This window comes from Streptomyces sp. NPDC001270, from assembly GCF_042896695.1.
In the GTDB taxonomy this organism is placed as follows: Bacteria; Actinomycetota; Actinomycetes; order Streptomycetales; family Streptomycetaceae; genus Streptomyces.
The window spans coordinates 1-49,714 of the sequence record NZ_JBIAXM010000050.1; the positions used below are offsets into that span (position 1 = coordinate 1).

Consider the following 49,714-nt stretch of genomic DNA (forward strand, 5'->3'; position numbering starts at 1 on the left):
GATCGTCAACTCCGCCGTGCCCCGCTGGGCCGCGATGAACCTGCTGGCACCCACCTACGAGATGTCCGCGCGGATCGCGGCCAAGCTGGACCAGGGCATCGCCGTGATGGTCGGCGGTCACCACGCCAAGGCCATGCCCGACCGCGTACTGGCCGACCCGCGCATGGCCAACCTGCGGGCTCTCGTCCTCGGCGAAGGCGAACTACGCGTCGCCGCACTCCTGGAGGACGAGCGGCGCCGCCGGGAACTGCCCGGCGTGCTGTGGCGTGACCCGCTGCTCGGCACCCGCGCGGCCGGCATCGCGAACCCCAGGACCGGTGCGGCGATGCTCGGCCCCGACATCAACGCACTGCCCTACGTCAACCGCGCCTTCCTGCCACAAGACCCCTACCAGGCGACACCCACGGCGGCCGACCGGCGCCTCGCCGCGAGCCGCGAAACCGAACAGCTCACCACAGCCGCCCATCACGGCCACATGGAAGCCAACATCGTCGGCAGCCGCGGATGCCCCTACAACTGCACCTACTGCGGCGCCGCTGTGAGCGCCAACCCCGACGTCACCATCCGGGTCCGCACTCCGGAAGACATCATCGGCGAACTCGACCAACTCCACGACGAATACGGCGTAACCGCATTCCGGTTCGTCGACGACCTGTTCCTCGGCTACGGCCGCGTCATCACCGAACAGATGGAAGCCTTCACCCGGCACCGCATCGGCGACCGGTACGTGTGGGACGCCACCGGCCGCATCAACGTCCTGGACCGGCTCCCTGACCAGGACCTCGACCGCCTCGTCGCCAACGGCCTGCGGGAAGTCGCCCTCGGGATCGAGTCCGGCAGCGACCGCATCCTGACCGCGATGGACAAACGGATCAACGTCGCGATGACCGAGCGCGTCACCCGCCGCCTCGTCGCCCACGGCATCAGCGTCAAGGGCTACTTCATCCTCGGCTACCCGGGAGAAGACCAAAACGACCTCGACGCGACGGTGCGCCACATCCGCACCCTGTGGGACATCGCCGACCACCACCCCGGGGACGTGCGCGCCAGCGTGTTCGAGTTCCGCCCCTACCCCGGCACACCGGTATGGAAGACCCTCACAGACGCCGGATACAACCCTGCCGAACTTCTGGCCTACGGCGACGTGGACCTCACCGGCGACGGCGCCGACGAGTCGATGCGCCAGCGCGACGAATTCAACTTCTCCGTCGGTATCCAGTTCGGTGACGTGCCCCTCCAGCAGATCCGGTCGACACTGGCGATGCTCACCCGCGAGCAGCACGACCGGAACCAGAGCGCCCGGAAGGCCACGGCGTGACCGGCGAGCGCACCGGCTGGTTCGTGACCATCGACGGCCCCAGCGGCGTCGGCAAGTCCACGACCGTGCAGGCCCTCCACGACCACCTCACCGCCCAGGGCCGTCCCGCCCGGCGGACCGTCGAGCCCACCACCAGCGACCTGGGCCAGTTCACACGCAATCACGCCAACCGGATACACGGCCTGGCCCTGGCCTGCCTCGTGGCCGCCAACCGCTACGAGCACATCGACGCCGTGATCGACCCAGCACTTCACGCCGGCGAGCTGATCATCAGCGACCGCTACCTGCCCTCCACGCTCGTCCTGCAACAGCTCGACGGCGTCCCGCTGGACTTCCTCCTCGCCCTCAACGACCGAGTTGTCCTTCCGGACCTGGCAGTGATCCTCACCGCAGACCCCGGACTGATCGCTGAGCGCATAGCCACCCGCGGCGCCACGCACCGCTTCCACCTCGACCCCACAGCTCCCAGCCGCGAAGTCGACCTCTACGGCGACGCCGCGGCCCACCTGATGAGCAGAGGAGTCGAGGTGCTGCTCCTTGAGACGGGCCACGCCACCCCATCGGACGTAGCACGCAGAATCGCCGATGCCATTCCGGCTCTGCCGATAGCGTCGATCACCTCACCCACCCACCCGACCCCCCAGGAACCATGAGCGGACAACCGGCACAGCCCGTCATCGACACCCACGTCATCCTCCGCGACGGCGACAAGATTCTCTTCTCACAGCGTGGCGGACCCTACGGTCACGGCCGGTGGCACATGCCGTCCGGCAAGCTCGACCGGGGCGAGCCCCTGACCGATGGCGCCGCCCGCGAGTTGTACGAGGAGACCGGCATCACCGTCGACCCGACCCACCTCCGCCTGGTCCACACCGTGCACCACCGGCAAGACCCCCAGACAGAACGCATCGGCTTCTTCTTCGAGGCCACCGAATGGGAAGGGCAGCCCGTCAATAAAGAGCCGGAGAAATGCCTCAGACTGGCGTGGTTCACGGTGCATGACCTACCCGAGGACATCATCGAATACCCGCAGGCCGGCTTGCGTGGCTACCTGTACGAGCAGGGACCTCTCACAGAACACGGCTGGTATTAGAGCCACCCCCGCGACCGGCGACAGCAAAATTGCGAACGCCACAAGCCCCAACTACCGCCCAGTGACCACGGCCACCTGGTCTTAGGGAGGAGACGCCGTGCAGCACCCTGACGAACCCATCACGGTGGCGCTGCGCGCCCAGGACCCCGTCACGCAGGCTGGAATTTCCAGCCAGCTGCGCCCCAGACCCGAGATCACATTCGTCGAATGGAACGAGGCCGCGGACGACGCGCCGCAGGTGGTGGTCGTCGTCCGTGACCGAGTCGACGACGATGCACTGCGTCTGCTGCGGCGGATCCACCGCACCAGTACAGCGCGGGGCGTACTGGTCACCACACATATCGACGAACAGCAGTTGGTGAACGCCGCCGAATGCGGCTTCATCGGCGTCGTACGACGCTCCGAGGCCACTCCGGAACGCCTGGTACAGGTGATCCGATCAGTGACGAGAGGAGAGGGCCAGGTCCCGTCCGACCTGCTCGGGAGCCTTCTCGAACAGGTCGGACGGGTCCAAGGGGAATTGATCGCACAGCACCAGCTCTTCACCAGACTTTCGGCACGCGAGATTGAGGTCTTGAGGCTGGTGGCCGAGGGGTACGACACCTTCTACATCGCCCAAAAACTCTCGTATTCCGAACGCACCATCAAAAACATCATTCACCGCTTGTTGACCCGTTTGAATCTACGCAATCGCACGCACGCCGTGGCGTATGCGCTGCGGCAGGGACTGATCTGAGCCAAACAGGGCTCTATGCGGGTAGTCGACCCTCCCGACGTGATTGCGGTACTACCGGTCGTTGAGGTTTTCACCGAAGGTGACGTCCAGCTTCGCAGTGAGGGCCACCGTCTGGGTCTGGTTGATGGCCTTGAGCCAGCGCACGCCAAGTCGGGGTGTCGCAGGGAGAGCGCGGTGCGGCCCGACTCGGTCCAGCGCCTTCTCAACCACTCCGGGTGGGACGAGGACGCGGTCCGCGACGACGTATGCGCCTACGTGGTGGAGACCATAGGCACCAAGGACGGGATCCTGATCGGGGATGACACCGGGTTCTTGAAGAAGGGCACCCGCTCAGCCGGTGTCCAGCGCCAGTACACCGGCACCGCGGGCAGGACGGAGAACTCCCAGATCGGGACTTTCCTGGCCTACGCCTCCTCAAAGGGTCGCGCGCTGATCGACCGCGAGCTGTATATCCCGAAGTCCTGGACCGACGACCGCGAGCGCTGCCGCGCGGCCGGCATCCCGGACGAGGTGCCGTTCGCAACGAAGAACGAGCACTTCAGGTGGATGCGGGACCACGGTCGTGAGGATCGAACTGTTCGACCACCACGGCGTGCTGCTCGATGAAACCAACGGCTTGGCGGAGATCCGCCGGCTGATTGCTGAGGACCGTATCCCCATCCCGGTCAACGACCGGTCCAAGGGCCGGATCGTGCCCTGGCATGACGCCCTTGCCGACGGAGGCCGCCCGTGATCGACGCACCCGCGATCATCCGGTCCGGTACGAACATCCTGTTCGTGACCCTGGACTCCCTGCGCTACGACGTTGCCGCCACCGCTCTGGACCAGGGTATGACCCCGCGCCTGGGGAAGGTGTTGCCCCGCCGTGCCTGGGAACGACGACAGACGCCCGGAACCTTCACCCTGCCTGCCCCCATGGCGTTCTTCTCCGGGTTCCTGCCGAAACTGCCCCGGCCTGTCCAGCCGCCACGGCTGTGGGAATGCCGACCGCCGGCCTTCAAGAAAGTGCCGCCCGAGACCTTCCAGTTCGACGCCGGCAACATCCTCGACGGCCTGGCCTACGAGGGATACCGGACCGTCTGCATCGGAGGGGTCACCTACTTCTCCCGGGAAACCCCGCTCGGCACGGTACTGCCCGACCTCTTCGACGAGGACTACTGGCGGCCAGAATTCTGCTCGCCCGAAGCCGACTCCATCCGCCACCAGGTCGACGAGGCCCTTGCCGTGGCCGACAACTACGCCGGCCGACGACCGCTGTTCCTGTTCGTCAACGTCAGCGCAACCCACGTTCCACACGGGCACTACCTGGGGTCGAGCGAAGACACGGCTGCCTCACAAGCAGCGGCCCTCTCCTACGCCGACGCCCATCTGGGACGGCTGCTGGACGGACTCGCGCAGCACGGCCACTGGCTGGTCATCATGTGCGCCGACCACGGTGACGCCTACGGCGACGACGGCTACCACGGCCGCGGCATTGCCCACCCTGCCGTGTTCAACGTGCCTTTCGCCGCCTGGGTACACGCCTGACCGTTACGCTCACCCGGCATGAGCACTGAAGCGATGCGTGACGCCTCCGTGGTTGTGGCCCGCGACGCGCAGGGCCTGGTGTCCCTGCTCAGCGCCGACTTCCCCGACCACGGGGGCGAATTCCTGTTCCTCCCCGGAGGCCGCTTCGAACCCGGCGAGTCCCCACTCGACTGCGCACGCCGCGAACTTCGCGAGGAAGCAGGAGTCACCGCCGAGCGATGGCGCGCACTCGGCTCGTACGCGATCACTCTCAGTTCGACGGCGCGAGTCCATCTCTTCGAGGCACGCGAACTCACCCTCGGCGCCCAAGACCTCACCGAGACGGAACAGGACTTCAAGCTCATGTGGTGGCCGATGACAGACGCCCTACAGGCTGCACACGAAGGGCGATTCCTCCTGCCCGCCGGACCACTGGCCCTTCTCCTGGCCGGCGATCACCCAGTGACCGGCGAGACGCCCGATGAGAACTCCGGTCGGACACCTTGACCGGCCGCAGAAGCTGCCCCGTCCTCCGGGCCCCTGCGGAAGGGTGGTGCTTCCTGCTGTGGGCAGGGCGGCCGTGCGGGCGCCCCTTTTCTACTGCTACTAAGCGGCCGCCGCCGAGTTGAGGAGGGCCCGCACCTCGTCGGCCTCCGGCGCCGCGTTCTGTTCGTAGAGGTTGAGGGCCTCGCGCCAGCACGCCTGCGCCCGGTCCACCTGTCCCAGCGCGGTCAGCGCATGCCCGAGGAGGGCCAGGACATTGCCCCGCATCCGGTCGCCGCCGATGCAGCCCAGGGCGAGGGCCTGTTCGGCATGCGAGGCCGCCTGGGCCGGATGGCGGGCGGCCATGTGCACCTCGGCGATCCGGAAGTTGGTCGCCCCCTGCCAGAGCCGCTGGCGGTGGTCACCGAAGATGTCCAGGGCCTCGGAGAACTGCCCGAGCGCCTCCCTGTACCTGCCGGCGCTCGTCAGAGCGACGCCCACGGCGAAATGTCCGTTGGCCAGACGCATGGTCCGGCCCAGCTCGACGTAGACCGCGAGTCCGCGCTGGGCGATCTCCACGGCGTCCGCGACACGGCCCAGGCCCAGTTGCGCACGGGAGAGGTTGGACAGGGCGGATGCTTCACCCGGCCTGTTGCGGTTCGCGCGGAAACCCGCGATGGCCCGGTCGAAGAACACCTTGCCGTCCGCGAAGCGGCCCTGGTGCAGACAGATCAGGCCCCGGTTGTTCGCCACCCAGCTCACCGCCGTGGAGTCCTGTTCGGCCTCCGCGAGTTCCATCGCGACCCGGGCCTCCTCCTCGGCCTGCTGGATACGGCCCGAGACCAGCAGGACGTCCGTGAGGACGGTGCGTGCCCGCCCCTCCGCCCGCGCGTCCCCGGCCGCCGCCGTCGCCTCGCACATCGCCCGCGCGGTCGTCTCGTACTGGTGCGAGTTGGCGCCCGACTCGGTCAGGTCCTTGGCCGCCCACAGCAGGTCCACCCCGCGCCGCAGCCGCTCGGTGCCGGCGGACTGGCGTACGCAGGCCAGCAGCGGCGCCGCCTCCGTGTACAGCCAGTCCAGGGCCGCCGTGCCCTCGGTGAAGCGCAGGCCCGGGTACTCGGTGGGGGCGAGGTCGTCGACCAGGCGGTCGCCGGGCCGTTCGATCGCGTAGACGCCTGCGGTGGTGGCCAGGTAGAAGTCCAGCAGCCGCGACATCGCCGCCGCCCGCTCGCCCGGCGGCTGCTCGTCGCGTTCCGCGCAGGCGCGGGCGTAGAGCCGGACCAGGTCGTGCAGCCGGTAGCGGCCGGGGGCCGCGGACTCCAGCAGGGATGTGTCCACCAGGGATTCCAGCAGGTCCTCGGTGGCGTCCGGCGGCAGGTCCAGCACGGCCGCCGCCGCGGCCAGCGAGACGTCAGGACCGTCGGCCAGGCCCAGCAGCCGGAACGCGCGGGCCTGGGCCGGCTCCAACTGGCCGTAGCCCAGCTCGAACGTCGCCTTGACCGCGAGGTCACCGGCCTGCAACTCGTCCAGCCTGCGCCGCTCGTCCGCCAGCTTGGCCGCGAGGACGGACACCGTCCAGGTGCGCCGGGCGGCCAGCCGGGACGCGGCGATCCGGATCGCCAGCGGCAGGAAGCCGCAGGCCGCCACGACGTCCAGCGCGGCCTCGCGTTCCGCCGCCACCCGCTCCGCGCCGACGATCTTCGTGAACAGCGACAGCGCCTCGTCGGGGGACATCACGTCCAGGTCGACCAGGTGGGCGCCGGCCAGGTCGACCATCCGCACCCGGGCGGTGACCAGCGCGGCGCAGCCCTCCGTGCCGGGCAGCAACGGGCGTACCTGGGCCGCGTCGCGGGCGTTGTCGAGGAGGACCAGGACCCGCCGGCCGTCCAGCACCGACCGGTACAGCGCGGCCCGTTCCTCCAGCGAGTCGGGGATGGCCGTGTCCGGCGTGCCGAGCGCCCGCAGGAACGAGCCGAGGACCGTCTCCGGTTCCGCGGCCCGCGGTCCGGCGCCCTGGAGGTCGACGTACAACTGCCCGTCCGGGAAGGCGGCTCGGGCGCGGTGCGCCACGTGCACGGCGAGGGTGGTCTTTCCGACGCCGCCGATCCCGGCGAGCGCCGAGACGGCCATCACCCGGCCCTCGGCCTCCGAGGCGGAGGCGAGGATCTGGCTCAGCTCGGTGACGAAGGAGGCGCGGCCGGTGAAGTCGGGGACGGTCGCCGGGAGCTGGGCCGGGCGGACCGGTACGGGCGCGGGTTCGGCGAGGGGCGCGGAGGGCTCCGCGAGGGCCGGGTCCGCCTGGAGGATGCGCTGCTGGAGGTCGCGCAGACCGGGGCGCGGGTCGACGCCGAGTTCCTCCGCGAGCAGGCGCCGGGTGTCGGCGTACACGGCGAGCGCCTCCGCCTGCCGGCCGCTGCGGTAGAGCGCCAGCATCAGCAGCTCGCGCAGGCGTTCGCGCAGCGGCTGCGCCGCCGTGAGCGCCGTCAGCTCCGACACCGCCTCCGCGTGGCCGCCCTGTTCCAGGTCCAGGTCGAGGCGGGTTTCGAGGAGTTGCAGCCGCCACTCGTCGAGCCGTACCCGCTGCGCGTCGGCGTACGGTCCTGGCACGCCCGCCAGCGGCTCGCCGTCCCACAGCGCGAGGGCCTGCTTGAGCAGGTCCCGCGCGGGGCCGAGGTCACCGGCGTTGCGCGCCTTCTCCGCCTGAGCCACCAGGTCCTGGGCGACCGCCAGGTCCAGCGCGCCCGCGCGCAGGCCGCGCACCGCGTAGCCGCCGGACTCGCTGATCAGGACACCGGGGTCCAGCACCTTGCGCAGCCGCGAGGCGTACGTCCGCACCGCGGCGAGCGCCTGGAGCGGCGGCTCGGTGCCCCAGAGCGCGTCGATCAGCTCCGGCGCGGTCGCCGTCCTGCCCTCGCGCAGCAGCAGGGCGGCGAGCAGGGCGCGCTGCTGCGGGGAGCCGGTGTTGACCGGCTCGCCCTCGCGCCAGGCGCGCACCGGACCGAGCACGCTGAAGCGCAGCACCGCCGGCTCCTGACCCAAGGAGCCGGGACGCCGCTGCTCCGGTACTCGCGGTCCACCGTCCATCCGTTCGTCCCCCTAGGCATCCCGAACAACTACGTCAGTCTGCCTTGTACAGGGCGGATGCGTCAGCCGTGCGAGACGGCGATCACAGCGGGCGCGCGGGAGTCCACCATCTCTTCACGTTCTGTTTGCGCGGTCTCGCAGGGTGAGCGGGGCGGCTGCTCTCATGAAGCGGCCGGCTGTCTCCAGGTATCGACCGCCACCGAAACCCGCGACCAAGCCCTTTGCCGAGTTCGGCGACGGCGGGAACGGCGAACCCCGCTGCTCACCTCGTCGGAGCGGCTACCTGCCGGTGCGCCTACGTTGGGCCGGGCGTTCCCCCGATGGACTTGCGGGGCGGGAAGCGGACGGTGACGAGTCCGCGGACCGAGGGCGCCGCTGGCCTGCAAGCGCGGCAACGGACGCCCTCGCGGGGTTGAACTGGAGCCCCGTCGAAGGCCGATAAGCGTTCCGGTCCACCGTCACTTGCCCGTTCCGCTCCCTCAACGGTATCCCGTGACGCTCAAACGCGGCACGTAGCTCAGGGAAGCGCCCCCAGTTCGAGGGATTCAGCCCCAGCCTGCCAAACCGTTCGAGCATGTCGGCGCCCTGATGTCCGTGAATCCGCTGGGGCCACACACCAGGATTACCCGCGAAATGAGCGTCAAGATCCTGAATGAGTCGGCTCTCCCAGCCACCGGGACGCAAGTGAGCGTCAAACTGCATGTAGACGCGTCGCACGCTGTCATCGCAATCGATCTCGACCAGCGGCGCTCCATGGTAGTCGAGCGTGTCCCGCAGGTCCGCTGTCATCCACGCCGCTTCCACGGTAGGGCCATTGGTCAAGCCGTAAAACAACCTGCCGACCGGGACGTTCGTTATAGTTTCCTCCCACTCAGGAATCCTCTCCGTACGGTCCGACCATGTTCGGACCGCCAGGGCATACTGCTCCGGAGTGTAGGGACCTAGCTCGTTCGTTTCCTCGTCCGTTTCCGGCACTGCGTCCAGCGAAGGCATCCGTGACTCCCGTCATTTCGATCGAGGATGAAGAATTTAAGGCACGCCCCGTAACGGACCCACGCCGCAAACGGTTCAATCCGGAGGAAGTCATTCCGGTTCTTCCTGTGATGGATACCAATCCCACCGGCAGGGGCGGCGGCAGTCGCAGCACCGTTTCTGATCGGCCACACAGCTGACTGCTAGCTGACGGACCGTCAGATCGGCGCTACCGTGACCCCATGGAGACCCAAGCCGCAGCCCCCTTCCCGGAGATCATCTCCGTCGACGACCACACCGTGGAGCCGGCCCGTGTCTGGCAGGACCGGCTCCCCAGGAAGTACCTGGACACCGGTCCGCGGATCGTGCGCGCGCCGCTGAAGGAGATGTCGTTCCTCGGCGGCCGGTTCAAGCCCGTCATGGGCGCCCCGGGCGACGAGGGCCCGGTCGGCGACTGGTGGGTGTACGAGGACCTGCACCGGCCGCTGACCCGCCTGGACACCGCCGTCGGCTACAGCAGGGACGACATCAAGCTGGAGGTGATCACGTACCAGCAGATGCGCGCGGGCTCGTTCGACGTGCCGCAGCGGCTCGACGACATGGACGTCAACCACGTCCAGTCCGCGCTCTGCTTCCCCACCTTCCCCCGCTTCTGCGGGCAGACCTTCACCGAGGCCGCCGACCGGGACCTCGCGCTGCTGTGCGTGCGCGCCTACAACGACTGGATGGTGGAGGAGTGGTGCGGGCCCGACGCCCGCGGCCGGCTGATCCCGCTCGCCCTCATCCCGCTGTGGGACGCCCGGCTCGCCGCCGACGAGGTGCGGCGCAACGCGGCCCGCGGGGTGCGGGCCGTCGCCTTCTCCGAGATACCCCCGCACCTGGGCCTGCCGTCGGTGCACACCGAGGACTGGGACCCGTTCTTCGCCGCCTGCGACGAGACCGGCACCGTGGTGGCGATGCACATCGGCTCCAGCAGCCGGATGCCGTCCACCTCCGCCGACGCCCCGCCCGCCGTCGGCTCCACGATCACCTTCGCCAACTGCTGCTTCTCGATGGTCGACTGGCTGATGAGCGGCAAGTTCGAGCGCTTCCCGAACCTGAAGGTGATGTACGCGGAGGGGCAGATCGGCTGGATCCCGTACATCCTGGAACGCGCCGACGTCGTGTGGGAGGAGAACCGCGGCTGGGGCGGGGTGGCCGACAAGGTGCACCGGCCGCCGTCCGAGCTGTTCGCCGAGCACGTATACGGCTGCTTCTTCGACGACGCCTTCGGGCTGCGCAACCTCGACGCGATCGGCGTCGGCAACGTCCTGTACGAGACCGACTACCCGCACTCCGACTCCACCTGGCCGAAGTCCCGCGAGGTCGGCGAGGCCCAGATGGGGCACCTGCCGGCCGACGTCGTCGAGCGGATCGTACGGGGCAACGCGATCGAACTGCTGGGGCTCACGGCGGACGGCCGCTGGGCGGGTTCCCGGTGAGCGGGTCCCCGGCGGGTCTTGCCTACGGCATCCAGCTGCCCGTGCAGTCGCAGAGCACCATGTACGCGGAGAGCTGGGAGGCCGGGGCCGGGCCCGCCGACCTCGTCGAGATCGCCCGTACCGCGGACCGGGCCGGCTTCGACTACATCGCCTCCTGCGACCACGTCGCCATCCCGCGCCGGCTCGCCCCGGCGATGAGCACGGTCTGGTACGACCCGGTGGCCACGCTCGCCCACCTCGCCGCCGTCACCACCCGCACCCGGCTGCTGAGCCACGTGGCGATCGTGGGGCTGCGCCACCCGCTGCTGACCGCGAAGCAGTACGCGACCCTCGACCACCTCTCCGGCGGACGGCTGGTCCTCGGCGTCGGCGCCGGGCACGTGGCGGAGGAGTTCGCCGTGCTGGGCGCGGACTTCCGGCGCCGGGGTGCCGTGCTCGACGAGTGCGTGGACGCCCTGCGGGCCGCCCTCGGGCCCGAGGAGTTCCCCGTGCACCACGGGAAGTTCTACGACTTCGAGGGGCTCGGGCAGCGGCCCCGGCCCGCCCAGGAACGGGTGCCCGTGTGGGTCGGCGGGTCCTCGCCGCCCGCCGTGCGCCGGGCCGCCCTCAAGGGCGACGGCTGGCTGCCGCAGGGCGACCCGCGCGACCGGCTGCCCGGCCTGATCGCCGGCCTCAGGCGGATGCGCGCCGAGGCGGGCATCGAGGCGCCGCTGACCGTCGGCGCCATCACCGAACCGCTGTACGTCGGCCGGCCCGCCTGGGACGTCGGCCGCCGCACCCTCACCGGCTCCCCGGACGCCCTCGCCGAGTCACTGCGGGCCTACCGGGCGATCGGCGTGGACCAGATCCAGGTGCGGTTCCGCTGCCGCAGCCGCAGCGAACTGACCGACCAGATGGCCGCGTTCGGCGCGGACGTGGCCCCCCACCTCTAACAGCAGGAGGAGCAGGCATGGGCAAGCTGGACGGGCGTGTCGTCATCGTCACGGGCGCGGCACGCGGGCAGGGCGAGCAGGAGGCCCGTCTCTTCCGGGCGGAGGGCGCCCAGGTCGTCGTCGCCGACGTCCTCGACGACCAGGGGCGGGCGGTGGCCGAGGAACTGGGCGCGCTGTACGTCCACCTGGACGTGGCCGAGGAGGACGGCTGGCGGGCGGCGGTGGCCGCGGCCAAGGCGGCGTACGGGCACCTCGACGGGCTGGTCAACAACGCCGGCATCCTGCGCTTCAACGCCCTGGTGGACACGCCGCTCGAAGAGTTCCTCCAGGTCCTGCGGGTCAACCAGGTCGGCTGCTTCCTCGGGATCAAGACGGTCGCGCCCGTGCTGGACGACGGGGGCACGATCGTGAACACCGCGTCCTACGCGGCGCTGACCGGGATGGCCGGGGTGGGCACGTACACCGCCACCAAGCACGCGATCCTCGGGCTCACCCGGGTGGCCGCGCTGGAGCTGGCGCACCGGGGGATCCGGGTCAACGCGGTGTGCCCCGGGGCGATCGACACGGCGATGTCCAACCCGGCGCAACTGGATCCGACGGCCGACGCGGACCAGATGAGCCGGGCGCTGGACGAGCTGTACCGCAAGCTCGTGCCGCTGGGTCGGATCGGACGCCCGGAGGAGGTGGCGCGGCTGGCGCTGTTCCTGACCTCCCGGGACTCCTCGTACGTCACCGGGCAGCCGTTCGTGGTCGACGGCGGCTGGCTGGCGGGGGTCTCGGTCATCTGAGTGCCCGCACAGCCGTGGCTGACTGACCGTCAGCTCTTGACGGTCCGGGCCGCCGGTGCCACAGTCGGCGGCAAGCCATATCTGACGGATCGTCAGAAATGGAGGACAGGGACGACGACAGGGGACGGTGAACCTCCTTGGAATTCGGGCTCTTTGTACAGGGATACGTGGGCAAACGCGCCGAGACCGACCCGCTCGCCGAGCACAAGGCGCTGATGGAGGAGACCGAGTACGTCATTCAGGCGGACAAGTCCGGCTTCAAGTACGCCTGGGCGTCCGAGCACCACTTCCTGGAGGAGTACTCGCACCTGTCCGCCAACGACGTCTACCTCGGCTACCTGGCCCACGCCACCGAACGCATCCACCTCGGCTCGGGCATCTTCAACCCGCTCGCCCAGGTCAACCACCCGGTCAAGGTGGCCGAGAAGGTCGCCATGCTCGACCACCTCACCGGCAACCGCTTCGAGTTCGGCAGCGGCCGGGGCGCCGGCAGCCACGAGATCCTCGGCTTCATCCCCGGCATCACCGACATGAACTACACGAAGGAGATCTGGGAGGAGACGATCGCCGAGTTCCCGAAGATGTGGCTCCAGGACGAGTACCAGGGCTTCCAGGGCAAACACTGGTCGCTGCCGCCCAGGAAGGTGCTCCCCAAGCCGTACGGGAAGTCGCACCCGGCGATGTGGTACGCGGCCGGCTCCCCGCCCTCGTACGCCATGGCCGCGAAGAAGGGCCTCGGCGTCCTCGGGTTCAGCGTCCAGAAGGTCTCCGACATGGAGTGGGTGCTGGACCAGTACAAGACGGCGATCGTGAACGCGGAACCCGTCGGGGACTTCGTGAACGACAACGTGATGGTGACGACCACCGCCATCTGCGCGCCGACGCACGCAGAGGCGATCGAGATCGCCGTGCACGGCGGGCTGCACTACCTGCCCTCGCTGGTCTTCCGCTACCACGACACCTTCCCGCGGCCCGAGGGCTTCCCGGAGTGGCCACAGACGCTGCCGGAGTACACCGCCGAGTTCGTCGAAGTCCTCATCGAGGAGGAACTGCTCATCTGCGGCGACCCCGACGAGGTGCTGCGCCAGTGCAAGCGGTGGGAGCAGGCGGGGGCGGACCAGATCAGCTTCGGGCTGCCGGTGGGGGTGCCGAAGGAGGAGACGCTCCAGACGATCCGGCTGATCGGGGAGCACGTGATCCCGAAGATCGACACGGATCCGGTGCACCGGACGTCGCGGTTCCGGGCGGCGGCGTGATCGCTGCCACGGGCGGCGGGGTGGTGCGGGTGCCCGCGCTGTTCCTCTCCCCGCGGAGTTCTCCGCGCCGGTCGGGCCGGAGTTCTCCGCGCCGCTCGGGCGGGCCGGTGCGCCGGGGTCCGGGCGGTGACCGGTACGTCGGACGCGCGGGTTCGGGGTGCCGGGTGAGCGTCGTCGCCGGGCTGCGGGCGGGCCGTGGCTGCTCGCGCAGTTCCCCGCGCCCCTACGGGGGCACGTCCGCCGCTCGGGAGATCAAGGAGGCAGGGTCCCATGCTTGATCACGTCATCAAGGGCGCGACCGTCGTCGACGGGACCGGTGCGCCCGGATTCACCGCCGACGTCGGCATACGGGACGGCCGGATCGCCGCCGTCGGCACCGTCACCGAGGAGTCCCACGGCACCGAGGACGCCACCGGCCTGGTCCTCACCCCCGGCTTCGTCGACCCCCACACCCACTACGACGCCCAACTCTTCTGGGACCCGTACGCCACCCCCTCCCTGAACCACGGGGTGACCACCGTGGCCGCCGGCAACTGCGGGTTCACCCTGGCGCCGCTGAACCCCGGACGCCCCCAGGACGCCGACTACACCCGGCGGATGATGTCCAGGGTGGAGGGCATGTCCCTGGTGGCGCTGGAGGAGGGCGCGCCCTGGAGCTGGCACTCCTTCGGGGAGTACCTGGACGCCCTGGAGGGCCGCATCGCGGTCAACGCCGGGTTCATGGTCGGCCACTGCGCACTGCGCCGCCACGTCATGGGCCCGGACGCGGTCGGCGGCCAGCCCACCGACGACCAACTGGCCGCGATGGTCCGGCTGTGCCACGAGGCCATGGACGCCGGCGCCTGGGGCTTCTCCACCACCCAGTCCTCCTCGCACTCCGACGGCGACGGCCGGCCGGTGGCGTCCCGGCACGCCCGGCCCGCCGAACTGCTGGCGCTGGCACGGGCGGTGGGGGAGCACGAGGGCACCCAGATCGAGGCGATCGTGGCCGGCTGCCTCGACCAGTTCAGCGATGCCGAGATCGACCTGTTCGTGGAGCTGAGCGCGACCGCCGGGCGGCCCCTGAACTGGAACGTCCTGACCATCGACGCGGCCGTCCCGGAACGGGTGCCGCGGCAGCTGAGCGCGAGCGAACGGGCCCGCAGGGCGGGCGGCCGGGTGGTCGCGCTGACCATGCCGATCCTCACGCCGATGAACATGTCCCTGGGCACCTTCTGCGCCCTGAACCTGATCCCCGGCTGGGGCGGGATCCTCGGCCTGCCGGTGCCCGAACGGATCGCGCAGCTGCGTGAGCCCGGGGTGCGGGCGGAGCTGCTGCGGCGCGCCCAGTCCAAAGAAGCGGGCGTCTTCCGGCGGCTGACGGACTTCGGGCGGTACGTCATCGGCGACACCTACAGCGCCCACAACCGGGGGCTGACCGGCCGGGTGGTCCAGGACCTGGCCCGGGAACGGGACCAGGAACCCTTCGAGTGCCTGGTGGAGATCTGCGCGGCCGACGACCTGCGGACGGTCCTGTGGCCGATGCCCACCGACAACGACCCGGCCTCCTGGGCGCTCCGGGCGGAAACCTGGCAGCACGAGGACGTACTGCTCGGCGGCTCCGACGCGGGCGCCCACCTGGACCGCATGTGCGGGGCCCCGTACACCACCCGCTTCCTCGGTGACTGCCTGCGCGGTCGCGGGCTGGTCGGCCTGGAGACGGCAGTGAAGATGCTGACGGACGACCCGGCGCGGCTGTTCGGGCTGCGCGAGCGCGGCCGGATACGCGAGGGCTGGCACGCGGACCTGGTCCTCTTCGACCCGGAGCGGATCGACGCGGGCCAGGCCACCCTGGTGCACGACCTGCCGGGTGACAGCCCGCGGCTGGACTCCCGGGCGATCGGGATCCGCGCGGTGTGGGTCAACGGCGTCGAGGCGATCCGCGACGACGCGGTGAGCGGGGCGGTGCCCGGCCGGGTGCTGCGCTCGGGCCGCGACACCGAGACGGTGAGCACGCGGTGAGCGGGGACGGTGAGTACGGCGTGGTGCGGGACGGTGCGCAGGTGGTGGGCCGGGACGAGTACGGCGTGAGGCGGGACGGTGAGCACGTGGTGGGCCGGGACGAGTACGGCGTGGGGCCGGACCGGGAGCACGCGGTGGGCCGCGACGGTGGGCAGGGGACGGTGAGTACGCCGTGAGCCGCGACGGTGGGCACGGGACGAGCGGCCCGGACGAGCGGCAGCCGCTGTTCATCGGCGGCGAGTGGGCCGAACCGGCCGCCGGCCACTACCCGGTGACCGACCCGGCGACGGAACGGACCGTGGGCCTCGCCCCCGAGGCCTCGGCGGACCAGGCGCGGGCGGCCTGCGCCGCGGCCCGCGAGGCGGCCGGCCCCTGGTCGCGGACGCCGCCGCGGGAACGGGCCGCCGTCCTCGCGCGGGCCGCCGACCTCATCCGCGGCCGGCTGGTCCCGTACGCCGACCTCGCCCGCGCGGAGACCGGCGCCACGACCGGGACGGCGCGCGGCATGCAGGTCGCGGTGGCGACGGCCCGGTTCCGCCGCTACGCGCACGTCGAACCGGCCGAGTGGGCGATCGAGCCGCAGATCAACGAGGCGGGCCCGATGGGTCCCGCCGCCGTGCTGGGCGCCCTCGCGGTACGGCAGCCGGTCGGGGTCGTCGCCTGCATCACCTCCTACAACAACCCGTGGGCGAACCCGGCCGGAAAGGTCGCCCCGGCGCTCGCGATGGGCAACACGGTGGTCGTGAAACCGGCCCCACAGGACCCGCTGTCGGTGTACCGGATGGCCCGCGCGCTCCAGGAGGCGGGTGCCCCGCCGGGGGTGGTGAACGTCGTCTCGGGGCGCGCGGTGGCCGTCGGCGAGGCGGTCGTGGAGTCGCCCGACGTCGACATGGTCAGCTTCACCGGGTCCACCGCGGTCGGGCAGCGCATCGCCGAGGTGTGCGGACGGACGATGAAACGCCAGCTGATGGAGCTGGGCGGCAAGGGCGCGGCGCTCGTCTTCGACGACGCGGACCTGGCCTCGGCGGTCGCCGGGATCGGCACCACGTTCTCCTTCTACAGCGGGCAGATCTGCACCGCGCCGACCCGGGTACTGGCGCAGCGCGGGGTGTACGACCGGCTGGTCGCCGGGCTCGCGGCGTACGCGGCACGGCTGAAGGTGGGCGACCCCGCGGAACCGGACACGGTGGTGGGACCGGTGATCTCGGCCGCACACCGGGACCGGGTCGAGTCGTACGTCGAACTGGCCCGCAAGGAGGGCGCGACGGTGGTGGCGGGCGGCGAACGGCCGCCGCTGGAGCACGGCTTCTACGTGGCACCGACCCTGCTGGCCGACTGCACGAACGACATGCGGTCGGCCCGCGAGGAGATCTTCGGCCCGGTGGTGTCGGTGATCCCCTTCGACGACGAGGAGGAGGGCGTCCGGCTGGCCAACGACAGCGACTACGGCCTGCTCGACTACGTCTGGTCCGGCGATGTGGCCCGGGCCTTCCGGGTGGCGCGGCGGCTGCGGGCCGGCGGGGTCGGCATCAACACCGTCGGCCGCAACATGGAGGCGCCGTTCGGGGGCTTCAAACGGAGCGGAGTGGGCCGGGACGTCGGCTCCTACGCCCTGCACGCCTACAGCGAGGTCCAAGCGCTGGTCTGGCCGGGGTGAACCACCGGCGCACGCCCGGCCGCCCCACGTATGGCCCTTCGCATACGGCCCTTCGCGTACCGCCCTTCACATACGGCCCGCTCAGTCCGTCAGGTCCACCCGGACGGTGAGCAGGTCGGTGCCGAAGGCCCGGACCGCGGTGCTGTTCAGCAGGGGCAGCCGGCGCAGCCGGGCCAGGGCGTCGTCGTCCGGGAGGAGGTACGCGGTACCGGTGTGCCAGCGGCCCCTGATCCGGACCCGGACCCGGGGATCGGCCTGGATGTTGCGCACGTACTGCGACTTCAGGCCGAACTCCGACACCAGCCAGAAGGAGTCGCCGACGCGCCGCCCGCCCAGCGGTGTCCGCCGGGGCAGGCCCGAGGTGCGGCCCGTCGTCTCCAGCACCGTCTGCAACGGAAGCCGCCGGGTGAGCGGATTGGCCAGATGACGCTGGAAGCGGGTGACGATGCGGTGCTTCAGCTCGGGACGGCTGGACATCGGGGTCTCCTGAGGACGGCGGGACGGCGGGACTGCGGGACGGCAGGACTGCGGAATCGGTGTGGTGGGAGGGACGGTACGCCCGCGAGCGTCGGGGGACGGTGCGCCGTCGACCGTTCATGCGAAGGTACGCCCATGAGAGTCGAGGCCGAGACCATCCGCACCCGTCGGCTGGAGCTGCGTCCCCTGCTCGTCGGACACGCGCGGGAGATGGCCGAGGTGCTGTCCGACCCCGCCCTGCACACCTTCACCGGCGGCACCCCGCTCACCCCGCCGGAGCTGCGCGCACGCTACCGGCGGCTGACGGCCGGCTCCCCCGACCCCGCCGTCACCTGGCTGAACTGGGTGGTCCTGCTGCGCGACGAGGACCGGCTCACCGGCACCGTCCAGGCGACGATCGCCGCTGCCGCCGACGGGGGAGCGGTCGCCGAGGTCGCCTGGGTGGTGGGCACGCCGTGGCAGGGGCGGGGCATCGCCACCGAGGCGGCCCGCGCACTCGTCGACTGGCTCGCCGGGCGGCCGGTGCGCAGGATCGTCGCGCAGGTGCACCCCGGGCACCACGCGTCCGCCGCCGTCGCTGCCGCCGCCGGTCTGGAACCGACCGACGAGCGGCAGGACGGCGAGGTGCGCTGGACCCGCGACCTCGGCGGCGGCCCGGGACCATCCGGTCCATGACCTCAGCGGCGGCCGAGGAAGATCGGGTTCGTGAAGCCCGCGAGCGCGCCGGGTACCGGGCCCGCCGCCGTCTCGTGCCGCAGCTCGGCCCGTACGTACGCCGCGTACGACGGTGTCGTCCGCCACTCCACGATCCCCGAACCGCTCACCGGCAGCGGCTCGCTGGCCAGCAGGACCCCCTCGTCGGTGACGAAGCGGACCGTGCAGCGCGGCGCGCCGGAGACCTCCAGACGGACCGTCACCGGCGTGTCCGGGTCCACCTCGAGCCGCTCGCCGATGCCCGCCTGCCGGGCCCGTCCGCCGGTGGCGGTGAACGTCATCGTGACGGCCTTCGACTCGGCGACGTAGGAGCGGCCCGCGCGGATGCCCTCCTGGATGGCCTCGCGGGTCAGGTCGTCGGCGAGGACGACCGTCTGGGGCGAGCCGACCGGGTCCGGGTCGCGGTGCGCGTCGCTGTTGCCCATCGCCGGCAGCCACGCCCGGTTCTCCCGTACCGACGCCACCAACTGGTTGTCCCACTCGGCGAGCGTGACCTCGTCGTCGGGGGTGTAAGGGCCGTTCCACACCTCCACCGCGTCCGCCTCGCCGAAGCCGAACTTCCAGCCGCAGCCGACGCAGGTGGCGTGCGGATGGGCCGGCACGACCAGGCCGCCGGACTTGCGGATCTGCCGGGCGAACCGGCCGAACCGGTTCTCCCTGGCCCGGTAGCGCCAGTCGACGAAGGTGCCCGGGTCCGTGCCGAGGGCCACCACATGGCCGTTGCGGGTGGTGATCTCCTCGCCCAGCATGATCAGCAGGTCGTCGCCCGCCGCGTCCGCCCAGTGCGCGTGCGCCGAGTGCGTGTTGTGGTCCGAGGAGTTGATGAAGTCCAGGCCCGCGGCCCGGGCCAGCGCCGCGATCTCGGCGGGCGTGCGGCGGCCGTCGGAGTACCAGGAGTGCAGATGGCAGTCGCCCCGGTACCAGGCCCGGCCGCGCCCCTTGGCCCGCTCGGGCGGATACACCGGCCGTACGGCCTGCCCTTGCGGGCCATAGGTCAGCGTGACGGTGAGTTCGTAGGCCAGGCCCTGCGGCGCCACCGTGTAGGGGCCGAGGACGACGTACCAGGTGCCCTTGCCGACCGGGCCCGGGAGATAGCCCGGGGTCGCGTCGTCCGCCCGGACGAAGAACTCCGTACGGGCGCCGCCCGACCAGCCCCGGAAGCCCTCGCCCCCCAGGTCGGTGCCGCGCTGGTCGAACAGGCCGATGTCGAGCGCGTTGCCCTGGACACCGGCCGGCACCGACGGTCTCTCGTAGGTGTAGGAGACCTTCAGCTCCCGCACTCCGGAGGGCACCTCGACGGGTACGTAGACGAAGTCGGGGGCGCCGGGCGGCAGGGTGCCGCGTACGGTCCTGGTCTCTTCCTGCTGTCCGTCCGCTGCGGCGAAACTCACGCTTCCCAACGTAAGCGCCGCCGCGGCTCCCGTCACGAACAGGGCGCGCCGGCCCAGACCGTGTCCGCCGCCGTGGTCCTCGTCGCACATGCTGCTCTCCCTCGCGTCGCGGGTGGCTGCCGTGGGTGGTGGTGCGGGGTCGTGCACGTGGGGGTGGGGTCGTGTACGTGGGGGGGCGTGGTCACTCTCGTACACGGTCGTGAACCACGGGACAAGGGAAGGGAATCGGTCGTTGTCGGGTCCCTGCCCTTGGGAGTCCGGCGGCCGATCCGAGACCGTCGTCGGCCGGCCCGGTCGCCTCAAGGGGACAGCGGGCGCCCTTCCGAGGCGAGGCTTCGTGGAGCGGCGGCCGAATGCCGACTGGTCGGTATGGACAAGTGAGGACGGGCCGGGTACAGAAGGGGCATGCGTATCGCCGCCACGATCTTCCTCACCGACGAGACCATCACGCCCGTCCGCCTCGCCCGGGAACTGGAGGAGCGCGGTTTCGCGGGGCTGTATCTGCCCGAGCACACCCACATCCCCACCGAGCGCACGACCCCGTACCCGATGGGCGGCGACCTGCCCCGTGAGTACGGCCGCACCCTCGACCCCTTCGTCGCGCTCGGGCAGGCCGCCGCGGTGACCGACCGGCTGGGCCTCGGCACCGGCATCACGCTCGTCGCGCAGCACGACCCGATCGGCCTCGCCAAACAGATCGCGACCCTGGACCACCTCTCCGGCGGCCGGTTCACCCTGGGCGTCGGCTTCGGCTGGAACGTGGAGGAGGCCGCCGACCACGGCGTGCGCTGGTCCACCCGCAGGGAACTGGCCCGCGACCGGGTACGGCTCATGCAGGCGCTGTGGGCCGACGAACCCACCGCCTACGAAGGGGAGTTCGGCGGCGTCCGGGCCAGCCACGCCCACCCCAAACCGGCGCAGAAGCCGCGCGGCCCGGTGACCGGCCCCCGCACGCTGGTCGGCGGGGCCGCAGGACCCAAGCTGTTCGCGCACATCGCCGAGTACGCCGACGGCTGGCTGCCGATCGGCGGGCGCGGCCTCTCCGAGTCGCTGCCCGTGCTGCGTGCGGCGTGGACGGACGCGGGCCGCGACCCGGCCGCCCTCCAGGTCGTGCCGTACGCCGTCCAGCCCACCCCCGGCAAGCTCGCCCACTACGCGGAACTCGGCATCGAGGAGACGGTGGTGCAGTTGCCGCCGGCGGGGGAGGCGGAGGTGCTCCGGGTGCTCGACGCGTACGGTGCGCTGGTGGAGGCCCCTCGGCGCTGACCCGGGGTGCGGGCGCGGGGCTCTCGGGCCGGCCTGCCCGGGACGGCGTGGTCATCGGGACGGCTCGGTCACCGGGACGGCGCGGGTCGCCGCCGGCCGATCAGCCCTCGTGGGGAAACAGGGCCATCATCTGGTCGGCGATGCGGTGCAGCGCTTCCCGCGGTGCTCCCGAGGCCGCCTGGACGGCCAGCCCCTGGATGACGGTGATGAGGAGTTGCGCCAGCGTGGCGGGGTCGCACTGCGGGGAAAGGTCGCCGCAGTCACGGAACGCCTGTAGCCGGTCGGTCAGCAGCCGGACCTTGTTCCGGCCGACGTGGGCCAGGAGTTGTTGGGCGGGTTCCGAGCGGGGGCCCACCGCGAGGGCGCCGTGGACGGTGAGGCAGCCGTGCGGGGTGTGGTCACCGGCGACCGTGTCGATGGCGGAGTCCAGGAGGGTGCGTACCACCGCCGCGGCCGTCGGCTGTTCCAGGGCGGCCTCCAGGTATCCGCCGGGCCCGGCGAGGTAGCGCTCCACGACGCGTTTGAACAGCGTCTCCTTGTCGCCGAAGGCTCCGTAGATGCTGGGGGTGCTCATTCCCATGGCGGCCGTCAGGTCGGACATGGAAGTGCCCTCGTAGCCGCGGGCCCAGAAGACCAGCATGGCCGCGTCCAGGGCGGTATCCGGGTCGTACCTGCGCGGACGGCCACCTGGCATGGCGATTCACTACCTCTCCAGCGGAGTTCGCCACCGTAACACGGTGGCTTGAACCCAACTCCCGTGCGCCCTTTCGGGGATCGGCTCGCGGGCGGCCTTGACGCGGCGTCAGCCGACTCATAGTTTACTAGCGATCGCTACAAAACTCGTCGTCCGTCGAGGAGGAAGCGCCGTGAGCTTGGTGGACCCGCATGCGTCCGACCCGCGCTACACGAAGAGGAACGCCGTCTACGTCCCCGCCGGGGGAGGCAGGAACATCTGGGCCGCCGGGGACACCTACACCCTCAAGGCCGGAGCCGAGGAGACCAACGGGTCCCTGGCCCTGCTGGAAGCGACCGTGCCGCCGGGCGGCGGACCGGACCCGCACGTGCACAACGACCATGACGAAGCCTTCTACCTGCTCTCCGGCGAGCTGGAGTTCCTCAACGGCGACGAGCCGGTCACGGCGGGCGCGGGCGGGTTCTTCTTCGTGCCCCGCGGCACCAGGCACCGCTTCATCAACCGCGGGTATCACGCGGCGCGGATGATCTTCTTCTTCACCCCCGGCGGCATAGAGGAACTCCTGGTCGCCTCCTCGACGCCCGCCGCGCCCGGGGTGGCCCCCTCCGTCCAGGAACTCCGGCCGTCGCCCATGGCGGAGCTGATGGTGCGCTACGCCACCGAGCAACTGCCGGATCCTGCCGGGTCCTGACGGACGCCCCGCCTGCTCGCCCGCCCGCACGCGCGCGGCGCCGCGACCGCACGGCGCCGCCGGTTCCGGCCGCGAAGAAAGGAAGCGAACGTGTCGACCGGACTCGACGGTTTCGAACACGCCTACGCGCACGTCAACGGGGTGCGGCTGCACTATGTGATGGGCGGTTCGGGAGACCCGCTGGTGCTGCTCCCGGGGTGGCCCCGCACCTGGTGGCAGTACCGGAAGATGATGCCCGCCCTCGCGGAGCATTTCCGCGTCATCGTCTGCGAGTACCGGGGCATGGGCGACTCGGAGAAACCCGAGTCGGGTTACGACAAGGCCACTATGGCCCAGGACATCTACGCACTCGTCCGGCACCTCGGCTACGACCGGGTCAACATCGCGGGCGAGGACGTCGGCTCCTGGATCGCGTATTTCTTCGCCGCCACCCATCCGGAGAGCACGGCGAAGCTGGCGATGTGGGACCCGGGAGCACCCGACCCGGCACTGGCCGCCCTCCCGGCGCTGCCCGCGTCGGCGGAGGCCAACGCATGGCACTTCGGGTTCAACCAACTCGACGGCCTCCCCGAGCGCCTGCTCGCGGGTCGGTACCGCATCCTGATCGACTGGTACGCCGAGAAGATCGCCGGTGATCCGGAGGCCATCGACGCGGAGAGCCGCGCCATGTACGCGCGGGCGTACGACTCGCCCGAGGCGATCCGGGCGGTCGCCGGCTGGTACCGGACGCTCTCACAGGACATCCAGGAAGCGACCCGTTTTCCCGAGCTGACCATGCCGGTCCTGGTACCGGGCTGAGAGTTCCTGGACATCTCCCGCGCGTCGAACGAGCACCGGGCCAGGGACATCCGGTTCGTGCGATTCCCCGGAGCGGGCCACTATGTGGCGGAGGAACGCCCGGAGGAGCTGAGCCGGGAACTGATCGGCTTCTTCGGCGGGGCCTCCGTCACTGCTCACTCCTCCTGAACCACCGGAGCGCCCGCCCCCACTCGTCGAACAAGAACCAGCGCTCCCGCCGTCGAGCAGCGGAGTCAGGGTCCCGCGGTGCAGCGAGGCGAAGCCCGCGACTGCCTCGCTCTCGTCGGCGCACCTGGTGCGGGCCGGGCCGGCCGATCAGCTCGTGGCGTCCTCGACGGCCGCGAAGATGTCCGAGTCGGTTTCCTTCTGCCAGTCCGGCAGATCCTGCCAGTCGGCGACGTAGCCCGGCTTCGGGTTCTCGAAGTGCCTGTACATCTGGGCCGTCCAGCACGTGGCGACGAAGCGCCCTTTCTGCTCGCGTGTCAGCCGCGCGGCATGGCGCCCGCTCAGGTCGAGGAACTGACGGACCTGCTCGTACACGGCAGCCGCGGCTTCCCGTTCCCAGGGAGGAGTGTCGTCCCACGGGGTCACGTAGCTCGGCTTCGGTTCCCCGGGGAAGTGCTTTCGCACTCCCGTGATCCATGCCTCCCGGAAAACCCGGGCCCCCTCGGTCACCGACATGCCAACGCCTCTCGTCACGTCGTGCACAGGGCGTCGATCTCGGCGCCCAGTTCAGCCACACGGCTGCGCGTTCTCAGCAAGATCAAGGCGACCAAGCCGAATGTAGCGGGCGCCGCGCTCCTCGGCGAGACGTGAACCGTCGAAGCGGAGCCCGGTACCTGTCCACTACAAGCTGCGTCTTCTCCGCTCTGATCAGCCCGAACGTATGCTCAAAGAATGACGAATTCCGCGACCTCCGGAACCGGCCCGACCGAGAACTCCATGCGTCGCGCCCTCAAACGTGCCCGGGAGGGCGTCGCCCTCGACGTCGCCGAGGCGGCCGTGCTGCTCCAGGCGCGTGGCGCGGACCTCGACGATCTCACCGCGTCCGCCGCCCGGGTGCGGGACGCGGGGCTCGACGCGGCCGGCCGGCCAGGCGTCATCACCTACTCCAAGAGCGTCTTCATCCCGCTCACCCGGCTGTGCCGGGACAAGTGCCACTACTGCACCTTCGTCACCGTCCCCGGCAAGCTGCGCCGCGCCGGGCACGGCATGTTCATGTCCCCGGACGAGGTCCTGGACATCGCCCGCAAGGGCGCGGCGCTCGGCTGCAAGGAAGCGCTGATCACGCTGGGCGACAAGCCCGAGGACCGGTGGCCCGAGGCGCGCGCATGGCTCGACGCGCACGGCTACGACGACACCATCGCCTACGTCCGGGCGATCTCCATCCGCATCCTGGAGGAGACCGGCCTGCTCCCGCACCTCAACCCGGGTGTCATGAGCTGGACCGACTTCCAGCGGCTGAAGCCCGTGGCGCCCTCCATGGGCATGATGCTGGAGACGACGGCCACCCGGCTGTGGTCCGAGCCGGGCGGCCCGCACCACGGTTCCCCGGACAAGGAACCCGCCGTACGGCTGCGCGTCCTGGAGGACGCCGGACGCTCCTCCGTGCCCTTCACCTCCGGGATCCTCATCGGGATCGGGGAGACGTACGAGGAGCGGGCCGAGTCGCTGTTCGCCCTCCGGAAGGTCTCCCGGGCCTACCACGGCATCCAGGAGCTGATCATCCAGAACTTCCGCGCCAAGCCGGACACGGCGATGCGCGGCATGCCGGACGCCGAGCTGGACGAACTGGTCGCCACGGTCGCGGTCGCCCGGCACATCATGGGCCCGAGCGCCTGCCTCCAGGCCCCGCCGAACCTGGTCGACGCCGAGTACGAGCGGCTGATCGGCGCCGGCATCGACGACTGGGGCGGGGTCTCGCCGCTCACCATCGACCACGTCAACCCGGAGCGGCCCTGGCCGCAGATCGAGGAACTGGCCGCGAAGTCCGCGGCGGCCGGCTTCGAACTGCGCGAGCGGCTGTGCGTGTACCCGGAGTTCGTGCGGCGCGGCGAGCCCTGGCTCGATCCGCGGCTGCGCCCGCACGTGGCCGCGCTCGCCGACCCGGAGACCGGCCTCGCCCGCTCCGCGGCCCGTCCGGCGGGGCTGCCCTGGCAGGAGCCCGACGAGGCGTTCACCGCCACCGGCCGCACCGACCTGCACCGCACCATCGACACCGAGGGCCGCACCGGCGACCGGCGCGAGGACTTCGACGAGGTGTACGGCGACTGGGGCGCGCTGCGGGAGGCGGCGGCTCCCGGGATGGTCCCGGAGCGGATCGACACGGATGTGCGGACGGCGCTGGCGACCGCGGCCGACGACCCGACCCGGCTGACCGACGCGGAGGCGCTGGCCCTGCTGCACGCCGACGGCCCCGCGCTGGACGCGCTCACCGGGATCGCCGACGACGTGCGCCGGGCGGCCGTCGGCGACGACGTCACCTACATCGTCACCCGCAACATCAACTTCACCAACGTCTGCTACACCGGCTGCCGGTTCTGCGCGTTCGCCCAGCGCCGTACGGACGCCGACGCCTACACCCTCTCCCTCGACCAGGTCGCCGACCGCGCCCAGCAGGCGTGGGACGTGGGCGCGGTGGAGGTGTGCATGCAGGGCGGCATCCACCCCGACCTGCCCGGCACCGCCTACTTCGACATCGCGAAAGCGGTGAAGGAACGCGTCCCGGGGATGCACGTGCACGCGTTCTCGCCGATGGAGGTGGTCAACGGCGCCACCCGCACCGGCCTGTCCATCCGGGAGTGGCTGCTGGCCGCGAAGGAGGCCGGGCTCGACTCCGTTCCCGGCACGGCGGCGGAGATCCTGGACGACGAGGTGCGCTGGGTGCTCACCAAGGGCAAGCTGCCCACGGCGACCTGGATCGAGGTGATCACGACCGCGCACGAGCTGGGCATCCGGTCGAGTTCGACGATGATGTACGGCCACGTCGACCAGCCCCGCCATTGGCTCGGTCACCTGCGCACGCTCGCCCGCATCCAGCAGGAGACGGGCGGTTTCACGGAGTTCGTGACGCTGCCGTTCATCCACACCAACGCGCCGGTGTACCTGGCGGGCATCGCCCGGCCGGGTCCCACGGTGCGGGACAACCGGGCGGTGACCGCGATGGCCCGGCTGCTGCTGCACCCGCACATCCCGAACATCCAGACAAGCTGGGTCAAATTGGGTACAGAGGGTGCGGCGGAGATGCTGCGCTCCGGTGCGAACGACCTGGGCGGCACGCTGATGGAGGAGACCATCTCCCGCATGGCGGGCTCCTCCTACGGCTCGTACAAGTCGGTGCGCGACCTCGTCGCGGTGGCCGAGGCGGCGGGCCGTCCCGCCCGGCCCCGCACCACGCTGTACGGGGAGGTGTCCGAGGAGCGGCAGCGGGCGGCGGCGGCCTCCGACGGGCATCTGCCCGAGCTGCTGCCGGTGCTGGACTGACCGCTGGACCGACCGGGGACCGGGCCCCTCGGGGCGCGGCCGGGCGGGACGGTCACAGTACGATGATCCGACCCCCGAGCGACGGGGGCCCGTAGCGGAGGAGATGCGTACCCGTGCCTGCCCGACTGCCCTCGTGGGTCTGGGTCACCGGTCTGACGGTGGGGGCGACCGTGGCCGTGACCGCCCTCGCCGTGCAGGCCGACAAGGGGGCGCACCCCACGGCGGCGGCCCGGCCCGGCGCCTCGGCGTCGGCGAGCGCGCACCCGGCGCCCGCACCGACACGGACGGCGCCCCCCGCACTGCCGGCTGCCTCGGGCACCGGCCGCCGCATCGTCTACTCGCTCGGCCAGAAACGGATCTGGCTGGTCGACGACAAGGGGAAGACGACCGGCACCTTCGCCGTGTGGCCGGGGACGGTGAGCCCCGACCTCGGCACCTATGCGGTCTCCCTCCGGGTGGACGCCAGGGAGGGCAGCGACGGCGTGGCGATCGAACACGTTCTGTACTTCGCCAACAAGGCGGGGCTGTCGATCGCATTCTCCAACGCCGTCGACGGGTCCTCCCCGCCGCCGGCCGCCGGCAAGCAGACCAGCGGCATCCGGCTGCACAAGGCGGACGGCGCCCAGCTGTGGGCGTTCGGGACGGAGAAGACGCCGGTGGCCGTCGTCGACTGAGCGGGTACGACGACGTCCGGTGCGGTCGTGCGGTGCCTCGAAGGGGTGCGGGGAACTGCGGGACCGGCCACGGCGGATCCGCAGTCGACGTACCGGTGGCCGGACTACCCGTGGGCCGCGGGAGCAGCGGGCCGCCGTCCGTGCGGGGCGCACTCCTGACCACGTTCGGCGCCCGTGGCGTCCGGCCCGTCGGGGGGTCCGGGACCTGCGTCCCGGACCCGCCGGGGTTCAGCCCGCCGCCGCCTCCGCATCGCCGGTGACGGTGACGCCTTCCGCGAACCGGACGATCTGGCTGTCGGTGAGGCGCAGTTCGACGGGCACCTGGACGAGGACGTTGTGGCCCGCGGAGTCCGGGTAGATCAGCCACTTGGCCCCCTTGTCCTCGGTCAGGCCCAGCGAGCCCGCCTTGCCCTTGACGGTCACCTTGGTGACGGGCGAGTCGGCGGGCAGCCGCGACATTCCCTGGAGCATGACGGCGATCCCGCGGCTGAGGTCGGTGGCGCCGGGAACCGGCTTGGGGGTGTGCGTGCCGGGCGGGACGGCCACGAACACGCTCGTGGTCGACGACTCCACCTTCCAGCCCGCCGGAACCGTGTCGACCGTGAAACCGGCCGGCTGGGGGCCGTGGTACGCGGCGAACTCCAGGTGCGGCGTCTGCTGAACCGGGGTCGACTTCTGCTGGGCCGTCGCCGGCGTCCGCTGGGCCGCCGCCGTGCTCGGCCCGGAGGACCGGCCGCCGCCGAACTGGCCCGCGCTGCCCACGGCGATGGCGGCCACCGCGGCCACGGCGGCGAGGCCCGCGACCCGGCGACGGCGTCGGCGGACCAGCGCACCGTGCCCGCGGGCGACGTCGGCGGCGACGGTCTCGGCGTCGGCCGGGACGTCATCGGTGCTCCGCAGAGTGCTCAGAACATTGGTCACGTCTTGCACGTCAGTGCTCCATTCGCGTTTTTCTCAGTGCTGGATGAACGAGGTGGTGGATGAATGGGGGGTGGATCAGACGAGGTGGCCCGAGCGCTGGGGGAGATGCGCGCGCAGGCGCTCCAGGGCCCGGGCGCTCTGGCTCCGGACGGTGCCCTCACTGCATCCCAGGGCCGCGGCCGTCTCGGCGGAGCTGAGCCCCTCGATGTAGCGCAGGACGACCGCGGCCCGCATGCGCTTCGGCAGGGTCGCCAGCAACGCCAGCACCGCGGACCGGTCCGTGTACGGGGTGTCCGCGGCCGCGACCTCGGGCAGCTCCGCCCGGACCTGCTCGCGGCGGTGGAACAGGCTCCGCCGGTCGTCCGTCACCGCGTTCACCACGCAGCGCCGTGCGTACGCGTCCAGCGTGCCGGGACGCACCCGTGGCCACGCCAGGTACAGGCGGGTCAGCGCCACCTGTACCACGTCCTCCGCCTTGGCCTGATCGCCCGAGAGCAGCAGCGACGCCACGCGCACGAGCGCCGCGCGCCGAGTCCGCACGAACTCGGTGAACTCGCGGTCCCGCTCGGAAGCAGATTTCACGGATACGCACTTTCTCTCGCGGGGCCCTTGCCGGTGTCACCCCTCATACGGGGCGGGTGGGGTCTCCCGTTGCACGCCTGCTGAGATTTTTTGACAGCGGGTTCGGTTCGGTCACGCCGCCGGAAGTGCCGTAGGTCTCACCGTGCGGCGAAGGCGGTTTGACCGAGTAACAGGACGGCATAACGGGACGGGTTCCGTCATAGCTGTCACTTCCCGCATACCGTTCCGCCCCCTGAACGGACCGTTCGTGGTCGATTACAGTGCTGAACGTCGTGCGTGCGGTCGGTGCCGTGGGAGGTCTGGGTGGGTACGACAGCCGGTGTGGTCTGGGGCCGTGCCGAACAACAGGACTTCCGCAGCCGGGTGCGCGGCACCCTCCTGGGGTCGGCCCTCGGTGACGCCTTGGGCTCTCCGGCCGACGGGCTCACGCTGGAGGAGATCCGCTCCTCGTACGGCGCGGAGGGCCTGACCGACCTGGCCGTCGCCGGCGCCGGACGCGGCACGATCACCCACCACACCCAGCTGACGCTGTTCACGGTGGACGGGCTGATCCGCGCCCAGGTCCGCCGGGACACCGGCGCCTGGCATCCGCCGACCGATCTGCACCGGGCGTATCTGCGCTGGATGGCCACCCAGCGGGACTGGGGCCCGGACGAGCGGCGCGAGGAGGACGGCTGGCTGGCCCGGGAGGAGTGGCTGTACGCCCGGCGGGATCCGTCGCGGGCGCTGCTGGTCGGCTTCGGGGACCAGCACATGGGGACGCTGGAGAAGCCCAAGAACCCGGGTGAGCTGGGCCCGGAGGTGGTGGCCAGGTCGGCGCCCTTCGGGCTGCTGGTCGGCTGGGAGCCGCAACTGGTGGTGCAGTTGGCCGTGGAGTGCGCGGCGCAGACCCACGGCCACCCCACGGGATACCTGGCGGCGGGCGCGTACGCGGTGATCGTGCACGCGCTGGCCCGCGGTGACGACCTGGACGGCGCCGTCCAGCGGGCCCTCGCCCTGCTCGCCGCGCGCCCCGGCCACGAGCCGGTCTCGGACGCCCTCCAGCACGCCCTCGGCGCGGTGCGGCAGGGGATGCCCAGCCCGGCGCGGGTGGAGGAACTGGCCGGGGACGGCATGGCGGACGGGCTGCTGGCCGCCGCCGTGTACTGCGCGCTGGTGGGGGAGGACGTACGGCACGGGCTGTGCCTGGCGGTGAACCAGGCGGGCCCCTCCGGCGCGGCGGGCGCGCTCACCGGCGGGCTGCTCGGTGCCCTGCACGGCGAGACGGCCCTCCCGCCGGCCTGGCTGGCCGAGTTGGAGGGCCGTCGGACGATCCTGGAACTGGCGGACGACTTCGCGATGGAGATGACCCAGGGGCCCGCGCTGCACGGGCCCGCCGGGTCCTCGCCGGGCTGGCTGGCCCGGTACCCGAGGGCGTGAGGGTCAGTCCTTCGCGGGTGCGCCCACCGCGTCGTCGCCCGCCTGCGCGGGGGTGGGCAGGGCGCCGGCGGCGCTGTCGTCGTCCGTGTTGATCCGCTCGATGATCGCGATCCGCTCCGGGGTGTCCTCCGGCTTCAGGTAGCCGACGAGGATGTACAGCACCAGGGAGACGGCCAGCGGTACGGAGACCTGGTACTGGAGCGGGACACCGCTGTCGACGGACCAGTTGATCGGGTAGTTGACCAGCCAGAAGGCGAGCAGCCCGGCCGCCCAGCTGACCAGTGCGGCCGTCGGGCCCGACCTGCGGAACGTGCGCAGCAGGCCCAGCATCATCGGGATGGCGATCGGCCCCATCAGACCGGCGACCCATTTGATGACGACGGTGATGATGTCCTTGAACGTCGGCGAGTTGACCTGGGTGGCCACCGCCATGGACAGGCCGAGGAAGACGACGGTCGTGACGCGCGCCGCGATCAGGCCCGAGCGCTCGCCCCAGCCACGCGCCCGCGCGGACAGCACCGGTGCCACGTCCCGGGTGAACACAGCGGCGATGGCGTTGGCGTCGGAGGAGCACATCGCCATGGTGTGGGAGAAGAAGCCGACGATGACCAGGCCCAGCAGGCCGTGCGGCAGGAGCTGTTCGGTCATCAGGGCGTAGGAGTCGGAGCCGTCCGGCTTCTGCGCGTGGACCAGCAGCGGCGACATCCACATCGGGAAGAACAGGACGACCGGCCACACCAGCCACAGCACCGCGGACAGCCGCGCCGAACGCTCCGCCTCGCGCGCGTTGTTCGTCGCCATGTAGCGCTGGGCCTGGTTCAGCATGCCGCCGTTGTACTCGAAGAGCTTGATGAACAGGAAGGCGAGCAGGAAGACCGTGCCGTACGGGCCGACCAGCGGTTTGCCGTGGCCGTGCAGCGCGGGCTCGTCCCAGGCGCCGAAGAAGCCGATGTTCTTGTCGTCGAGCTTCAGCACGACCGCCACGAACATGGCGACACCGGCGAGCAACTGGATGGCGAACTGGCCGAGTTCGGTCAGCGCGTCCGCCCACAGGCCGCCGATGGTGCAGTAGACGGCCGTGATCGCGCCGGTGATGAGGATGCCCTGGTTCAGCGAGACACCGGTGAAGACGGACAGCAGGGTGGCGATGGCGGCCCACTTGGCGCCCACGTCCACGATCTTCAGCAGCATCCCGGACCAGGCGAGCGCCTGCTGGGTGGGGAGGTTGTAGCGGTTCCTCAGGTACTCCAGCGGGGAGGCCACGTGCAGCCGTGAGCGGAGCCGGTTGATCCGCGGCGCGAACAGCTTCGAACCGATGGCGATGCCCAGGGCGATGGGGAAGGACCAGGTGACGAAGGAGGTGACGCCGTAGGTGTAGGCGATGCCCGCGTACCCGGTGAACATCACGGCGCTGTAGCCCGACATGTGGTGCGAGATGCCGGAGAGCCACCAGGGCATCTTGCCGCCGGCCGTGAAGAAGTCGCTCACGTTGTCCACGCGCTTGTGCGACCACACACCGATCGCGACCATCACGCCGAAGTAGGCGATGAGCACGGCCCAGTCGAGACCGTTCATGTGCCCCCCTTCCAGGGTCCGCCTTGTGAACCCCGCTCAGCTGGCCGGCACTTCGCATGAGCGGAGTGGGGACTGGGAAGGCCGCGAAGTGCCCGCTCATCGTGGGTGTGTTGAGGAGGGCACGACAAGTCAACGGAAGGTCAAGGGCAGGTAAAGATGTTCGGCTTGCTGACCTTGATTCATGTACCTGAACTGTGGGCGGGGTTCGAGAATGCGGGTCAGCGCATCAGCTCCCCGGCGTTGACCAGCAGCGACTGCCCCGTGATGGCGCGTGCCCGGTCCGACGCCAGGAACACCGCCGCGTCCGCCACGTCCCCGTCCGTCGCCAGCTCCGGCAGCGCCATCCGCTCCGTCAGCCGGCCGAGCACCTCCGCCTCCGGCACCCCCTCGGTCTCCGCGGTGAACCGCACGTACGCCTGCACCGGCGGCCCCCACATCCAGCCCGGCAGCACCGTGTTCACCCGGATCCGGTGCGGCCCGAGTTCCCGCGCCAGCGAGTACATCGCGCTGGTCAGCGCCCCCTTCGAGGCGGCGTACGCGGCCTGCTTCACCTGGGAGGGCGCCGCCACCGCCGACTGCGTCCCGATGAACACCACCGAACCGCCGGACGCCTTCAGGGCCGGCAGGCAGGCCCGGGTCATCCGCAGCGTGCCCAGCAGGTTCACGTCCAGCACCGACTGCCAGGTCGCGAAGTCCGCGTCCTCCACCCCGCCGAAGTAGGAGTCCCAGGCGGCCACCTGCACCAGGGCGTCGATCCGCCCGAACCGCTCCCGCGCCAGCCCGGCCAGCGCCTCGCACTGCCCCTCGTCGCCGATGTCGGTCGCCCGGTACGCCGTACGGCCGCCCGCCGGGTCGATCTCCGCCGCGCTCTTGGCGAGGTTCGCCTCGGTGCGCGCCCCGAGCACCGCGTTGCCCCCGTCCCGTACGACGGCCGCCGCGACCTGGTGTCCGAGTCCGGCACCCACCCCCGACACCACGACGGTCTTGCCCGCGAGCAGTGACATGACGGCCCTCCTGGCTCTCCCGGCCCGACATCGAACGGACCTGACGGTGCGTCAGAATATGGGGCGGGTGCGGGAGTACGGAAGAGGAGGCGCCGGAAAGGGGGACGCGCGCGCATCCCGCGGCCGTACGCGGACCCCGCGCCCACGGCCGACGGGCGGCGCACCGCCGGACCTCCCCCGAGTCCCGTCACCTGAGGGAGCCCGAGCCCCCGTCACCTGGGGGAGACCCGAACCTCCGTCACATGGGGAAGGAGAGCAGGCGCACCGCGCCGGTCGGCCAGACCGCTCCGTCGTGCAGCGGTGTGACCATGGTCCGCAGCGGCATCACCACCGGACCCTCGTGCTGCTCGACCCGGACGTCCTGGTCCAACGCCCGCCAGCCGAGCCGCCCGTAGAAGGGGACGAGGGGCTCCCGGCAGAAAAGCAGCGCGTGTTCTGGCCCCAGCGTCCGCGCCTGGTCCAGGGCCGCCGCGACGACCGCGCGCGCCAGCCCGCGCCCCCGCACGTCCGGAGCGACGGCCACTCCGCCGACGCCCACGACCTCGCCGCGCGCACCGCCGACCGACACGGGCAGCCGGACCAGGCCGGCGTGCGCCACGAGACGGCTGCCCAGCCTGATGCCGACATGGTCCTCCTTGGGCAGCCAGGTGAGGTCGGCCCGCGCGACCCCGAACGGATCCTCGCCGTCGCCGAGGATCTCCTGCTGCTCGGTACGGGTGTATCGGGTGAGCCGCACCGCGGGTGACGGTACGGGCGACAGGTGATCGGCCATGGCCCCCAGGATGCCCGCCGGTGCGGAGGTGCGGATGCCCGCCGGTGCGGAGGTGCGGATGCCCGCCGGTGCGGAGGTGCGGAGGTGCGGAGGTGCGGAGGTGCGGAGGTGCGGAGGTGCGGCCGTGCGGCGGTGCGGCGGTGCGGCCAGGATGGCCCGATATTCGGGACGCACGCGCGCACGGCTCACGGCAGCTCGCGGCGGAGGAGTGGTCCGCGGCGGCTCAGCGCAGTTCGTCGACGTAGCGGTCCGTTCCCGGGACGGTCGGCAGGAACGGTGCGACGAACTCCACGCGGCCCAGCCCGCCGGCGGCGACCGCCGTGTCCAGGTCCGTGAAGTGCTCCCGCCACACCTCGCGGGGATCGCGCTGGAGGAACCACAGCAGCGTGAGGCGGGTCCCGACCCCCTCGACCTGTTTGACGTAGGTCATCCGGTCCAGCGGCAGCGGCGTCGGCGCGAAGACGGTCACCATGGCCGCGGGCGAGCCGGCCAGCCGTTTCGGCAGGTGGTCGTCGCGCAGCCAGGCGAGCAGGTCCGCCCGGCCGTCCGCCGAACCGGCCTCGACGACCTCGGCGACGAGCCCGGCGTAGGGGTGGTCGAGGGCGTGCACGTCCCGCGGGCCCCGGCCGCCGTCGCGGTAGACGGTCGTCACGTGGTCCTGGAAGGCCGTGAAGACATGGGTACGGTCCTGGAAGACGCGGTGGTCCCGGTTGAGGCGCTTGTTGATGCCGACGGTCCACCGCATGTGATCGGCGTAGCGGCCGGCGGTGATCCAGTAGGTGGAGAGGTAGCACCCGGCCGTGACGGGCTGCGCGACGGCCGACTTCTCCGGGTAGCGCAGCAGTTGCAGCTCGCGGGTGGCCACCCACCGGCGCCCGGCGTACATCCAGGGCATCGCCATGGCGCCCGCGATGTAGTGGTCGTCCTCGTACCACCGGTTGTAGCCGTGCTCGTGGCCCGGGTGCGGCTCGACCATGGTGATCAGCGCGTGCCCGAGATCGGCTCCGTAGGGGCCGACGGCGGCCAGTTCCGCATACAGGTGACTGCGGGTCCCGTCAGCTTGCACCGCGTCGTCAGTCATACCCCAGGTCTAGCTGACGGACCATCAGATTGGGAAGGGTGCGGTGCCGCCGGACTGCCCGGACCGCCGTCACTTCTTCAGCTCGTCCGGGCAGGGCGTGCCCCGCGGCAGCTGGTACGGCGAGGCCAGCCGGTACGTCCCCGCCCGCGGAGCGAGTAGTTCGGTCCACTTGTCGCCCTGGGCGTCCTCGGTCGTCTCCATCAGGCAGCCGTTGATGTTGTCGTACGTCTTCGGCGTGCCCGCGGCGCGATGCTTGGATGCCTCCGTCTCCTGCGGCGGCTTCAGGCTCTTGCCGTCGGCGTCCACGATGCTCAGCCACGGCGAGTACGGGATGCGGATCACGATCCGGCCCGCCCGGCGGACGTCGATGGTCATCTCGCCCTGCTCCGCGCGCTCCACGACCGCGTCGGGCTCGGCGAGCGGCGCCGGGTCCGTCACCCGGAACAGCTGCCAGTTGGCGTCGCCCCAGATCTGCGTCAGATACGGCATCCCGCGCTGGACCAGCTCCCGCTCCCGCTCGCCGCCGTCACCGTCCGGCTCACCCTTGGGCAGCACGACGAAGTGCACGGCCCAGCGCTGGAGCCACTCGTGGTAGTTCGCCGAGTTGAGCGTGTCGTCGTAGAAGAGGGGGTTGCGCTCCATGTCGGCCTGCCGGTTCCAGCCGCGGGCCAGATTCACGTACGGCGCGAGCGCGGACGCCTCCCGGTGGGAGCGGGCCGGGACCACCTCCACCCGGCCCTTCTCGGCGCCGACCTGCTGCAACTGGTGGACCAGCGGCGCCAGCTCGCGCGCCCACGACGCCGCCGGAGTGGTGTGCACGATGTCGTCGACCGACTTGAAGCCGACCCAGCCGACGAACCCCAGGAACGACAGGACGATCACGTACCACTTGCGTGACCGCGGCATCGCGAAGGGCAGCGCCGCGATCAGGACCACCCCCGCGAACAGCATCGCCAGCCGCGTGATGTTCGACCCGATCTGCGAACTGACCAGCCAGACCAGCACGACGGCCAGGCTGTACACCCCGGCCGTCAGCCGGACCGTCTTCCACCGCCTGGGCACCAGGAACACACAGAGCAGCCCGTACAGCAGCGGCAGGATCACGGTGCCGATGCCCATCGGCTGGGTGCCGGAGAACGGGAACAGCCAGGCCGAGACGGCGACCACCGCGGCGGGGGCGAGTCCCAGCGCCCAGGCCCCCGGGCGTCGCCTCTGGAGGAACAGCGCCACCGCGACCAGCCCCACGAACAGGCCCGCGACCGGCGACGACATGGTGGCGAGCGCCGCGAGCGGCGCCGCGACCAGGGCCTTCGCCCACCGTTTGAGCCGCCAGCGGTGGGGCCAGCAGTGGACGGCCGCGACCGCGCCGAGGGCGAACATCGTGCCCAGACCGAAGGTCACCCGGCCCGACAGCGCGTTGCAGATCAGCGCGAACACCCCGGCCAGCGACGCCCACAACGGATTGCGCACGGACCGGCTGCGGATGAGGACCAGGGTCAGCAGGCCCGCCGACACGGTCCCCGCGATCATCATCGTCGTACGGACGCCGAGGACCGACATCAGATAGGGCGACACCACGCTGTACGACACCGGGTGCATGCCGCCGTACCAGGCGAGGTTGTACGCCGAGTCCGGGTGCCGGCCGACGAACTCGGCCCATGCGTCCTGGGCCGCGAGGTCGCCGCCGCTGTTGGCGAAGGAGAAGAACCAGAGGACGTGCAGCACACCGGCGAGCGCGGTGACGGACAGCGCCGGATGCCGGAGCAGCCGCTGCCGCAGCGGTTCGGCGCGGGCGAGCAGCCGCGCCCGGCGGGACGCGCGGCCGTCCGCGGGAGCGGGGCCGCCGGCTATGGGGACGGAGTCGGCGATTACGGGAGCGGAGCCGGCTGCTTCGGGAGCGGAGCCGGCGTCCGCGGGGCCGGAGTCGGCGTCCGCGGGGCCGGAGTCGGCGTCCGCGGGGCCGGAGCCGGCGTCCGCGGGGCCGGAGTCGGCGTCCGCGGGGCCGGAGCTGTCGAGCAGGGGACGGGAGCTGTCGGCTATGGGCCCGGAGCGGGCGTCCGCCTGAGGGGAGCTGCCGTCCGCGTGGCGGGAGCCGTCGTCTGTATGACGGGAGTCGCTATGACGGGAGTCGTTGTCCGCGTGGCGGGAGTCGTCGTTCGCGTGGCCGGGGTGAGCGTCCGCGTGGCCGGGGTGAGCGTCCGCGAGGCCGAGCCGTCGGCCGGGGCGGGCGTCCGAGGCGGCGGGGGGAGCGCTCCCGCGCGGAGGAGGAGCGTCCGGGTCAGTCGAGGGCGGCCGTATTCGCGGGCCGGATCCCGGGCCCGGTTCGGCGTCGTCGGCGTGTGTCGGCTCCGCAGTGGCCACCTGAAGGCACTCCCCGTGTCCCGTCTTCCGTTCTCGGCCGGGTTCCCCAGTGTTTCCGGCTGCTTGGCGGCCAGTTCGCGGCCGTGTCCCTTGACCGGCGACCTGCCCCGATTCGTGACGCTAGCACGCACCCCGCCGCGGGGCTCCCGGGTGGGGGCCCCGTCGACGGGGTGCGGGGGGCAGAACGGAGGCGGGGACGAGCCGCGTGCGCCGACGGACCGGCGCCGCGGATCAGCTGATACGGGTCAGTTTGTCCGTGAAGCCGGGCTCCGTCAGATCCTGCTGCAACGCGACCGGAACCTTCACCGCCCCGCTCGAACCGTCGCCCACGGTGAGGGTGCCGACCGTGGTGCCGGCCTTCGCGGAGTGCGGCACGGCGTCGGCGGAGAAGGAGAGCCGGACCTGGAGACCGGCCCAGCCGACCGCCGGGACGTCCTTGGTGCTCACGACCGGGGTACGGCCGCCGAGCCCGTCGTCCACGTACCCGACGACGTCGCCCTTCTTCAGGATCGTCGCCGTCCGGAGCGCGTCCTGCGCGGCCCGGATCAGCTTGTCGCCCGCGTCGAGGGCGCCGCTGAGGATCGTGTTGTCCGAACCGCCGGGCCCCTGGCCGAGCACGGCACCGACGATGGTCTTGGTCTCGCCGCCGACCGCCTTGGTCGCCGCGAAGACCAGGTTGCCGCCGGCCGCGGTGGTGGTGCCGGTCTTGATGCCGACGACGCCGTTGGAGCCGACCAGACGGTTCCAGTTGCTGTGCGTGGCGCCCTTGTAGTCGGTGTACTCCATCATCTGGGCGACTTCCCGGAAGGCGGGGTCCTGCATCGCGGCCTTCGCCAGCTTCACCTGGTCCACGGCCGTGCTGACCGTCGTCTTCTCCAGGCCCGAGGGGTCGGTGTACGTCGTCTGGGTCATGCCCAGGTCCTTCGCGGCGGCGTTCATCTTCGCCACGAACGCCTTCTCCGACCCGGCGTCCCACCGGGCGAGCAGCCGCGCCACATTGTTCGCGGACGCGATCAACACGCCTTCGAGGGCCTCCCGCTCGGTGATGCTGTCGCCCGCGCGGACCTGCACCGTCGACTCGCCGTCCGCGGTCGCCTGGTCCTCGGCCGTCTGGTCGACGTGGATGTTCGGTCCGTCGCCGCTGCCCTTGAGCGGGTGGTCGCGCAATATCAGGTACGCGGTCATGACCTTGGCGACGCTGGCGATCGGCACGGGCCGCTGGGTGCCGGACGAGCCGAACGTGCCGATGCCCTGCACATCGAGCGCGCCTTCCCCGGCGGACGGCCACGGGAGCGACGCCTTGCCGCCGTCGAAGGTGTACGTCTGCTGCGCGGTGAGGTCGAGCCGGGGGGAAGGCAGCGGGCGCACCGCCTGTACGACCGCAAAGACGACCGCGAGCAGCAGGACCAGCGGGGTCCAGATCTTGACCCGGCGGATGATCGTGCGGACCGGGGTCTGCGGAGGCGGCGGCGTGTTCGTCAGCTCGGCCAGCAGGTCCAGCGGGGGCTTGGGCGGGAGCGGCTGCTGGGCGGTGCGCTCGGGGCCGAACCGGGGGACCTGGGAGGTGGCCTCGGCGGGGGACGGCCTGGGCTTGCGGGCGGCCGGGTCGTCGAGGGGCTTGAGCGCGACGAACGTGCTGGTGCGCTCGGAATCGGACTCGGAGGCGGCGGGCTTCTTGGCGCCGCCGACCTTGAGCGTGGTCGTCGGCTGATCGACCTGCGGCTTCTCCCCGGACGCCCGCACGGCCTTGAAGACGGCGGTCGGCTGGTCCTTCCCGGCCGCGGACGCCTTGCCGCCGTCCCCGGCGGCCTTGCCGTCGCCTCCGGGGGTGTTGCCGCTGTCCTCGGCGGCCTCGGCAGTCTTGGCGGCCTCGGCGCCGTCCTCGGCGGCTTTGGCGCCGTCTCCGGCGGTGCTGCCACCGTCCTCGGCGGTCTTTTCGCCGTCCCCGGCGGTCTTTTCGCCGTCCTGGGCGCCAGCGGCGCCTGCCCGGGGGGCCGTTGCGCCGTTCCCGGTGTCCTGCCCGGCGCCGCCCCGGGCGGGCCCGGCATCGTCCTCGGCGGCCTTGCCGGCTTCGGCGGCTTCGGCACCGTTCTCGGCGTCCGCCTCGCCACGCGCGTCACCGGCACCGGCCGTACGACGCTCGTCGTCACCGGTGGACGGCGCCTGCGGGGCGTCCGCGCGGCTCGACCCAGCCTCGGGGCCGGAGTCCGCCTCGGAGCCCGCGACAGCCTCGGAGTTGGCGGCAGCGCCCTCGCGCCCGGCGTCCGGACCCGCGTCCGAGTCCGCCCCGTCCCGGTCCGCGTCCTCGTCGCCGCCTTCGCCTCCGTCGGCGGTCGCGTCGGCCTCGTTGCTCGCGCCCCGAACGGCATCCGCCTCCGGACCGGCATCCGCCTCCGCTTCCGGGGCCTCGGTCTCCTCCTCGGACGCTGTGGACGCCTGAGGGGCGGCGGCCGGCCGGGAGGGGGCCGGGATGCGGGCGGAGCCCTCCGCTTCCGGCTCAGTGGCCCCAGGAAGGGGCCTGGAGGGGCCTTCCGCGGACTCCGTGCCCGCGGCGTCGGCGGAGTCCCCGGGACGCACCCAGGCCGCCACAGCCGCCCGCAGACGGACCTCGCCCGTTCCGTCGGTCTCGGGGCCGCCGTCGGCCGCCTCCGACCTGTTCTCGTTCTCGCCGGCTTTCCCGCCGTCGCGCTCGCCGTCGGCCGGAGCCTCCCGTACCGACAGCACCTTGGTCGCCGTGTCCACGCCCCCGCGTGACTCCGACTCACGGGCCACCGCGACCCGCGGATCGCGTGCCTCGGGAACCGCACCCCCGCTCCCCGACGTCTGTTCTGCCGACGACTCGCGCTGCTTCGACCTGTCGGGGGACTCGCCCGCCACCGATGCCTCCTTCATGTGCCGCACGTCCTCCGTGCGGGTGCCGAACCGACCGCTGCTGACCGCACATCCCGCCCGGACCACGCCTCCCTGCCGCTGTCCGAACCATGTACCAGTGTCCTGTGTGTGGGCCAAACCAAAGCGGTAGACGAGAACGACATACCTACCGGTTCCCTTACGAACCGGTCACGCACCCTCGACAGACCAATGTGAGAGGGGTCACCCTGTCATTCATCCACGCGGGGAGGCATGGATGGGCAGGAGCCGCAGAACTATTCCGGAGGAGCTTCTGCTGCTGGCACTGGACCCGACCACGGGTACCACTGCACAGCCGCAGTCGCTCGATCTCGGTCTGGCCGGAGCACAGCTAGTGGAGCTGGCGCTGGCCGGACGGATAGCCCCAGACGGGGATCGTATCGCCGTGGTGGTGCCACGGCCGACAGGAGATCCGACGCTGGACAGCGCGTTGGAGTTGCTGCGCAGGCGCGGCGCTCCGGTGCGTGCCGTCCACTGGATCGGCGGGCCCCGACTGGGGCTCCGTCAGATCTACCTCGCGCATCTGGAGCGGTGCGGCATGGTGCACGCCGTACCGGGTCAGATGTGCGGGGTGCTGCCGACGACTCGCTACCAGGCGACGGACACCGCCATCAGCCGGGAGATCCGTGCCCGGCTGGATTCCGCGATCCGCACCGGCGTACCGCCGGACCCGCGGACCGCGGCGCTCGCCGCCCTGGCGCACGCGGTCGGCCTCGGCAAGCACCTGTATCCGGGCAACGAGGGACGCTCGTCCCGTTCCCGGCTGCGGGATCTGATCAGGCACGACCCGATGGGCGGCCTCGTGGCGCACGCCGTGATGGACGTCCAGAACGGTGTGGCGGTCCAGCCGCGCCGCGGTGCCCCGCCTGCCGGTCGCCCGGCCGGACCAGGTGCCCGGCCGGCGGCGGAACCCGCGCGCGGGGTTCCGATGCAGCCGCACCACGGTTCGATGGCGCGTGCCGCGCTCCACTGAGCCGCAGTTCCACGGCACCGCGCGCCGCCCGGCCGCGCGGAGCGCCGGCGTCACCGTATGCCGCACCGTCAGTCCCCAGACCCGGTTCGGGAGCCGCTGGTCGCAGCGGGGCGGTGAGACGCTGTCTGTCTCGCCGCCCCGCTCGACCGTCTGTCGTGCGCCGTTGAACTGACGCGTACGCGCCGTATATCCACGGTTTCCCAGCGGTAGCAAGCACCTTGGTGGCAGTCTGCTCAACAGCAGATACGCAAAGTGCCAGGTACAGGCAGTCAGCCGGAGGTGCACGACCCGTGGCGTCCCATGTCAATCCCACCGTCAGACGACGCCGGTTGGGCCAGGAGCTGCGCAGGCTCCGCGAGCTCAAGGGCATGACGGCGGAGGAGGTGGCGGAGCGACTGCTGGTGTCGCAGTCGAAGATCAGCCGGCTGGAGAACGGGCGGCGCAGCATCAGCCAGCGTGACGTGCGCGACCTGTGCGGGGTGTACGAGGTCGAGGACCAGCGGATCGTCGACTCGCTGATGGAGATGGCCCGGGACTCGCGGCAGCAGGGCTGGTGGCATGCGTTCGGGGACATCCCGTACAGCGTGTACATCGGCCTGGAGACCGACGCCGAGTCACTGCGCGTGTACGAACCCCAGCTCGTCACCGGGCTGTTGCAGACCCGGGCGTACGCGGAGGCCCTGGTGCAGGGGGCGCTGCCGGAGACGTCGACCGAGGACATCGAGAAGCGCGTCCAGGTGCGGATGCGGCGACAGGAACGTATCAGCGCCGAGCACAACCCGCTCCGGCTGTGGGTGGTGCTGGACGAGGCGGCGCTGCGCCGCCGGGTGGGCACCGACCTGGTGATGCGTGAGCAGCTGGAGTACCTGATCGAGATGTCCCAGCTGCCCCACGTCACCGTGCAGGTGCTGCCGTTCGAGGTCGGGGCGCATCCCGGGCTCAACGGGCAGTACGCGATCCTGGAGTTCGCGGACGCGGCCGACTCCAGCGTGGTGTACCTGGAGGGCGTCACCAGCGACCTGTACCTGGAGAAGGCGCACGACGTCCAGCGGTACGCGGTGATGTACGAACATCTGCGGGCACAGTCCCTGAATGTGGAACAATCCCGGCAATTCATCTGGAATGTGGCGAAGTCGTACGCTCGTTGAGATGCTTGCCAGGCGGGCGCCGCATCGTACACGGGCCTCAGGAATAAGCGGAAGGCTCGCCTCGAATATGCCATCCGGTCGGGTGAACGGCCCCTCCGGACACGGGAGTTGACGAGTAGCGTCGATCACGCCAATCGGAAGACCGGGTTGGCGTGAATCACACCAGAGCAACTCGCAACAGGAGTGAACATGGCACTGCTTCAGGGCGCCACGGCGACGTGGACGAAGTCCTCCTACTCCGCTGGGAACGGCGCGTGCGTCGAGGTCAAGTCGCCCGCGGTCGAAGGACTCGTCGTACGCGACTCCAAGGTTTCCGAGGGGCCGGTCCTGGCCTTCCCCGCCGACGTGTGGAACGCCTTCGTGGCAAGGGTCAAGGCGTAGGGAGGCTTCCCTGACCTTGCCGGATTCCGACGACAACTGCACAAGCCATAACTGCACAAGCTCGACCCAGAGCCCTCTCGACCAGATCGCCGTCCTTGCCGAGGGGGCTCGCCCCTTTTCGTCCCCGCGTACGCCGACGAGGCCGGCGGCTACCGCCGCTACCGCGCCGACCAGGTCGAACGCGCCCGTCCCGGGGCCGGGCGGCGCACGCGCCGATGGGGGGGCGGGGCGTCGCCCAGCACGGCGTCCTCCGTCACCGGACGGTCCTTTCGCCCGGCGACGGAGGACGCTGCGCCCAGCCCCAGGGGCAGGGGCGACAGCCGCTCAGCCGAGCTGGCCCTCGATGGCCGCGACGACCTCCGCCGACTCCGGCTCGGTCTGCGGCGCGAACCGGGCGACGACCGCGCCGTCCCGCCCGATCAGGAACTTCTCGAAGTTCCAGCGGATGTCCCCGCTGTGCCCCTCGGCGTCGGCGAACCCGGTCAGCCGCTCGTACAGCGCGTGCCGCCCCGCCCCGTTCACGTCGACCTTCTCGGTCATCGGGAAGGTCACCCCGTACGTGGCGGAGCAGAACTCGGCGATCTCCTCGGCGGTGCCGGGCTCCTGCCCGAGGAACTGGTTGCAGGGCACGCCGAGCACGGTGAGGCCCTGGGCGGCGTACCGCTCCTGGAGCCGCTCAAGACCTGCGTACTGCGGAGTCAGACCGCACTTGGAGGCCACGTTCACGATGAGCACGGCCCTGCCCGCGTACTGCGGCAGATCCGCGGCACCGCCCTGGAGGGCACCGATCTCGACATTCAGCACGGAGTTGTTCTGCTCTGTGGTCGTCATGACCGGATGCTAGCTCCGGTAGGTGCCGGAACGGTGGCCGAGGGCCCACGGCAGTCCCCGGCCTCGACGAGGACCTGGCCCGCCGCGGTCCGCGAGTACAGCACCGACCGCCCGGCCCGCCGCCGCGTCACCAGACCCGCCTCCAGCAGCACCTTCAGATGCCGCCCGACCGATCCGAGCGCCTGCCCGGTCACGGCCGTCAGCTGGGTTGTGCTCATCGGGGAGCCGAGCAGCACCAGCACCTCGGCGCGGGCCGCGCCGAGCAGCGCGCCCAGGCTCGCGGGCACGGACCGGTCCCGGACGTCGGCCAGCGCGCCCGCACACGGGTAGATCACGGCGTACCGGTCCCCGTCCTCCCAGGACACCCACCCCGTCTGCACGGTCACCGGCACGAACACCAGCTCGGCACCGGAGATCTCCCGGGGCGGGTACTCGTGCAGGTTCACCTGGAGCCGGTTCTCGCCGAGCCAGCGAGTGCGCCCCGGCACGAGCGCGTCCAGCGCCGCCGCCCAGCCGCCCCGGCTCATCTGCGCCGTCCGCGCGACCACGTCCGCCTCCAGGATGCGCCTGCGCCGCGCCCAGTACGGCCGTACGGTCTCGGCCCAGACGTACTCCAGGAGCGTGGCCGCCCGGTCGGGCAGGTCGTCGCGGTGCAGTTCGGCGGGGACCGGGCCGCCGAGGGACACCCGCAGCTGCGCCCGTGCCGCCTCGGGGCGGGCCGCCCGCACCCGGGCCACGGCCTCCTCGAAGCTCTCGCCGTCGCGCGGCGGGGGAGTGAGGAAGTCCGCGATCCACCCCTCGGGTTCCCGGCCGGCCCACGGTCCGCCGCCCGACGGGAGCGGGCGCAGCGGGTTCGGCCGGGGCAGACCGGCCTTCACCAGCAGCGCGGTGACCGGGTCGGCCGCCAGCCGCGCCCGGTACGCGGGCAGATGCGTGCGCAGCCACTCCGTCTCACCGGGATGCGCTCCCACCCCCACGTGCAGCAGCTTCAGGGCCGCGAAGGTCTCGTCGAGCGGAGAGAGCAGGAACCGGCTGCGGGCGAGCGTGTCGGCGTTCACCTGCCACCAGCCCACGGCGGCCTCCTCCCGTACGACGTTTCGCGCCCCGGCGAAACAATAACGGCGGGCGCCGCCCGCCCCAAGACTCCGTCCATGCCCAGCACCGAACCTCCCGCCCGCGCAACGCACCCCACCGGGGACCCGGTATCCGTCACGAGCCCGGTGTCCGCCGCGGACCCGGTCTCCGCCACGGACCCGGTCTCCGACGGCGCCGCTTCCGTCCGCCCGGGATTCCGGGCCCTCTTCCGTACCCCGGAGTTCGCCCCGCTGTTCCTCGCCACCGCCGCGCACACCGCCGCGCAGACCGTCAGCGGCCTCGCCCTCGGCACGCTCGTGTACCGGGCGACGGACTCGCCGCTGCTGTCCGCGCTGAGCATGTTCGGTCCCTCGCTCGCCCAGGTGCTGGGCGCGACCCTCTTCCTGTCGGGTTCCGACCGGCTGCGCCCACGGGCCGCCCTGGTGGGCATCTCCGTCGCCTTCGCGGCCGGTACGGCGGCCCTCGCGCTGCCCCATCTGCCGATCGCCGGGGTCTTCGGCGTCGTGGTCCTCCTCGGCCTGGTCGCGTCCCTCGGCGGCGGGGTGCGCTGGGGCCTGCTGAACGAGATCCTCAGCAAGGACGGCTATCTGCTGGGGCGTTCGGTGTTCAACATGATGAGCGGGATCATGCAGATCACCGGGTACGCGGTCGGCGGGGTCCTGGTCGCCGTCCTCTCCCCGCGCGCCTCGCTGCTGCTGTCGACGGCGCTGTACCTGGCCGGAGCCCTCGTACTGCGGCTGGGCCTGACCGCGCGCCCGCCCCGGGCGGCCGGCCGTCCCTCGGTCGCGGCCACCTGGCGCACCAACGCCGTCCTGTGGTCCACCCGCCCGCGCCGCCTGACCTATCTGGGCCTGTGGGTGCCCAACGGCCTGGTCGTCGGCTGCGAATCCCTCTACGTGTCGTACGCCCCGAGCGCCGCGGGCACCCTGTTCGCCTGTGCGGCGCTGGGCATGCTCGTCGGCGACCTGACCGTCGGCAGGCTGCTGCCCCAGGGGATCCGCGCCCGGCTGGCGACTCCGCTGCTCGTGCTGCTCGCGGTGCCGTACACGGTGTTCGCGCTGCACCCGGCGGTCCCGCTCGCCGCGGTCTGCGTCGCCGTGGCCTCCGTGGGCTTCGGCGCGAGCCTGGTGCAGCAGGAGCGGCTGATGGCGCTGACCCCGGACGAACTCAGCGGTCACGCCCTCGGGCTGCACTCGGCGGGCATGCTGACGATGCAGGGCGTGGGCGCCGCGCTGGCCGGTTCGGCGGCCCAGCTCACCTCGCCCGGCACGGCGATGACGGTGCTGGCGGCGGCATCTCTCGCGGTCACGCTGGCGCTGGCGGCGGCGGGCCGTGGCGACGGCGGCACCCGCGGGAGCGACGCCGTCCACGGCACACCCCCTCCCACCGGCACCTCCTGCCCCCTCTAACCCGAACACCCGTAAAACGCAAGTTAGTTCAGCCTTTCCGGGGAACCGGACGGCTCGCTCGCATACGCCTCCGGCCCGGGGACATCCATCCCTCGGGCCGGGCGACGTCCGGCCGTACGGAGCGGGGTGCCGGCGGTGCCCGCGCCCGCTCCGTGACGCGGTGTCAAGAGAGGTCACGACGTCATGCGCGCAGAGGCCACCCAGCGGGTCGCACTCGTCTTCTCCCTGCTGGACGCGAACGGCAACGGAGTCCTGGACTCCGAGGACTTCACGCTCATGGGCGACCGGGTCGTCGCCGCGGCACCCCGGTCCGACGACGGGGCCAAGGACGCCATGCGGGCCGCCTTCGAGCGCTACTGGCTCACGCTGCTGACCGAGTTGGACGCCAACGGCGACGGCGTGATCAGCTTCGAGGAGTACACCGCCTGCGTGCTCTCGCCGGAGCGCTTCGACGCCACGATCACCGCGTTCGCCGAGGCCCTCGCCACCCTCGGCGACCCGGACGGCGACGGGCTCATCGAACGCCCGGACTTCATGGCCCTGATGACGGCGATCGGCTTCGAGCCCGGCAACATCGACGCCCTCTTCGACGCCTTCGGCCCCACGGCCGAGGACCGCATCCCCGTGCCGACCTGGGTGGAGGGGATCCGGGACTACTACGCACCGGACAAGGCGGGCATCCCCGGGGACCACCTGGTCACCGGGTCCGGCTCGGCGGCCTGAGCCGGCTGCCGGGAGCGTCATGAGCAGCGCGGAACACGTCGTCGGGCTGGCCGTCGGCCGGGGTACGGGTGCGGAGATCGCGGCGGTCTTCGAACGGGTCCTGGACCGGCTCGCCCGCTCGTACGGCAGCCACATAACCGTGGTGCGCTCGCCGCGCACCTACCACTCGTACCTCTCCCTGCGGCCGTGCGCCGCCCAGGGGGAGAGCCGCGGCACCGAAGAGGTACGCCGGCTGACCCTGCGGGACGCCGACCACTACGAACGGTTCGTCCGCGAGCGGGCCGCGGCGGGCACCCCGGTGATCTTCCGTACGGCGATCAACGCCCAGACCCTGTACCTGGTGCGGCAGCGGCTGCGGGCCGTGAAGGTGGACACGCTGAACGCCGGGGGAGCCAGGCTGCTGCTGGTCCGGGACCAGGCACAGGGCTTCTACACCGGTGACAACGAGCACCGGCCCGGTTACGTCCGGCGGGTCACGGAGTTCAGCCGGGAGGTCACCGAGCAGGTCCTGGAGTACGCGTTGCGCCGGGCCCGCCGGGAGTGGCCGGACGAGGGGCCGGACCGGATCGTCATGGCGTACAAGTTCCATCTGCTGGACGGTGCGCTGGACGACTGGGCGGCCGAGTTCGCCGAGCGGCACGGCATCGACGTGCGGGTCTTCCAGCCGGACACGGTCAACCGGAACCTGATCGCACACGGTCCCGCCGACCGTACGGTCCTGGTGGCGGGCAACGAGTGGGCGGACATCATGCACGTCGTCCTGCTCGACCGGTTCGGCGCCGGGCGCCAGGAGGACCACTGCACCCGCAACGTGCATCTGCACCCGGAGGTGCACGGGCTGGTCGAGTACCAGACGGTGCACGGTTCGGCCGACGACCTGGCAGGACGCGACCTCGTCAACCCGGTGGCCACCGTACGGGCCGCCGCGGCGATCGCCGAGCGGTACGCGGACTGCCCCGGCGCGGTGGCCGCGACGGAACGGGCCCTGGTCCGTGTCCGGAAGGCGGGCATCCTGACCCCGGACCTCGGCGGCCACCACACGACGACGGAGGTGGTGACCGCGCTCCTCGACGCCCTGGAACCCGGCGCGGAGGCGCGGGCAGCCGCGCCCACCGCCCGACCGGCGGCCACCCCATGACGTCCCCGGCTCCTTCTCCTTCACCCTCTCCGTCCCCGTACTCGGTGGCGGCTTCGACCGCCCGCAGGGGTACGGCCCTGGTCGTCGTCGACGTCCAGAACGACTTCTGCACCGGCCCGCTCGCCGCCTCCCGGTACCCCGGCGACCCGGCGGCGCTGCGCACCGTCGTGGCCAACACCGCGCGTGCGGTGGCGGCGGCCCGGGCCCACGGCACCGAGGTGGTGCACGTCCGTTTCGTCGGGGACCCCGCCCACCAGGGGCCCGCCTGGCGGCACCGGGACGCCCGGCGGGACAGGCCGCCCAAATGCCTGGAGGGCACCTGGGGCGCCGAGTTCGCCGCCCCGCTCGAACCGGCTCCCGGCGAGCGGGTGTTCACCAAGCGGGCGTGCTTCGACGCCTTCCTCTGCGACGGCTTCGAGCGGCACCTCGTCGGCCGCGGCGCCGGGCACCTGGCCTTCGCGGGCCTCTTCACCGACGTCTGCGTGGACAGCACCGCCCGCACCGCGTTCCAGAAGGGCTTCCACATCACGGTCCTCGACGACTGCACCACCGCCCTGCACACCCCCGATGAACAGATCCTGCGGTTCATGCGCCGCCTCTACGGCGCCCGCGTCACCCCGTACGACCGCACCGCCGTATGGACCCGACACCCAGAAGAAGAGGAGGAGGCGGAGTCATGGCCGCTCCCGTCCCGGACACCGCAGGCGTCGACGGAGGCGTCGGACTGACCGCGCTCATGGTGGCCGCCGCGCGGGCCGTCGAGACCGGCAGACCGGACGCGCTGGCGCGGGACGAGTACGCCGGGCACTTCGTCCGCGCCGCCCCCGCCTGCGCGGGCTGGCCGATACGCCCCGAGGAGGTGCCCGACGGGGAAGCCGACCCGCTGTGGGGCAGGCTCGGCCGCTACTTCGGGCTGCGCACCCGGGCCTTCGACGACCACCTGCTGGAGTCCGCCGAGGCGGGCATCCGGCAGGTGGTCCTGCTCGGCGCCGGACTGGACTCCCGCGCCTACCGGCTGCCCTGGCCGCACGGCAGCGCCGTCTTCGAGATCGACCAGGAACCGGTACTCGCCTTCAAACAGCGCACGTTGGACACCCTGGGGACCACACCCCGCGCCACTCGCGTGACGATCGCCGCGGACCTGCGCCTGGACACCTGGCCGGACGCCCTGACCGCCGCGGGTTTCGACCCGGCCCGTCCGACGGCCTGGGTGGCGGAGGGCCTGTTCCTCTATCTCCCGTCGGCCGCGGAACGCCGCGTCCTCGCCGCCGTCAGTGCCCACAGCGCCGCCGGGAGCACCCTCGTGTACGAGGTGAAACGGGGCGTCGAGACGGCCGCGGTCCGCGACTCCCCGGTCTACACGGCGGCCCGCGACCGCATCGGAGTCGATCTCCTCGGCCTGTTCGACCCGGACCCGAGGCCGGATTCGGCCGCCGACCTCACCCGCCACGGCTGGCAGACGCGGACCCGTACCCCCTTCGACTTCAGCCACCGTCTGGGTCGCGGCCCCCGCCCGGAACCCCACGACGCCCTGGCCGCCAACCGCTGGACCTTCGCTGTACACCGCCCGGAGGCGACCACGGTCACTCCCGGCCCGTGACACCGAACCGAGACGTCCGGACACGTGTGCCCACATCAGGCCGGTCGCAAGCCGCGTCTGCACACACCTTGCCGATTCTTGACCCTCCTTGACGATCCGTTCCGCGAACGTTCAATCGGCTGTCCATGCCAAACGATGTGTGTCCCACCTAGGGTTCCTGAGGCTTTCGAAGGAAGGGACTCATGGACACACCCCCGGCAGTCCGGGCGCGCGGCATCGCGAAACGTTTCGGCGAGGTCGTCGCGCTCGACGGCGTCGATCTGGATGTGGCGCAGGGTCAGATCCATGGCCTGGTG

General features: G+C 71.7%; 44 protein-coding genes and 3 pseudogenes. 31 read left to right on the forward strand and 16 right to left on the reverse strand.

The genetic code is table 11. The features are described from left to right. From ACFY2B_RS42035 to ACFY2B_RS42070, 8 genes and pseudogenes are all read left to right on the forward strand, one after another. Nucleotides 1-1,318: B12-binding domain-containing radical SAM protein (locus ACFY2B_RS42035; RefSeq protein ID WP_390768347.1), on the forward strand; the 1,318-nt coding region annotated here is incomplete at its 5' end. Further along, the gene (tmk, locus tag ACFY2B_RS42040; RefSeq protein ID WP_390768348.1) at nucleotides 1,315-1,971 is read left to right on the forward strand and encodes a dTMP kinase; all 657 of its coding nucleotides are present in this window, start codon (nucleotides 1,315-1,317) and stop codon (nucleotides 1,969-1,971) included. The genes ACFY2B_RS42035 and tmk, both read left to right, overlap by 4 nt. Next, complete coding sequence (locus ACFY2B_RS42045; protein ID WP_390768349.1) at nucleotides 1,968-2,411, forward strand: NUDIX domain-containing protein; 444 nt, start codon at nucleotides 1,968-1,970, stop codon at nucleotides 2,409-2,411. The genes tmk and ACFY2B_RS42045 overlap by 4 nt, the downstream gene beginning before the upstream one ends. A 163-nt stretch (nucleotides 2,412-2,574) precedes the next feature. Continuing rightward, entirely contained in the window at nucleotides 2,575-3,147 is a 573-nt protein-coding gene (locus tag ACFY2B_RS42050; RefSeq protein WP_390768386.1) for a response regulator transcription factor, read from the forward strand. A gap of 15 nt (nucleotides 3,148-3,162) precedes the next feature. Continuing rightward, nucleotides 3,163-3,675, forward strand: a pseudogene (locus tag ACFY2B_RS42055) (transposase); the annotation flags it as partial. Nucleotides 3,676-3,709: 34 nt separating this feature from the next. Beyond that, nucleotides 3,710-3,880 carry a hypothetical protein gene (locus ACFY2B_RS42060; protein WP_376533885.1) on the forward strand — a complete coding sequence of 57 codons (171 nt, stop codon included), beginning with the start codon at nucleotides 3,710-3,712 and terminating at the stop codon, nucleotides 3,878-3,880. Further along, on the forward strand, nucleotides 3,877-4,674 hold the full coding sequence (locus tag ACFY2B_RS42065; RefSeq protein ID WP_390768350.1) for an STM4013/SEN3800 family hydrolase: 798 nt from the start codon (nucleotides 3,877-3,879) through the stop codon (nucleotides 4,672-4,674). The genes ACFY2B_RS42060 and ACFY2B_RS42065 overlap by 4 nt, the downstream gene beginning before the upstream one ends. Nucleotides 4,675-4,692: 18 nt before the next feature. After that, a complete protein-coding gene (locus tag ACFY2B_RS42070; RefSeq protein WP_390768351.1) occupies nucleotides 4,693-5,160 on the forward strand; it encodes an NUDIX domain-containing protein in 468 nt (155 codons plus the stop codon). Nucleotides 5,161-5,259: 99 nt separating this feature from the next. Here the strand turns inward: ACFY2B_RS42070 and ACFY2B_RS42075 are convergent, their stop codons facing one another. Then, a complete protein-coding gene (locus tag ACFY2B_RS42075; protein WP_390768352.1) occupies nucleotides 5,260-8,220 on the reverse strand; it encodes a BTAD domain-containing putative transcriptional regulator in 2,961 nt (986 codons plus the stop codon). 1,214 nt (nucleotides 8,221-9,434) lie between these two features. Between ACFY2B_RS42075 and ACFY2B_RS42080 the strand changes: the two genes are divergently transcribed. From ACFY2B_RS42080 to ACFY2B_RS42110, 7 genes are all read left to right on the forward strand, one after another. Beyond that, on the forward strand, nucleotides 9,435-10,673 hold the full coding sequence (locus ACFY2B_RS42080) for an amidohydrolase family protein (protein ID WP_390768353.1): 1,239 nt from the start codon (nucleotides 9,435-9,437) through the stop codon (nucleotides 10,671-10,673). Further along, nucleotides 10,670-11,605 (forward strand): LLM class F420-dependent oxidoreductase, encoded by a 936-nt coding sequence (locus ACFY2B_RS42085; RefSeq protein ID WP_390768354.1) that lies wholly within the window; start codon nucleotides 10,670-10,672, stop codon nucleotides 11,603-11,605. Before ACFY2B_RS42080 ends, ACFY2B_RS42085 begins: the two co-directional genes overlap by 4 nt. Before the next feature lie 17 nt (nucleotides 11,606-11,622). Next, the gene (locus ACFY2B_RS42090; RefSeq protein WP_390768355.1) at nucleotides 11,623-12,393 is read left to right on the forward strand and encodes an SDR family NAD(P)-dependent oxidoreductase; all 771 of its coding nucleotides are present in this window, start codon (nucleotides 11,623-11,625) and stop codon (nucleotides 12,391-12,393) included. A 137-nt stretch (nucleotides 12,394-12,530) separates the two neighbouring features. Continuing rightward, the gene (locus ACFY2B_RS42095) at nucleotides 12,531-13,649 is read left to right on the forward strand and encodes an LLM class flavin-dependent oxidoreductase (protein WP_390768356.1); all 1,119 of its coding nucleotides are present in this window, start codon (nucleotides 12,531-12,533) and stop codon (nucleotides 13,647-13,649) included. Between the two features lie 270 nt (nucleotides 13,650-13,919). After that, the gene (locus ACFY2B_RS42100; RefSeq protein ID WP_390768357.1) at nucleotides 13,920-15,650 is read left to right on the forward strand and encodes an amidohydrolase family protein; all 1,731 of its coding nucleotides are present in this window, start codon (nucleotides 13,920-13,922) and stop codon (nucleotides 15,648-15,650) included. Continuing rightward, nucleotides 15,647-15,826 (forward strand): hypothetical protein, encoded by a 180-nt coding sequence (locus ACFY2B_RS42105; RefSeq protein ID WP_390768358.1) that lies wholly within the window; start codon nucleotides 15,647-15,649, stop codon nucleotides 15,824-15,826. The genes ACFY2B_RS42100 and ACFY2B_RS42105 overlap by 4 nt, the downstream gene beginning before the upstream one ends. Beyond that, the gene (locus ACFY2B_RS42110; protein WP_390768359.1) at nucleotides 15,823-17,307 is read left to right on the forward strand and encodes an aldehyde dehydrogenase family protein; all 1,485 of its coding nucleotides are present in this window, start codon (nucleotides 15,823-15,825) and stop codon (nucleotides 17,305-17,307) included. The genes ACFY2B_RS42105 and ACFY2B_RS42110 overlap by 4 nt, the downstream gene beginning before the upstream one ends. Nucleotides 17,308-17,388: 81 nt before the next feature. Here ACFY2B_RS42110 and ACFY2B_RS42115 read toward each other — a convergent pair whose 3' ends face one another. After that, nucleotides 17,389-17,784 (reverse strand): nitroreductase/quinone reductase family protein, encoded by a 396-nt coding sequence (locus ACFY2B_RS42115; RefSeq protein ID WP_390768360.1) that lies wholly within the window; start codon nucleotides 17,782-17,784, stop codon nucleotides 17,389-17,391. 135 nt (nucleotides 17,785-17,919) lie between these two features. On the opposite strand from ACFY2B_RS42115, the gene ACFY2B_RS42120 reads away from it, so the two are divergent. Beyond that, nucleotides 17,920-18,459, forward strand: a complete 540-nt coding sequence (locus ACFY2B_RS42120) for a GNAT family N-acetyltransferase (protein ID WP_390768361.1) — start codon at nucleotides 17,920-17,922, stop codon at nucleotides 18,457-18,459. 2 nt (nucleotides 18,460-18,461) lie between these two features. On the opposite strand, the gene ACFY2B_RS42125 is transcribed toward ACFY2B_RS42120, so the two are convergent. Then, nucleotides 18,462-19,979, reverse strand: a complete 1,518-nt coding sequence (locus ACFY2B_RS42125) for a CehA/McbA family metallohydrolase (RefSeq protein ID WP_390768362.1) — start codon at nucleotides 19,977-19,979, stop codon at nucleotides 18,462-18,464. Between the two features lie 315 nt (nucleotides 19,980-20,294). Here ACFY2B_RS42125 and ACFY2B_RS42130 point away from each other — a divergent pair, with 315 nt between their 5' ends. Next, entirely contained in the window at nucleotides 20,295-21,155 is an 861-nt protein-coding gene (locus ACFY2B_RS42130) for an LLM class F420-dependent oxidoreductase (protein ID WP_390768363.1), read from the forward strand. A 100-nt stretch (nucleotides 21,156-21,255) separates the two neighbouring features. Here the strand turns inward: ACFY2B_RS42130 and ACFY2B_RS42135 are convergent, their stop codons facing one another. Then, complete coding sequence (locus ACFY2B_RS42135; protein ID WP_390768364.1) at nucleotides 21,256-21,849, reverse strand: TetR/AcrR family transcriptional regulator; 594 nt, start codon at nucleotides 21,847-21,849, stop codon at nucleotides 21,256-21,258. Between the two features lie 172 nt (nucleotides 21,850-22,021). Between ACFY2B_RS42135 and ACFY2B_RS42140 the strand changes: the two genes are divergently transcribed. Further along, on the forward strand, nucleotides 22,022-22,540 hold the full coding sequence (locus ACFY2B_RS42140) for a cupin domain-containing protein (protein WP_390768365.1): 519 nt from the start codon (nucleotides 22,022-22,024) through the stop codon (nucleotides 22,538-22,540). Between the two features lie 90 nt (nucleotides 22,541-22,630). Further along, nucleotides 22,631-23,338: an alpha/beta fold hydrolase gene (locus ACFY2B_RS42145; protein ID WP_390768366.1), complete on the forward strand. Its 708-nt coding sequence runs from the start codon at nucleotides 22,631-22,633 to the stop codon at nucleotides 23,336-23,338. Between the two features lie 315 nt (nucleotides 23,339-23,653). Here ACFY2B_RS42145 and ACFY2B_RS42150 read toward each other — a convergent pair whose 3' ends face one another. After that, complete coding sequence (locus ACFY2B_RS42150; RefSeq protein WP_390768367.1) at nucleotides 23,654-24,019, reverse strand: hypothetical protein; 366 nt, start codon at nucleotides 24,017-24,019, stop codon at nucleotides 23,654-23,656. Nucleotides 24,020-24,085: 66 nt separating this feature from the next. Next, nucleotides 24,086-24,178: pseudogene (locus tag ACFY2B_RS42155) on the reverse strand (tetratricopeptide repeat protein); the annotation flags it as partial. 57 nt (nucleotides 24,179-24,235) lie between these two features. Here ACFY2B_RS42155 and ACFY2B_RS42160 point away from each other — a divergent pair. Both ACFY2B_RS42160 and ACFY2B_RS42165 read left to right on the forward strand, forming a co-directional pair. Next, nucleotides 24,236-26,821 carry a bifunctional FO biosynthesis protein CofGH gene (locus ACFY2B_RS42160; protein WP_390768368.1) on the forward strand — a complete coding sequence of 862 codons (2,586 nt, stop codon included), beginning with the start codon at nucleotides 24,236-24,238 and terminating at the stop codon, nucleotides 26,819-26,821. Between the two features lie 113 nt (nucleotides 26,822-26,934). Then, entirely contained in the window at nucleotides 26,935-27,495 is a 561-nt protein-coding gene (locus ACFY2B_RS42165) for a hypothetical protein (protein WP_390768369.1), read from the forward strand. A gap of 228 nt (nucleotides 27,496-27,723) precedes the next feature. On the opposite strand, the gene ACFY2B_RS42170 is transcribed toward ACFY2B_RS42165, so the two are convergent. Beyond that, nucleotides 27,724-28,416, reverse strand: coding sequence for a hypothetical protein (locus tag ACFY2B_RS42170; protein ID WP_390768370.1), 693 nt, complete (start codon nucleotides 28,414-28,416; stop codon nucleotides 27,724-27,726). A 75-nt stretch (nucleotides 28,417-28,491) separates the two neighbouring features. Next, on the reverse strand, nucleotides 28,492-28,998 hold the full coding sequence (locus ACFY2B_RS42175) for a SigE family RNA polymerase sigma factor (protein ID WP_390768371.1): 507 nt from the start codon (nucleotides 28,996-28,998) through the stop codon (nucleotides 28,492-28,494). Nucleotides 28,999-29,301: 303 nt separating this feature from the next. Here ACFY2B_RS42175 and ACFY2B_RS42180 point away from each other — a divergent pair, with 303 nt between their 5' ends. Next, nucleotides 29,302-30,417: an ADP-ribosylglycohydrolase family protein gene (locus tag ACFY2B_RS42180; RefSeq protein ID WP_390768372.1), complete on the forward strand. Its 1,116-nt coding sequence runs from the start codon at nucleotides 29,302-29,304 to the stop codon at nucleotides 30,415-30,417. 3 nt (nucleotides 30,418-30,420) lie between these two features. Here the strand turns inward: ACFY2B_RS42180 and ACFY2B_RS42185 are convergent, their stop codons facing one another. The 6 genes from ACFY2B_RS42185 to ACFY2B_RS42210 all read right to left on the reverse strand — a co-directional run bounded on the left by ACFY2B_RS42185 (nucleotide 30,421) and on the right by ACFY2B_RS42210 (nucleotide 40,102). Continuing rightward, a complete protein-coding gene (locus tag ACFY2B_RS42185) occupies nucleotides 30,421-31,992 on the reverse strand; it encodes a sodium:solute symporter family protein (RefSeq protein ID WP_390768373.1) in 1,572 nt (523 codons plus the stop codon). Between the two features lie 218 nt (nucleotides 31,993-32,210). Continuing rightward, the gene (locus tag ACFY2B_RS42190) at nucleotides 32,211-32,996 is read right to left on the reverse strand and encodes an SDR family oxidoreductase (RefSeq protein ID WP_390768374.1); all 786 of its coding nucleotides are present in this window, start codon (nucleotides 32,994-32,996) and stop codon (nucleotides 32,211-32,213) included. A gap of 238 nt (nucleotides 32,997-33,234) precedes the next feature. Continuing rightward, entirely contained in the window at nucleotides 33,235-33,768 is a 534-nt protein-coding gene (locus ACFY2B_RS42195) for a GNAT family N-acetyltransferase (RefSeq protein ID WP_390768387.1), read from the reverse strand. A gap of 223 nt (nucleotides 33,769-33,991) precedes the next feature. After that, nucleotides 33,992-34,849, reverse strand: coding sequence for a hypothetical protein (locus ACFY2B_RS42200; protein ID WP_390768375.1), 858 nt, complete (start codon nucleotides 34,847-34,849; stop codon nucleotides 33,992-33,994). A gap of 69 nt (nucleotides 34,850-34,918) precedes the next feature. After that, complete coding sequence (locus tag ACFY2B_RS42205) at nucleotides 34,919-36,868, reverse strand: MFS transporter (protein WP_390768388.1); 1,950 nt, start codon at nucleotides 36,866-36,868, stop codon at nucleotides 34,919-34,921. Nucleotides 36,869-37,441: 573 nt separating this feature from the next. Further along, on the reverse strand, nucleotides 37,442-40,102 hold the full coding sequence (locus ACFY2B_RS42210) for a D-alanyl-D-alanine carboxypeptidase (RefSeq protein WP_390768376.1): 2,661 nt from the start codon (nucleotides 40,100-40,102) through the stop codon (nucleotides 37,442-37,444). 235 nt (nucleotides 40,103-40,337) lie between these two features. Between ACFY2B_RS42210 and ACFY2B_RS42215 the strand changes: the two genes are divergently transcribed. From ACFY2B_RS42215 to ACFY2B_RS42225, 3 genes are all read left to right on the forward strand, one after another. After that, on the forward strand, nucleotides 40,338-41,093 hold the full coding sequence (locus ACFY2B_RS42215) for a GPP34 family phosphoprotein (protein ID WP_390768377.1): 756 nt from the start codon (nucleotides 40,338-40,340) through the stop codon (nucleotides 41,091-41,093). 290 nt (nucleotides 41,094-41,383) lie between these two features. Continuing rightward, a complete protein-coding gene (locus ACFY2B_RS42220; protein ID WP_376533853.1) occupies nucleotides 41,384-42,241 on the forward strand; it encodes a helix-turn-helix domain-containing protein in 858 nt (285 codons plus the stop codon). Between the two features lie 189 nt (nucleotides 42,242-42,430). After that, complete coding sequence (locus ACFY2B_RS42225; protein ID WP_390768378.1) at nucleotides 42,431-42,622, forward strand: DUF397 domain-containing protein; 192 nt, start codon at nucleotides 42,431-42,433, stop codon at nucleotides 42,620-42,622. 324 nt (nucleotides 42,623-42,946) lie between these two features. On the opposite strand, the gene ACFY2B_RS42230 is transcribed toward ACFY2B_RS42225, so the two are convergent. Then, on the reverse strand, nucleotides 42,947-43,453 hold the full coding sequence (locus ACFY2B_RS42230; RefSeq protein ID WP_390768379.1) for a glutathione peroxidase: 507 nt from the start codon (nucleotides 43,451-43,453) through the stop codon (nucleotides 42,947-42,949). After that, on the reverse strand, nucleotides 43,450-44,526 hold the full coding sequence (locus ACFY2B_RS42235; protein ID WP_390768380.1) for an ArsR/SmtB family transcription factor: 1,077 nt from the start codon (nucleotides 44,524-44,526) through the stop codon (nucleotides 43,450-43,452). The genes ACFY2B_RS42230 and ACFY2B_RS42235 overlap by 4 nt, the downstream gene beginning before the upstream one ends. Before the next feature lie 78 nt (nucleotides 44,527-44,604). Between ACFY2B_RS42235 and ACFY2B_RS42240 the strand changes: the two genes are divergently transcribed. The 6 genes and pseudogenes from ACFY2B_RS42240 to ACFY2B_RS42265 all read left to right on the forward strand — a co-directional run. Further along, the gene (locus ACFY2B_RS42240; RefSeq protein ID WP_390768381.1) at nucleotides 44,605-45,957 is read left to right on the forward strand and encodes an MFS transporter; all 1,353 of its coding nucleotides are present in this window, start codon (nucleotides 44,605-44,607) and stop codon (nucleotides 45,955-45,957) included. 183 nt (nucleotides 45,958-46,140) lie between these two features. Beyond that, on the forward strand, nucleotides 46,141-46,680 hold the full coding sequence (locus ACFY2B_RS42245; protein WP_390768382.1) for an EF-hand domain-containing protein: 540 nt from the start codon (nucleotides 46,141-46,143) through the stop codon (nucleotides 46,678-46,680). Nucleotides 46,681-46,699: 19 nt separating this feature from the next. After that, a complete protein-coding gene (locus ACFY2B_RS42250) occupies nucleotides 46,700-47,818 on the forward strand; it encodes an isocitrate/isopropylmalate family dehydrogenase (RefSeq protein WP_390768383.1) in 1,119 nt (372 codons plus the stop codon). A 44-nt stretch (nucleotides 47,819-47,862) separates the two neighbouring features. Further along, nucleotides 47,863-48,546: a cysteine hydrolase family protein gene (locus tag ACFY2B_RS42255; RefSeq protein WP_390768384.1), complete on the forward strand. Its 684-nt coding sequence runs from the start codon at nucleotides 47,863-47,865 to the stop codon at nucleotides 48,544-48,546. Then, nucleotides 48,495-49,418, forward strand: a complete 924-nt coding sequence (locus tag ACFY2B_RS42260) for an SAM-dependent methyltransferase (protein WP_390768385.1) — start codon at nucleotides 48,495-48,497, stop codon at nucleotides 49,416-49,418. The genes ACFY2B_RS42255 and ACFY2B_RS42260 overlap by 52 nt, the downstream gene beginning before the upstream one ends. A 182-nt stretch (nucleotides 49,419-49,600) precedes the next feature. Then, nucleotides 49,601-49,714 (forward strand): annotated as a pseudogene (locus ACFY2B_RS42265) (ABC transporter ATP-binding protein); the annotation flags it as partial.

Coding starts and splice junctions, on each gene's coding strand:
- ACFY2B_RS42045 (WP_390768349.1), top strand. CDS start 1,968: ATGAGCGGACAACCGGCACAGCCCGTCATCGACACCCACGTCATCCTC.
- ACFY2B_RS42070 (WP_390768351.1), top strand. CDS start 4,693: ATGAGCACTGAAGCGATGCGTGACGCCTCCGTGGTTGTGGCCCGCGAC.
- ACFY2B_RS42075 (WP_390768352.1), bottom strand. CDS start 8,220: ATGGACGGTGGACCGCGAGTACCGGAGCAGCGGCGTCCCGGCTCCTTG.
- ACFY2B_RS42080 (WP_390768353.1), top strand. CDS start 9,435: ATGGAGACCCAAGCCGCAGCCCCCTTCCCGGAGATCATCTCCGTCGAC.
- ACFY2B_RS42090 (WP_390768355.1), top strand. CDS start 11,623: ATGGGCAAGCTGGACGGGCGTGTCGTCATCGTCACGGGCGCGGCACGC.
- ACFY2B_RS42100 (WP_390768357.1), top strand. CDS start 13,920: ATGCTTGATCACGTCATCAAGGGCGCGACCGTCGTCGACGGGACCGGT.
- ACFY2B_RS42115 (WP_390768360.1), bottom strand. CDS start 17,784: ATGTCCAGCCGTCCCGAGCTGAAGCACCGCATCGTCACCCGCTTCCAG.
- ACFY2B_RS42120 (WP_390768361.1), top strand. CDS start 17,920: ATGAGAGTCGAGGCCGAGACCATCCGCACCCGTCGGCTGGAGCTGCGT.
- ACFY2B_RS42125 (WP_390768362.1), bottom strand. CDS start 19,979: ATGTGCGACGAGGACCACGGCGGCGGACACGGTCTGGGCCGGCGCGCC.
- ACFY2B_RS42130 (WP_390768363.1), top strand. CDS start 20,295: ATGCGTATCGCCGCCACGATCTTCCTCACCGACGAGACCATCACGCCC.
- ACFY2B_RS42135 (WP_390768364.1), bottom strand. CDS start 21,849: ATGCCAGGTGGCCGTCCGCGCAGGTACGACCCGGATACCGCCCTGGAC.
- ACFY2B_RS42150 (WP_390768367.1), bottom strand. CDS start 24,019: ATGTCGGTGACCGAGGGGGCCCGGGTTTTCCGGGAGGCATGGATCACG.
- ACFY2B_RS42160 (WP_390768368.1), top strand. CDS start 24,236: ATGACGAATTCCGCGACCTCCGGAACCGGCCCGACCGAGAACTCCATG.
- ACFY2B_RS42185 (WP_390768373.1), bottom strand. CDS start 31,992: ATGAACGGTCTCGACTGGGCCGTGCTCATCGCCTACTTCGGCGTGATG.
- ACFY2B_RS42190 (WP_390768374.1), bottom strand. CDS start 32,996: ATGTCACTGCTCGCGGGCAAGACCGTCGTGGTGTCGGGGGTGGGTGCC.
- ACFY2B_RS42195 (WP_390768387.1), bottom strand. CDS start 33,768: ATGGCCGATCACCTGTCGCCCGTACCGTCACCCGCGGTGCGGCTCACC.
- ACFY2B_RS42200 (WP_390768375.1), bottom strand. CDS start 34,849: ATGACTGACGACGCGGTGCAAGCTGACGGGACCCGCAGTCACCTGTAT.
- ACFY2B_RS42210 (WP_390768376.1), bottom strand. CDS start 40,102: ATGAAGGAGGCATCGGTGGCGGGCGAGTCCCCCGACAGGTCGAAGCAG.
- ACFY2B_RS42215 (WP_390768377.1), top strand. CDS start 40,338: ATGGGCAGGAGCCGCAGAACTATTCCGGAGGAGCTTCTGCTGCTGGCA.
- ACFY2B_RS42225 (WP_390768378.1), top strand. CDS start 42,431: ATGGCACTGCTTCAGGGCGCCACGGCGACGTGGACGAAGTCCTCCTAC.
- ACFY2B_RS42230 (WP_390768379.1), bottom strand. CDS start 43,453: ATGACGACCACAGAGCAGAACAACTCCGTGCTGAATGTCGAGATCGGT.
- ACFY2B_RS42240 (WP_390768381.1), top strand. CDS start 44,605: ATGCCCAGCACCGAACCTCCCGCCCGCGCAACGCACCCCACCGGGGAC.
- ACFY2B_RS42245 (WP_390768382.1), top strand. CDS start 46,141: ATGCGCGCAGAGGCCACCCAGCGGGTCGCACTCGTCTTCTCCCTGCTG.
- ACFY2B_RS42250 (WP_390768383.1), top strand. CDS start 46,700: ATGAGCAGCGCGGAACACGTCGTCGGGCTGGCCGTCGGCCGGGGTACG.
- ACFY2B_RS42260 (WP_390768385.1), top strand. CDS start 48,495: ATGGCCGCTCCCGTCCCGGACACCGCAGGCGTCGACGGAGGCGTCGGA.